Source organism: Micromonospora sp. C41 (genome assembly GCF_018070485.1).
Taxonomy (GTDB): domain Bacteria; phylum Actinomycetota; class Actinomycetes; order Mycobacteriales; family Micromonosporaceae; genus Micromonospora; species Micromonospora chalcea.
Map to the genome: position 1 here is coordinate 1 of NZ_JAGPXP010000014.1, position 57,671 is coordinate 57,671.

46 protein-coding genes, 5 pseudogenes and 1 riboswitch (1 of these 52 running past the window's edge) are annotated in these 57,671 nt (G+C 73.3%); of the genes and pseudogenes, 30 read left to right on the forward strand and 21 right to left on the reverse strand.

Annotated features, from left to right (window positions below; all coding sequences use genetic code 11):
• Window positions 1-180: 180 nt before the first annotated feature.
• From KBX43_RS16665 to KBX43_RS16680, 4 genes are all read right to left on the reverse strand, one after another.
• Complete coding sequence (locus tag KBX43_RS16665) at window positions 181-1,014, reverse strand: C39 family peptidase (protein WP_307851541.1); 834 nt, start codon at window positions 1,012-1,014, stop codon at window positions 181-183.
• Between the two features lie 205 nt (window positions 1,015-1,219).
• Window positions 1,220-1,360, reverse strand: a riboswitch (cyclic di-AMP (ydaO/yuaA leader).
• Between the two features lie 300 nt (window positions 1,361-1,660).
• Window positions 1,661-2,425 (reverse strand): hypothetical protein, encoded by a 765-nt coding sequence (locus KBX43_RS16670; protein ID WP_210885350.1) that lies wholly within the window; start codon window positions 2,423-2,425, stop codon window positions 1,661-1,663.
• A 139-nt stretch (window positions 2,426-2,564) separates the two neighbouring features.
• Window positions 2,565-2,897, reverse strand: coding sequence for a hypothetical protein (locus tag KBX43_RS16675; protein WP_210885355.1), 333 nt, complete (start codon window positions 2,895-2,897; stop codon window positions 2,565-2,567).
• Between the two features lie 80 nt (window positions 2,898-2,977).
• Window positions 2,978-4,186 carry an acyltransferase gene (locus tag KBX43_RS16680; protein ID WP_210885358.1) on the reverse strand — a complete coding sequence of 403 codons (1,209 nt, stop codon included), beginning with the start codon at window positions 4,184-4,186 and terminating at the stop codon, window positions 2,978-2,980.
• Window positions 4,187-4,334: 148 nt separating this feature from the next.
• On the opposite strand from KBX43_RS16680, the gene KBX43_RS16685 reads away from it, so the two are divergent.
• The 3 genes from KBX43_RS16685 to KBX43_RS16695 all read left to right on the forward strand — a co-directional run bounded on the left by KBX43_RS16685 (window position 4,335) and on the right by KBX43_RS16695 (window position 7,771).
• On the forward strand, window positions 4,335-5,660 hold the full coding sequence (locus KBX43_RS16685) for a polysaccharide pyruvyl transferase family protein (RefSeq protein WP_210885361.1): 1,326 nt from the start codon (window positions 4,335-4,337) through the stop codon (window positions 5,658-5,660).
• A gap of 66 nt (window positions 5,661-5,726) precedes the next feature.
• Complete coding sequence (locus KBX43_RS16690) at window positions 5,727-6,338, forward strand: alpha-ketoglutarate-dependent dioxygenase AlkB (protein WP_064447542.1); 612 nt, start codon at window positions 5,727-5,729, stop codon at window positions 6,336-6,338.
• A 95-nt stretch (window positions 6,339-6,433) separates the two neighbouring features.
• On the forward strand, window positions 6,434-7,771 hold the full coding sequence (locus tag KBX43_RS16695) for a uracil-xanthine permease family protein (protein WP_043325123.1): 1,338 nt from the start codon (window positions 6,434-6,436) through the stop codon (window positions 7,769-7,771).
• Window positions 7,772-8,267: 496 nt separating this feature from the next.
• On the opposite strand, the pseudogene KBX43_RS32085 reads toward KBX43_RS16695, so the two are convergent.
• The 4 genes and pseudogenes from KBX43_RS32085 to KBX43_RS16705 form a co-directional block, all read right to left on the reverse strand.
• Window positions 8,268-10,349 (reverse strand): annotated as a pseudogene (locus tag KBX43_RS32085) (DNA gyrase subunit A); the annotation flags it as partial.
• Between the two features lie 393 nt (window positions 10,350-10,742).
• A pseudogene (locus tag KBX43_RS32090) lies at window positions 10,743-11,390 on the reverse strand (LAGLIDADG family homing endonuclease); the annotation flags it as partial.
• Window positions 11,391-11,417: 27 nt separating this feature from the next.
• A pseudogene (locus KBX43_RS32095) lies at window positions 11,418-12,044 on the reverse strand (DNA gyrase subunit A); the annotation flags it as partial.
• A 32-nt stretch (window positions 12,045-12,076) separates the two neighbouring features.
• Window positions 12,077-14,191 carry a type IIA DNA topoisomerase subunit B gene (locus tag KBX43_RS16705; protein WP_210885366.1) on the reverse strand — a complete coding sequence of 705 codons (2,115 nt, stop codon included), beginning with the start codon at window positions 14,189-14,191 and terminating at the stop codon, window positions 12,077-12,079.
• A 289-nt stretch (window positions 14,192-14,480) separates the two neighbouring features.
• Between KBX43_RS16705 and KBX43_RS16710 the strand changes: the two genes are divergently transcribed.
• The gene (locus KBX43_RS16710) at window positions 14,481-15,737 is read left to right on the forward strand and encodes a hypothetical protein (protein ID WP_043325125.1); all 1,257 of its coding nucleotides are present in this window, start codon (window positions 14,481-14,483) and stop codon (window positions 15,735-15,737) included.
• A 41-nt stretch (window positions 15,738-15,778) separates the two neighbouring features.
• Here KBX43_RS16710 and KBX43_RS16715 read toward each other — a convergent pair whose 3' ends face one another.
• Both KBX43_RS16715 and KBX43_RS16720 read right to left on the reverse strand, forming a co-directional pair.
• Entirely contained in the window at window positions 15,779-16,411 is a 633-nt protein-coding gene (locus tag KBX43_RS16715) for a class I SAM-dependent methyltransferase (protein ID WP_043325126.1), read from the reverse strand.
• Window positions 16,411-16,848 carry an Rrf2 family transcriptional regulator gene (locus tag KBX43_RS16720; RefSeq protein ID WP_064447467.1) on the reverse strand — a complete coding sequence of 146 codons (438 nt, stop codon included), beginning with the start codon at window positions 16,846-16,848 and terminating at the stop codon, window positions 16,411-16,413. Before KBX43_RS16720 ends, KBX43_RS16715 begins: the two co-directional genes overlap by 1 nt.
• Window positions 16,849-17,003: 155 nt before the next feature.
• Between KBX43_RS16720 and KBX43_RS16725 the strand changes: the two genes are divergently transcribed.
• The 5 genes from KBX43_RS16725 to KBX43_RS16745 all read left to right on the forward strand — a co-directional run bounded on the left by KBX43_RS16725 (window position 17,004) and on the right by KBX43_RS16745 (window position 21,956).
• Window positions 17,004-18,215, forward strand: a complete 1,212-nt coding sequence (locus KBX43_RS16725; RefSeq protein WP_104115110.1) for a globin domain-containing protein — start codon at window positions 17,004-17,006, stop codon at window positions 18,213-18,215.
• Between the two features lie 400 nt (window positions 18,216-18,615).
• Window positions 18,616-19,833, forward strand: a complete 1,218-nt coding sequence (locus KBX43_RS16730) for a glycosyltransferase (protein WP_210885505.1) — start codon at window positions 18,616-18,618, stop codon at window positions 19,831-19,833.
• Between the two features lie 50 nt (window positions 19,834-19,883).
• Window positions 19,884-20,741, forward strand: a complete 858-nt coding sequence (locus tag KBX43_RS16735) for an alpha/beta fold hydrolase (protein WP_069089962.1) — start codon at window positions 19,884-19,886, stop codon at window positions 20,739-20,741.
• Window positions 20,742-20,839: 98 nt separating this feature from the next.
• A complete protein-coding gene (locus KBX43_RS16740) occupies window positions 20,840-21,469 on the forward strand; it encodes a hypothetical protein (RefSeq protein WP_043330386.1) in 630 nt (209 codons plus the stop codon).
• A gap of 103 nt (window positions 21,470-21,572) precedes the next feature.
• Window positions 21,573-21,956: a hypothetical protein gene (locus KBX43_RS16745; RefSeq protein ID WP_209961034.1), complete on the forward strand. Its 384-nt coding sequence runs from the start codon at window positions 21,573-21,575 to the stop codon at window positions 21,954-21,956.
• Window positions 21,957-21,960: 4 nt separating this feature from the next.
• On the opposite strand, the gene KBX43_RS16750 is transcribed toward KBX43_RS16745, so the two are convergent.
• Together KBX43_RS16750 and KBX43_RS16755 are read right to left on the reverse strand one after the other, a co-directional pair.
• On the reverse strand, window positions 21,961-22,170 hold the full coding sequence (locus KBX43_RS16750) for a GTPase activator (RefSeq protein WP_069089963.1): 210 nt from the start codon (window positions 22,168-22,170) through the stop codon (window positions 21,961-21,963).
• Between the two features lie 36 nt (window positions 22,171-22,206).
• On the reverse strand, window positions 22,207-23,097 hold the full coding sequence (locus KBX43_RS16755; RefSeq protein WP_113973228.1) for a DUF72 domain-containing protein: 891 nt from the start codon (window positions 23,095-23,097) through the stop codon (window positions 22,207-22,209).
• A gap of 145 nt (window positions 23,098-23,242) precedes the next feature.
• Here KBX43_RS16755 and KBX43_RS16760 point away from each other — a divergent pair, with 145 nt between their 5' ends.
• From KBX43_RS16760 to KBX43_RS31585, 3 genes and pseudogenes are all read left to right on the forward strand, one after another.
• On the forward strand, window positions 23,243-23,935 hold the full coding sequence (locus KBX43_RS16760) for a hypothetical protein (RefSeq protein WP_209961032.1): 693 nt from the start codon (window positions 23,243-23,245) through the stop codon (window positions 23,933-23,935).
• Between the two features lie 163 nt (window positions 23,936-24,098).
• Window positions 24,099-24,434: pseudogene (locus KBX43_RS31580) on the forward strand (Pr6Pr family membrane protein); the annotation flags it as partial.
• Between the two features lie 70 nt (window positions 24,435-24,504).
• A complete protein-coding gene (locus tag KBX43_RS31585; RefSeq protein ID WP_245255793.1) occupies window positions 24,505-24,678 on the forward strand; it encodes a hypothetical protein in 174 nt (57 codons plus the stop codon).
• A gap of 15 nt (window positions 24,679-24,693) precedes the next feature.
• Here KBX43_RS31585 and KBX43_RS16770 read toward each other — a convergent pair whose 3' ends face one another.
• The 3 genes from KBX43_RS16770 to KBX43_RS16780 form a co-directional block, all read right to left on the reverse strand.
• Window positions 24,694-26,772 (reverse strand): glycogen debranching N-terminal domain-containing protein, encoded by a 2,079-nt coding sequence (locus tag KBX43_RS16770; protein WP_209961031.1) that lies wholly within the window; start codon window positions 26,770-26,772, stop codon window positions 24,694-24,696.
• Complete coding sequence (locus KBX43_RS16775) at window positions 26,769-27,143, reverse strand: SCP2 sterol-binding domain-containing protein (RefSeq protein WP_064447459.1); 375 nt, start codon at window positions 27,141-27,143, stop codon at window positions 26,769-26,771. Before KBX43_RS16775 ends, KBX43_RS16770 begins: the two co-directional genes overlap by 4 nt.
• 161 nt (window positions 27,144-27,304) lie before the next feature.
• On the reverse strand, window positions 27,305-27,811 hold the full coding sequence (locus tag KBX43_RS16780) for a DinB family protein (protein WP_043330388.1): 507 nt from the start codon (window positions 27,809-27,811) through the stop codon (window positions 27,305-27,307).
• A 100-nt stretch (window positions 27,812-27,911) separates the two neighbouring features.
• On the opposite strand from KBX43_RS16780, the gene KBX43_RS16785 reads away from it, so the two are divergent.
• The 9 genes from KBX43_RS16785 to KBX43_RS16825 all read left to right on the forward strand — a co-directional run bounded on the left by KBX43_RS16785 (window position 27,912) and on the right by KBX43_RS16825 (window position 38,505).
• Entirely contained in the window at window positions 27,912-28,427 is a 516-nt protein-coding gene (locus KBX43_RS16785; protein ID WP_043325134.1) for a 2'-5' RNA ligase family protein, read from the forward strand.
• Window positions 28,428-29,236: 809 nt separating this feature from the next.
• Entirely contained in the window at window positions 29,237-30,346 is a 1,110-nt protein-coding gene (locus KBX43_RS16790; protein ID WP_043330389.1) for a hypothetical protein, read from the forward strand.
• 23 nt (window positions 30,347-30,369) lie between these two features.
• Window positions 30,370-31,197, forward strand: a complete 828-nt coding sequence (locus tag KBX43_RS16795; protein WP_043325135.1) for an MEDS domain-containing protein — start codon at window positions 30,370-30,372, stop codon at window positions 31,195-31,197.
• Window positions 31,194-32,156: an anti-sigma factor RsbA family regulatory protein gene (locus KBX43_RS16800; RefSeq protein ID WP_043325136.1), complete on the forward strand. Its 963-nt coding sequence runs from the start codon at window positions 31,194-31,196 to the stop codon at window positions 32,154-32,156. The genes KBX43_RS16795 and KBX43_RS16800 overlap by 4 nt, the downstream gene beginning before the upstream one ends.
• A gap of 135 nt (window positions 32,157-32,291) precedes the next feature.
• The gene (locus KBX43_RS16805; RefSeq protein ID WP_064447457.1) at window positions 32,292-33,770 is read left to right on the forward strand and encodes a hypothetical protein; all 1,479 of its coding nucleotides are present in this window, start codon (window positions 32,292-32,294) and stop codon (window positions 33,768-33,770) included.
• A gap of 124 nt (window positions 33,771-33,894) precedes the next feature.
• Window positions 33,895-34,269 carry a hypothetical protein gene (locus tag KBX43_RS16810; RefSeq protein WP_064447456.1) on the forward strand — a complete coding sequence of 125 codons (375 nt, stop codon included), beginning with the start codon at window positions 33,895-33,897 and terminating at the stop codon, window positions 34,267-34,269.
• Window positions 34,270-34,333: 64 nt separating this feature from the next.
• A complete protein-coding gene (pip, locus tag KBX43_RS16815; RefSeq protein ID WP_374226010.1) occupies window positions 34,334-35,278 on the forward strand; it encodes a prolyl aminopeptidase in 945 nt (314 codons plus the stop codon).
• Complete coding sequence (locus KBX43_RS16820) at window positions 35,275-36,096, forward strand: metallophosphoesterase (protein ID WP_069089967.1); 822 nt, start codon at window positions 35,275-35,277, stop codon at window positions 36,094-36,096. The genes pip and KBX43_RS16820 overlap by 4 nt, the downstream gene beginning before the upstream one ends.
• A gap of 147 nt (window positions 36,097-36,243) precedes the next feature.
• Complete coding sequence (locus tag KBX43_RS16825; protein ID WP_210885369.1) at window positions 36,244-38,505, forward strand: catalase; 2,262 nt, start codon at window positions 36,244-36,246, stop codon at window positions 38,503-38,505.
• Between the two features lie 78 nt (window positions 38,506-38,583).
• Here KBX43_RS16825 and KBX43_RS16830 read toward each other — a convergent pair whose 3' ends face one another.
• A complete protein-coding gene (locus tag KBX43_RS16830) occupies window positions 38,584-39,561 on the reverse strand; it encodes a DUF2804 domain-containing protein (RefSeq protein ID WP_210885372.1) in 978 nt (325 codons plus the stop codon).
• 70 nt (window positions 39,562-39,631) lie between these two features.
• Window positions 39,632-40,390 (reverse strand): peptidylprolyl isomerase, encoded by a 759-nt coding sequence (locus KBX43_RS16835; RefSeq protein ID WP_013474698.1) that lies wholly within the window; start codon window positions 40,388-40,390, stop codon window positions 39,632-39,634.
• A 227-nt stretch (window positions 40,391-40,617) separates the two neighbouring features.
• Here KBX43_RS16835 and KBX43_RS16840 point away from each other — a divergent pair, with 227 nt between their 5' ends.
• From KBX43_RS16840 to KBX43_RS16855, 4 genes are all read left to right on the forward strand, one after another.
• Window positions 40,618-41,751 (forward strand): RNA ligase RtcB family protein, encoded by a 1,134-nt coding sequence (locus KBX43_RS16840; RefSeq protein WP_210885375.1) that lies wholly within the window; start codon window positions 40,618-40,620, stop codon window positions 41,749-41,751.
• On the forward strand, window positions 41,748-42,353 hold the full coding sequence (gene prfH / locus KBX43_RS16845) for a peptide chain release factor H (protein ID WP_210885378.1): 606 nt from the start codon (window positions 41,748-41,750) through the stop codon (window positions 42,351-42,353). Before KBX43_RS16840 ends, prfH begins: the two co-directional genes overlap by 4 nt.
• Window positions 42,354-42,588: 235 nt before the next feature.
• Window positions 42,589-43,218 carry a hypothetical protein gene (locus KBX43_RS16850; RefSeq protein ID WP_210885553.1) on the forward strand — a complete coding sequence of 210 codons (630 nt, stop codon included), beginning with the start codon at window positions 42,589-42,591 and terminating at the stop codon, window positions 43,216-43,218.
• Window positions 43,219-43,247: 29 nt separating this feature from the next.
• Window positions 43,248-44,075 carry a DUF72 domain-containing protein gene (locus KBX43_RS16855; protein ID WP_210885519.1) on the forward strand — a complete coding sequence of 276 codons (828 nt, stop codon included), beginning with the start codon at window positions 43,248-43,250 and terminating at the stop codon, window positions 44,073-44,075.
• A gap of 62 nt (window positions 44,076-44,137) precedes the next feature.
• Here the strand turns inward: KBX43_RS16855 and KBX43_RS16860 are convergent, their stop codons facing one another.
• Entirely contained in the window at window positions 44,138-44,932 is a 795-nt protein-coding gene (locus tag KBX43_RS16860; RefSeq protein ID WP_210885381.1) for a DUF3152 domain-containing protein, read from the reverse strand.
• A gap of 136 nt (window positions 44,933-45,068) precedes the next feature.
• Between KBX43_RS16860 and KBX43_RS16865 the strand changes: the two genes are divergently transcribed.
• The 3 genes from KBX43_RS16865 to KBX43_RS16875 all read left to right on the forward strand — a co-directional run bounded on the left by KBX43_RS16865 (window position 45,069) and on the right by KBX43_RS16875 (window position 47,818).
• On the forward strand, window positions 45,069-45,572 hold the full coding sequence (locus tag KBX43_RS16865; protein ID WP_043325145.1) for a SigE family RNA polymerase sigma factor: 504 nt from the start codon (window positions 45,069-45,071) through the stop codon (window positions 45,570-45,572).
• Between the two features lie 5 nt (window positions 45,573-45,577).
• The gene (locus KBX43_RS16870) at window positions 45,578-46,297 is read left to right on the forward strand and encodes a hypothetical protein (protein WP_247677473.1); all 720 of its coding nucleotides are present in this window, start codon (window positions 45,578-45,580) and stop codon (window positions 46,295-46,297) included.
• A gap of 525 nt (window positions 46,298-46,822) precedes the next feature.
• On the forward strand, window positions 46,823-47,818 hold the full coding sequence (locus KBX43_RS16875; protein ID WP_307851543.1) for a zinc-dependent alcohol dehydrogenase family protein: 996 nt from the start codon (window positions 46,823-46,825) through the stop codon (window positions 47,816-47,818).
• Between the two features lie 64 nt (window positions 47,819-47,882).
• Here KBX43_RS16875 and KBX43_RS16880 read toward each other — a convergent pair whose 3' ends face one another.
• Both KBX43_RS16880 and KBX43_RS16885 read right to left on the reverse strand, forming a co-directional pair.
• Window positions 47,883-51,113, reverse strand: a complete 3,231-nt coding sequence (locus tag KBX43_RS16880) for an Ig-like domain-containing protein (RefSeq protein ID WP_210885390.1) — start codon at window positions 51,111-51,113, stop codon at window positions 47,883-47,885.
• A gap of 209 nt (window positions 51,114-51,322) precedes the next feature.
• On the reverse strand, window positions 51,323-51,877 hold the full coding sequence (locus KBX43_RS16885; RefSeq protein WP_064447446.1) for a winged helix-turn-helix domain-containing protein: 555 nt from the start codon (window positions 51,875-51,877) through the stop codon (window positions 51,323-51,325).
• Window positions 51,878-52,138: 261 nt separating this feature from the next.
• Here KBX43_RS16885 and KBX43_RS16890 point away from each other — a divergent pair, with 261 nt between their 5' ends.
• The gene (locus tag KBX43_RS16890) at window positions 52,139-56,539 is read left to right on the forward strand and encodes a S8 family serine peptidase (RefSeq protein WP_210885400.1); all 4,401 of its coding nucleotides are present in this window, start codon (window positions 52,139-52,141) and stop codon (window positions 56,537-56,539) included.
• 193 nt (window positions 56,540-56,732) lie between these two features.
• Here the strand turns inward: KBX43_RS16890 and KBX43_RS16895 are convergent, their stop codons facing one another.
• On the reverse strand, window positions 56,733-57,251 hold the full coding sequence (locus KBX43_RS16895; protein ID WP_210885402.1) for a winged helix-turn-helix domain-containing protein: 519 nt from the start codon (window positions 57,249-57,251) through the stop codon (window positions 56,733-56,735).
• A 264-nt stretch (window positions 57,252-57,515) separates the two neighbouring features.
• Between KBX43_RS16895 and KBX43_RS31590 the strand changes: the two are divergent.
• Window positions 57,516-57,671: pseudogene (locus KBX43_RS31590) on the forward strand (hypothetical protein) (its annotated part continues 33 nt past the right edge of the window); the annotation flags it as partial.

The window sequence follows — 57,671 nt, forward strand, 5'->3', positions numbered from 1 at the left end:
CCCCGCCCCCGCCCCTCGCCCCCGCCCGGCGATCTTGCACTTGCGGCCCCCAGGCTGCCCGGCTTGTCCGCTATGACAGGGCCGCAACTGCAAGATCAGCGAGGCGGGCGGGTCCGAGGGCGGGGACGTGCGAAGGCCGGCGCCCCGGGAGGGGTGCCGGCCTTCCGGGGTGCGGGGCGGTCAGGCGGAGTAGCCGCGGCTGGCGATCCAGTGCGCCAGGTCGATCGTGGTGAGCCAGTACGACGGCAGCGACGGGTCGGCCGAGTCGGCGATCCGCACGGTCCGGCCGTCGTCCTTGTAGCCGATCACCGCGACGTAGTGGCCGCCGGGGAACGAGTGCCAGCCGCCGTTGGTGTCGGTGGCGGTGCCGGCGACGTTCGCGACGACCCCCCGGCCGTTGCTGATCGCCTCGACCACGTCGGCCTGGAGCCGGTCCATCTGGGCCGGGCTGGCCGAGCCGGGAATCATCCGGGTCCGGTACGGGTTGCCCTTGACCTGCTGGTTGAGCACGCGCGTGGTGTCCTCGGCCGAGTTGGTGCCCATCTCGGTGGTGCCGAGCGGGCCGGCGAGGGCGTCCTGGCTGCGCTCGATGCCGGTGGCGCTGAGCGCGTTGCGCACGGCGGCCGGGCCGCAGTAGTAGTAGTTGATCTGCGCCTGGTAGTCGTAGTCCAGCGTCTTGCTCGACGGCGGCTTCGGCGCGGCCTTGGTGACGTCCGGGTCCGCCGCGGCCTTCTTCGCCGACGGGGAGGCGCTGGGCGACTTGCTGGGCTCGGCGCTCGGCGACGCCGGCGGGACGACGATGCGCGCCTCGCCGCGGCTGGCGGGCTCGCCGAGCCGTGCGCCGAGTTCGGCGACCGAGGCGGTGTTCTCCTGCTGGACCGGGGCGTCCTCACCGGCGGCGAGGGCGGTGCCGGCGCCGGCGGCCAGCACGAGCGCCGCGGCCGATCCGGCGATGATCTGGTACGGGCGTTCGGTGGCGATCCGCCGCAGCTGACGCTTCAGGTGGTGCTTCACGAAATCCTCCACGGGGGGCGTGATCGGCACACGCCGGCCCGGCACGTGGAGGGGTTCACACGTGCTGGCAGGCCGGATGGGCCGGGGAACGGGTACGCCCGCGATGCCGGGCGCCCAGGGGCGGTTTGCCGGTCGCGTCAGGCGAGCGCGGGTACCGCGGAGCCGTGGAGGCGGGGGGACGATCGAGGGGTGGGCACGAGGATGGGACTCCTTCCGTGGCCGCCGACCGGGTTAGCTGACGGATTCGGGCGGGAAGTACGCCCTACCGCGGCAGTGGCCGCGGATTCACCCCGATGGTGCTCATGGTTCCCCGGTTCGTGATGACACGATTAGGCGGGTCGGCGCGGCGTCGCCTTCTGCGATCGGTTACCGCACCGGACGCGCCGACACTACCGGCGGGTACTGCCCCTGCCAAGCGCTCCCACCTGCGTAAACATGATCCCCGGTAACGGATTTCGGAACAGCCGGTTACTCACTTCACTCAATGGGACAAGCGGTGGTGACGGCGCCCGGGAGGCGAAAAGGGGACAGACGGCGAGCGCCTGACCGGCAATGGCGCGGCTCATTGGCCTGTTCTGCGCTCCACGCCCGTTTCGGCGCCGGGGGTGAGCCGGCTCACCACATTCCGGGTAACAATTCGGTCGCCTCAGCCGACCCGGGCCGGACGCCAGCGGGCGTTGCGGACGGACGCGCCGACCGGCAGGGGGATCGTCGCCACGCCGCGGGACACCGGGGCGGGCCGCACCGCCAGGGTGGCCGCGTACGCCTCGGCGGCGAGCGTACGGGCGGCCTCGGCGGCCAGTTCGGCGTCCCGCCACGCCTGCCGCTCCCGCTCGGCGGCGCTCTCCCAGCCGGCCCGGCGCCGGTCCCGTACGGCCCGGGCCAGCACGATCTCCTGCTCGGCCGGGTGCCGGCGCGGGTCCCACCCGTTGCGGCGCGCCAGCACGTCGGCGAGTTGCCGGGCGGACAGGTCGCCGCGCCAGTGCGCCGTCATGGCGGCGTGGTGCAGCCAGCGCTCCCGGGCCGCGTACTCCGCCGGGGTGCGCGGGGTGCGCGGGGCGGCCAGCGCGGCGGCCCCGGCCAGGCGGCGGGCGGCGCTGTCCGCCTCGTCGTACGCGGTCCAGGCGCGTTCCGCCTCGTCCTGCGCGGCCAGCCACCGTTCCCGGCGGCGACGGGCCGTCTGGGCGGCCCCGGCGGCGGCCACCGCCACCTCCTCGGCGTACCGGACGAGGTCGTCGCGGCGCGCGGCGTCCTGGTCCACCGGATCGGCGGCAGCCTCGGCGACGCCGTCGCGCTCGGGCCGGGCCACCAGCGCGGCGAGCAGGCCGAACGCGAGCAGCATCAGAAAGGACCAGATGGCGGCGGCCTCGGGGACCGCGGTGAGGAAGTGGTAGAGAGCGGTCTGCGACATGGTCGGCACCTCACGGGAAGAACCTGGCGGGAGACTCCGCACGGCCGGTCGGGGAGCGGCGCGGGGGCGCCGGGCCGGCGAGGGGCGGGTGCGGGATGACGTTCGGTGGGTGCGGTGACGGGCGCGGCCCGTGGGCGGATCAGCGGGCGGGCGGGGCCCGCAGGCCGACCGGCGCGGTGATCCGGCCGGCCGGGACCGGCTGCGGGCCGTTCGGGAGCGTGTCGGTGGCCCGTGCGGCGGGCGCGGGTGCGCCGTCGGGACGGGCCTGCCGCTCGGCGGCGCGGTCGGATTCCGGTCGCGGGGCGGTCGGCGTGCTCACGTACGCCGGGCCGGCTGGCGCGGCCGGGGCGGCGGCGGCCGGCAGCGTGGCCGCGCCGAACGAACAGGCGACGACCACGGCGAGACTGGCGAGCATCCGGGCGGTCCAGCGCGCCACCCACCACACGGGGCAGGTGAGCGCGATCGGAAGCACGGGTACAAATTACCGCCGAAGCCCCAGTGACGCACCGCCGCACGGCGTGTCGCGGACCGACCGGCCGTCGTGTGCGCGTGTCAGTCCGGGCGACGCCGCCCGGCGTACTCGATGTCCTCGGCCGGACCGGAGACGGACCGCGCGCCGCCGTCGGCGGCCGCGCCCTCGGCGGGCCCGCGTGGAGCCGGCACGGCCGGTGCGCGCGACGCCGCGCGGGCCCGGCGGGTCGGGCCGAGCAGGCGCATCATCGGCACCTCCACCCAGCGGTGCAGCGCGGCGGCCAGCGCGAGCGTGAGCACCAGGAAGCCGAGCACCGCCAGCGGCCCCCGCCAGCCGGGCAGGCCGGTCCCCCAGTCCCCGGTCAGCCGCAGCACGGTGACCATGACCAGCACGTGCACCAGGTAGAAGGCGAACGAGACCTCACCGAGCCAGATCATCGGCCGGGACCGCCAGGGGGTGGGCCGGCCGTGCACGTCGGCGTCCGCCGCCGCGGCGATGACCAGCAGGTACGCCACGGCGAGCAGCGCCGCCCAGAACTCGGCCGGGATCCACAGCGCGGCGACCACCCAGGTGGTGATGAACAGGCCGGTGGCGACCGCGAGGTTCGGTCCGCGCCAGCGGTGGCGGCGCATCAGCTCGGCGGCGGCCACCCCCATCCAGAACTCCAGCGACCGGGTCACCGGGAAGATCTGGGTGAACCACCACCGCTGCTCCTCCGGCACGAGCTGCTGGCCCGGCCACAGCGCCAGGATGAGCAGCGGCGCCGCGACCAGCACGGTCCGGAGCACCCCGGTACGGGCCCGGCGCAGCCACGGCACCACCAGCGGCAGGCACAGGTAGAACGCCAGCTCGCAGGAGAGCGACCAGCTCACGTTGTTGACGCTGTAGAAGTAGCCGTTCAGCGGGATCCACGCCTGGACCAGGAAGAAGTTGCCGATCGCCGCCCACGGCAGGACCGGGTCGGCGAACCAGGCCGCGACCGCCAGCGCCGCCACGAACGTCACCACGTGGTTCGGGTAGATCTTGGCGAGCCGGCGGCGCAGGAACGTCCACGCCCGCTCCCCGTCCCGGTACGACCAGACCAGGACGAACCCGCTGAGGATGAAGAAGAACTCGACGCCGGACAGGCCGAGGCTGAACGCCTTGTCCACCACCGCCTTCAGGTGCGGCTCGGCGACGATCCCCATGGTCCCGGCGTGGAAACCGAAGACCAGCAGCGCGGCGATCCACCGCAATCCGGTCAGCGACGGCAGGCGCGGGGCACGGGTGACAGTCGGCGCGCTGGTCATTCCGGGCACCCTACCCCGGAGTACCGGGACGTTCCCGGCGAGCCGACGGCCGCCGGGTCACCCAGGGACGGCGGATAGGATTTCCGTTCCTGCACGCGCGGGCGACGCCCGCCGGCACGCCGTGCCGTACGGAAGGTGAGCGAACCGGATGCACCAGCGGATCCTGCTCCGCGCCCGCAAGGGCCCGTTCGACGTCCTCACGCCGGAGGAGACGTTCGCCGGCAACTGGATCGGGGACAACAGCGGAAACCTGGTCTTCAGCCACGCCGCGCACAAGCTGCTGGCCACCTCCACGGCGGAGATCACCGCGACCCGCACCCCGGCCGACCCGCGCCTCGCCGACGAGATCAACGAGCGGTACGACGTGTTCGTCGTACCGCTGGCGAACGCCTTCCGTCGCAGCTTCGTGCACCGCCTCGCCCCGCTGACCCGGCTGATCGAACGGCTGAAGATCCCGGTGGTGGTGCTCGGTGTCGGCGTGCAGACAAACGTCGACGGCGACCGTGAGTACCTGCGCCCGATCGACGAGCCGGTGCGCGCGTTCTGCAAGGCCGTGCTGGACCGGTCGCACAGCATCGGCGTACGCGGCGAGGTGACCGCGAGCTACCTGAACACGCTCGGCTTCTCCGACGTGGAGCAGATCGGCTGCCCGTCGATGTTCCTGCACGGCGACACGTTCCAGCTGGCGAAGAAGCAGCCGGAGCTGACCGCCGAGTCGAAGGTCGCGCTCACCATCTCGCCGTACGTCCGCTCGATGGCCTCGGTGGTCCGCCACCACCACGAGCGCTACCCGAACCTGTGCTACGTGCCCCAGGACCTGCGGACGCTCGGCACCCTGCTCTACGGCGACGCGCCCGAGCACCGCGGCCAGAGCAGCGACATCCCGCTGCACACCTCGCACGCACTGTTCGTCGAGGACAAGGTGCGCATGTTCGTCGACCCGTGGACCTGGATGGACCACCTCTCCGGGTACGACTTCGCGTTCGGCACCCGTATTCACGGCACCATCACCGCGCTCGTCGCCGGCACGCCCGGCTACCTGTTCGCGCACGATTCGCGCACGCTGGAACTGGCCCGCTACTTCGACATCCCGCACCGGATCATGCGCGACGTGCCGGCCGACGTGGACGCCGCCGACCTCTACGCCGAGGCCGACTACACCGCGCTCACCGAGGGCCACAAGGCCCGCTTCGAGACCATCACCGCGTTCCTGCGCAAGCACGACCTCGGCATCTCGTTCGACGACGACGACAGCGCCGCCCGCTTCGACCAGCGGGTCCGCGAGACGGTGTTCCCGCCGGCCGTCCGGCCCGCTGCCGCCACCCCGCCGGCCGAGCTGCTGACCCGCATCGAGCGGCTGCGCGACGAGAACGCCAAGCTCACCGGGACCATCGACGCGCTGCGCTCGCAGCAGCTCCGGGAGCGGATCAAGCAGGCCGTCCCGGGCAAGGTCCGCCGGATGCTGCGGCGCTGATCGTCGTACGCCTGTTCTAAACAGGGTACGATCGGCGGCGTGCCCGACGTCGCGTACCAGCCCTCGATGCTCGACCTGGCCGAGCAGGGCCCGACCCTGGGCCCGCTCGCCGGGGCGGTGCGCCGCCACGAGCTGAGCCGGGGCGCCTGGGTCGACCACCTGCCCGGCTGGGTCCGGGGCTCCGACGCGGTGCTCGACACGCTGCGCCACGACGTGCCCTGGCGGGCCGAACGCCGCACCATGTACGACACCGCTGTCGACGTGCCCCGGCTGCTCTGCTGGTACGCCGCCGGCCGGCCGCTGCCGCACCCGGTGCTCACCGCGGCCCGCGACGCGCTCACCCGGCACTACGCGCCCGAGCTGGGCGAGCCGTTCGTCACCGCCGGCATGTGCCTCTACCGCGACGGGCGCGACAGCGTGGCCTGGCACGGCGACACGCTGGGCCGCTCCGCGCACACCGACACCATGGTGGCGATCGTCTCGTTCGGCTCCCCGCGCGCACTGCTGCTCCGCCCTCGCGGCGGAGGCGGCGGCAGCCTGCGGTTCCCGCTCGGCCACGGCGACCTCGTGGTGATGGGCGGCTCCTGCCAGCGCACCTGGGAACACGCGGTACCGAAGACCACCCGCCCGGTCGGCCCCCGCGTCAGCGTCCAGTTCCGTCCCACCGGCGTCGCCTGAGCCCGGGCCGGGCCCACATCGCCGCTGGGCACGTGCTAGAAACAACTCCCAGGGTCGATCACGCCCCCGTCACCCGATGACGCGAAGGGCGACCGATGACCCAGTCCCCCACCTCCCGCTGGTCCCCGTGGACGCTGCACGGCGACGGCCGCCAGGTACGCCCCGGCGACGTGGTCGCGCCCGACGAACGGCTCTCCTGGCCGCGCACCGTCGGCGTGGGCGTGCAGCACGTGGTCGCCATGTTCGGCGCCACCTTCACCGTCCCGCTGATCACCGGCTTCCCGCCCGCCACCACGCTGCTCTTCTCCGGGCTCGGGACGCTGCTGTTCCTGCTGATCACCGGCAACCGGCTGCCCTCGTACCTCGGCTCGTCGTTCGCGTTCATCGCGCCGGTGCTCGCCGCGAAGACCGACGGCGGCATCGGCGCGGCCCTCGGCGGCATCGTCGTCGCGGGCGTCGCGCTCGCGCTCGTCGGCGTGGTGGTACAGGTGGCCGGCTCCCGCTGGATCGACGCGCTGATGCCACCCGTGGTCACCGGCGCGATCGTCATGCTGATCGGCCTCAACCTCGCGCCGGTGGCCTGGGACGGCGGCGGCGCCGGCACCGGCGTGAAGGCGCAGCCGCTGATCGCCGTGGTCACGCTCGTCGCGATCCTGCTCACCACTGTGCTGTTCCGCGGCTTCGTGGCGCGGCTGTCGATCCTCGTCGGCGTGGTGGTCGGCTGGGTGCTCGCCGCGCTGACCGGCAACCTCGACCAGCAGGCCGTACGCGGGCTGCGGCAGGCCGCCTGGGTCGGCTTCCCCGAGTTCCACACGCCGAGTTTCGACGCGCGCGCCGTCGTGCTGGTCATCCCGGTGATCCTGGTGCTGATCGCGGAGAACGCCGGGCACGTCAAGGCGGTCGCCGCGATGACCGGCCGCAACCTCGACCGCGACATGGGCCGGGCGCTGCTCGGTGACGGCGTCGCCACGGTGCTGGCCGGCTCCGGGGGCGGTTCCGGCACCACCACGTACGCGGAGAACATCGGCGTGATGGCGGCGACCCGCGTCTACTCCACCGCCGCGTACTGGATCGCCGGCGGCACGGCGATCCTGCTCGGCCTGTGCCCGAAGTTCGGCGCGCTGATCCTCACCGTCCCGGCCGGCGTGCTCGGCGGCGCCACCACCGCGCTGTACGGCCTGATCGCCATCCTGGGCGCCCGGATCTGGATCGAGAGCCGGGTCGACTTCCACGACCCGATCAACCTGTTCACCGCGGCGGTGGCGGTGATCATCGGCGCCGCCAACTACACGCTGACCGCCGGTGACCTGTCGTTCAACGGCATCGCGCTGGGCACGGCGGCCGCCCTGATCATCTACCACGGCATGCGCCTGATCGCGCGGCTGCGCGGCACCACGCCCGAGTCACGCCAGTCCCCCGACCCCGAACTCTGACCCCTCCCCTCCCCTCTCCTCCCCTTCCGCCCGGCCCGGCCCGGCCTCGTTGATCATGAAGTTAGCGGCGCAAATTGTCCGACTCACACCCGCCAACTTCATGATCAACGGACCATTTGGCGCGCGATTGGGGCCGGCCCACGCGAGCGGGACACCCAGAGGGCCCGAAGTGCAAGATCGCGCGGGTGCCCCAGCGGCCCGACGCCCTCGCAGCCAGGGCCAGCCAGCCCTCAACCACGTCGATCATGAAGTTAGCGGCGCCCGGTGTCCGTTTTGTCGCCGCTAACCTCCTGATCGACCGTGCAGGGCCGAGGTCTTCCGCCAAAACACCCGGAATGTGCCCCATTACCCTAGGGCAGCCCTGCCCCCGGAGTGCCCGGGCGCGTTGATCAAGGAGTTTAGGGCCTGCAGAGAGCGCGAAAAGGCCGCTAACTCCTTGATCAACGCGTCGGGGCGGGAGGGGGCGGTCTCCCGCCGCCCTCCCCCAGCCGGCTCGTCAGTCGCGGTCGATGTGGTGACCCACCACCGTCGGGCCCAGCATCACGGCGAAACCGGAGCCGTCCCGGCGCGGGTCGGCCAGCGGCAGGTCCACCGGATCGCCGGTCGCGGTCGCGCCCACCGGCCGCGGGCCGATCCAGGCCACCGACAGCTCCACCTCACCCTTGAGGAACCGCTGCGCGCGCACGCCGCCGGTCGCCCTGCCCTTCGCCGGGTACGCCTTGAACGGCGTCACCTTCACCGTGGCGCCGGTCGACGTGACCACCATCGGCTCACCGTGCGCCGTGTCGTCGGTGCGGATCGCGCCGAAGAACACCGCCCGCGCCCCGGCGGGCAGGTTGATGCCGGCCATGCCGCCACCCTTGAGCCCCTGCGGGCGTACCACCGAGGCGGCGAAGCGCAGCAGCGACGCCTCCGAGGAGACGAACGCCAGTGTCTCGGCGCCGTCGGTCAGCCAGGTCGCGCCGATCACCTCGTCGCCGTCCCGCAACGAGATCACCTCGAACTCGTCGGAGCGGACCGGCCAGTCCGGCGCGCACACCTTGACCACGCCGGCCCGGGTGCCGAGCGCCAGCCCGGGTGAGCCCTGCGCGGACGACCCCAGCGGGGCCAGCCCGACGACCGTCTCGCCCGGCTCCAGCGGCACCAGTTCCGCAGCCGACATGCCGCCGCGCAGCGACACCGTGCCGGACTGCTCCGGCAGCACCGGCAACGGCAACACGTCGATCTTGAAGGCGCGCCCGGCGCTGGTCACCAGCAGCACCCGGCCCCGCGCGGTGGAGTGCACGATCGCGCGTACCGCGTCGTGCTTGACCCGGCCGCTGCGCCGGCGCGCCTCGGCGGCCTCCTCCGACTCGGCCGCGGTCCGCGCCACCAGCCCGGTGGCGGAGAGGATCACCTGGCACGGGTCGTCGGCCACCTCCAGCGGGCCGGCCGGCACCGAGGCGGCGAGCACCTCCTTGAGGTCGCCGTCGACGAGCGTGGTGCGCCGCGGCGCGCCGAACTGCTTGACCACGGCGGCCAGCTCGTCGGAGACGACCTTCCGAAGCACCTTGTCATCGTCCAGGATCTTCGACAGCTCGGCGATCTCGCCGCGCAGCTTCTCCTGCTCGGCCTCCAGCTCCAGCCGGTCGTACTTGGTCAAACGGCGCAGCGGAGTGTCCAGGATGTAGCTCGCCTGGATCTCGGAGAGCTTGAACTTCTGCATCAGGCCGTCCTTGGCGGCCTGGGCGTCCTCGCTGGCGCGGATCAGCTTGACCACCCGGTCGATGTCGAGCAGGGCGATCAGCAGGCCGTCGACCAGGTGCAGGCGCTCTTCCCGCTTGCGCTTGCGGTACGCGCTGCGCCGGGTCACCACCTCGTAGCGGTGCGCCAGGAACACGTCGAGCAGTTCCTTGAGCCCGAGCGTGCGCGGCTGCCCGTCCACGAGCACCAGGTTGTTCACGCCGAAGGACTGCTCCAACGGGGTGAGCCGGTAGAGGTCGGCCAGCAGCGCCTGCGGGTTCACGCCGACCTTGCACTCCACCACCAGCCGGGTGCCGTTCTCCCGGTCGGTGAGGTCCTTGACATCGGCGATGCCGGTGAGCCGCTTGGTCTTGTTCACCTCGTTGGTGATGGCCGCGATGACCTTCTCGGCGCCGACGCCGTACGGCAGCTCGGTGACGGTGATGGCCTGCCGGCCGCGGCTGCCCTCCAGCGGGCCGATCTCCACCCGCCCGCGCATGCGCACCACGCCGCGCCCGGTCTCGTACGCGCGGCGCACCTCGTCCAGGCCGAGCAGCAGCCCGCCGGTGGGCAGGTCGGGGCCGGGCACGAACTCCATGAGCTTGTCGAGCGTGGCGTCCGGGTGGTTGATCAGCCAGCGGGCGGCCTGGACGACCTCGCCGAGGTTGTGCGGGATCATGTTGGTGGCCATGCCGACCGCGATGCCGGATGCGCCGTTGACGAGCAGGTTCGGGAACGCCGCCGGCAGCACCGTGGGCTGGGTCAGCGAGCCGTCGTAGTTCGGCTCGACGTCGACGGTGTCCTCACCCAGCTCGCCGGTGAGCAGCATCGCCTCCCGGGACATCCGGGCCTCGGTGTTGTGGTTGACGAAACCACCGGCCAGGAAGGAGTGGTCGGCGGATTCCACTCGAACGGAATAGACCTCCGCCGGCTCGTCGGGAGAGACCGCGACGACCTTCTCGTACCGATAGCCCGCATCCATCACGGGCAGGATCGTGGCAAGGATCTCGGTGTCCTTGATGCGGTCGATGATGCGGAGTCGTTCGGTTTCCCACCGCTCGACACGATCGAAGTTGTGGCTGGTGAGCCACTTGCGTCCGCTGCCCCGACGATCGAAGTCGATGCTGCTGCGCACGTAGTCGGCCACAAAGGGGACGTGGTCCTGACTAAGCCGATGCGGGCGCAGCGGCGCATGCCGCAGCATCTTGGCCAGCACCGCCTGCTTGGTACGGAGGAAGCCGACACGAGTTGCGAAAGCCCTGATGTTTCGCGTCCCGGAAACCACCAGGCGGTGCTCCACCGAGCCACTGGGCCGGGTGTAGTGGCGTCGACAGGCGATCACGCCGAACTCCGCGAGCAGTTCCTGGACCTCCCGAGTCAGACGCTCGCTGTAGCTGGTGTACTGGATGGTGAAGCTGCTGTTGGCGACGCGGACTCCGCCGTCGCCTTCGAAGAGGGCCATCAGGAAGGCCCGCTTGATGCCCCACCCCCCTGCCCAGACGAACTCCGGCACGAACTTGTCCCTCGCCTGGTGACCGATCAGCTCGGCGAGTGGGCTCGCCCGGAAGGCTTCCATCCCGCCGGCGACGTCCTGGACGTCAAGTTCGTGTATGCGGCGACGGTCTCGGCGCGTGTGCCGGTCGCTGACGTAGCGTCGTCCACCCACGACCTGGTCGTAGGCATGCAGGACCTCGCCGAAGAAATGCTCATCGGTATTGCTGAATCCTGCCCGCGACTCGCTCGCGAAGCCTTCAGAGACCCAGGCGCCGCCGAGCACGCCGAGCATGTACTCGCGGGCGGTGGGGACGACCTGGTTCCATGCGTTCCGCGCGATACAGACCACCGAGCCCGGCGTCACCTCGTCGAGCCGACGCCACTGGAAGACAGGGACACCCATCGGAGCTTCGAGGCAGAGAACCAGATGATTCTCACTACCACGGAGGGAGAATCCGGTCTCAGTCGTGATCCGGAGCGTCGGGTGGACGCCCGAGTTGAAGACCTTGTTGACGCGAACCGCTTTGCCGTCCTTGTCGAGGACTTCGAAATCGGCCTCCGCCTCGCTGTTCGGCGGCAGGTCGACCACATCACCGATCCGTGGGCTGCTGCCATCGGCCAGGCGGATCCGGGTGTCACCCACGACGCAGTAGCGCGCCGCTGCCGGGCCGTCGTCCGGCGAGCCGAAGTTGCCGTGCCCGTCGATGAGCGGGACGTTGAGCGAGAAGTCCTGTGCCAGCCGCACCATCGCGTCGTAGATCGCGGTGTCGCCGTGCGGATGGTACTTTCCCATCACATCCCCGACAATTCGGGCACTCTTGACGTGGCCGCGGTCCGGCCGGTGGCCCTGCTCGTACATCGACCACAGGATCCGCCGGTGCACCGGCTTGAGCCCGTCGCGCGCGTCGGGCAGCGCGCGGGAGTGGATGACCGAGAACGCGTACTCCAGGTAGGAGTCCGAGACCTCGGTGACCAGCGGGTTGTCGAAGACGCGAGCGCCGGCCTGGTCGAAGGCGGCCAGATCCGCCTTCGCGCGGTCGTCCTTGCGGCGTGCCATGGTGCGGTTTCCTTCCGAGACGAACCCGTTGGTCAGGCGTCGATGGCGTCGCGGTCGACCCGGTCGGCGGAGTCGATCAGCCAGTTGCGGCGGGGCTCGACCTTCTCCCCCATGAGCAGTTCGAGGATCCGCTCGGCGGCGTCGACGTCGTCGAGCGTGATGCGGCGGACCGCCCGGGTAGCCGGGTTCATGGTGGTCTCCCACAGCTCGTCGGCGTCCATCTCACCGAGGCCCTTGAAGCGCGGGATCGGCGTGACGATCTGCTTGCCGGCCTTCTCCAGCTTGCGGACCGTCGCCTCCATCTCCGCCTGGGTGTAGGTGTAGACGGTCTGCGGGTTGCGCCCCTTCGTGGTGATCTTGTGCAGGGGCGGCATCGCCGCGAAGAGCCGCCCGGCCTCGATCAGCGGCCGCATGTAGCGGGCGAACAGCGTGATCAGCAGGGTACGGATGTGCGCGCCGTCGACGTCCGCGTCGGCCATGATGAGGACCCGGCCGTAGCGCAGGGAGGACAGGTCGAACGTGCGGCCGGAGCCGGCGCCGAGCACCTGCACGATCGCGGCGCACTCGGCGTTGTCCAGCACCTGCTGGAGGTTGGCCTTCTGCACGTTGAGGATCTTGCCGCGGATCGGCAGCAGCGCCTGGTATTCGGAGGACCGCGCGAGGCGCCCTGTCCCGAGGGCGCTGTCCCCCTCCACGATGAACAGTTCGCTTCTCTCGATGCCCGCGGCCCGGCAGTCGACGAGCTTGGCCGGCATGGCCGCGCCCTCCAGCGCGGTCTTGCGGCGGGCGGCGTCCTTCTGCTGCTTCTGGGTGAGCCGTACCCGGGCCGCGTCGACGATCTTCTGGAGCACCGTCCGGGCCTCGGCCTTGGTGCGCCGGTCGTCCAGCCAGCTCTTGAGGTGCGCCTCGATCAGGCCCTGGAGCACCTTGGTGATGCCGGCGGTGGACAGTTCGTCCTTGGTCTGCGAGGTGAACTGCGGCTCCGGGATGCGCACGTGCACCACGGCGGTCATGCCCTCCAGGACGTCGTCCAGGGTGGGCGCGTCCTCCTTGGGCTTGAGCAGGCCGCGGGCGTTGCGGGCGGCGTCGGCGAGGGTACGCGCCAGCGCCCGCTCGAAGCCCTTGCGGTGGGTGCCGCCGTGGGCGTTGCGGATGGTGTTGGTGAAGCACTCGACGGTGCGCTCGTAGCCGGTGCCCCAGCGGAACGCCACCTCGACCTCGGCGCGGCGCTGCACGTTGGACTGCATGACGCCGTTGGCGTCGGCGGCGTTCTCCCGGTAGGTGCCCTCGCCGGTGACCAGCAGCGTGCCGGAGACCGGCCGCTCGCCGGCCGGGGCGAGGTATTCCACCATGTCGGTCAGGCCGTTGGGGAAGTGGAAGCGTTCCTCGACCGGCTCCTCGCCGGTCTTGTCGCGCAGCCGGTAGGCCACGCCGGGGACGAGGAAGGCGGTGTTGCGCAGCTTGAGCCGGACCGCCTCGGTGTCGAGCGCGGCGCCGGTCTCGAAGTAGCGGGGGTCGTGCCACCAGCGGATCGAGGTGCCGGTGCGCTGGCCGCGCTTCATCGCGCCGACGATCTGCAGGCCGGGACCGGGGGTGAACGGCGCGTCGGGGCCGGCTCCGTCGAAGACGCCCGGCACGCCGTGGCGGAACGACATCGCGTGGATCTTGCCGCCGCGCCGGACGGTGACGTCGAAGCGGCGGGACAGGGCGTTGACCGCGGAGGCGCCGACGCCGTGCAGGCCGCCGGAGGTCTTGTAGCCGGAGCCACCGAACTTGCCGCCCGCGTGCAGGCGGGTGAGCACCAGCTCGACGCCGGAGATGCCGGACTTGGCGTGCACGTCGGTGGGGATGCCGCGGCCGTCGTCGTCGACCTGGACCGAGCCGTCGGCGTGCAGGATCACGTCGACAGTGGTGGCGTGACCCGCGACACCCTCGTCGGTCGAGTTGTCGAGGATCTCGTTGACGAGGTGACCCACGCCACGGCTGTCGGTCGAGCCGATGTACATGCCGGGGCGTTTGCGGACGGCGTCGAGGCCCTCCAGGTGCGTCAGGTCGTCGGCCCCGTAGAGGGTCTCAGGCTGTGCGGTCAACTGGTCGTACTCCCAGGTCTCGGCGGTGTGGTGCCGTTCACCGTGTGACTCCCCCACGGTGATCGCCGGGCGCGGCGCGCCGGAGCGAGCCTAGCCGGATGCCCTGACAGGTCGGCGGTACCGGGGCGGTGCGTTGCGCGATCGGCCTCGCGGCCGGGTCCGCGCCGCCGCCGCGTACGGCGGTCCGGCGGGCGGACGGGGCGTCCAGGCGGCACAACGATCCGCACGCCCGATGTCTTCCCCGGCGGCCCGTCGCAGGTGTCAGGGCATTGACGCCCGTCACACGCGCGTGATCTGATCGCCATCCCAAAGAATCTTTCACGTTTCGATGTCTGGGAGGTCGGGCATGTCCGTGTTCCGTCGTTCCGCGCTCGCGGCGGCGCTGGCGCTCGCCGCGGTGGCGTTACCCGCCGCCGCGGCGCCCGCCCAGCCGGCTGCCGCCGCGCTGCCCACCGCCGCGGTGGCGCTGGGAGACAGCTTCATCAGCGGCGAGGGCGCCGGGGCGTACGCGCCGGTGGTGGACGTCAACGGGGTGGCCCAGGGCTTCCCCGGCTGGTCCGCGGCCAACGCCAACGCCTACTTCTGCCACCGATCGCCGAACGCCTCGCTGTTCCAGGCGAACCTGCCCGGCATCTCCGCGCGGTTCAACCTGGCCTGCTCGGGCGGCCAGCCGTACGACATCGCGAACGCCTCGTCGACGCGGGCCAAGGGGCGGCAGGTGGCCGCCCAGCTCGACCAGCTCCGGTCGGTGGCCCGGACCCACGACATCGACCTGGTGCTCGTCGGCCTCGGCTCGAACAACAGCTCGTTCACCTTCGGCAGCGTGGCGGAGAAGTGCGCCAACCGGTTCATCGCCGACGCCTGGACCGGCTGGTGGGAGTTCTGGGCGTACCTGGGCGGGCCGGTGGAGCAGAAGCCGTGCACCGACGCCGACCTGGGCACCGCCGCGCAGTTCGCCGCCGCCACCGCGGAGACCACCACGGCGCTGCGGCAACTGCTCACCACGCTGGACGAGATCGACGCCGACGGCCAGCACCGGGTGGTGTTCCAGGACTACACCAACCCGCTGCCGTTCGAGCTGGAGCAGAGCTACTGGACCGAGGACAGCCGGGACGACACCCGGGACAAGTTCCGCGCGCTGGGCGCCGAGCGGTACGCGGCCGGGTGCCCGATCCACCGGGCCAGCCTGGCGCCCGGGCACCGTTTCTCGCAGGGGCTCGGCACGCTGGTCAGCTCGGTACGTGGCACGCTCGCCAACGAGTTCCCGCAGGACGACCTGGTCTACCTGAACGTGCAGCGCGCGTTCGACGGGGCCCGGCTCTGCGAGTCGACCGGTAGCCCGGGCAACGCCCTGGCCACGCCGATCCGGCTGATGGACGGCCCGACCGGCACGTTCGTCACCAGTCTCTCCGGGTTCGACAAGCTCGACATCCAGCGGATCGCCAACGCCTGCGGCACGTACTTCCAGACCTGCCAGGAGTCGTGGCACCCGAACGCCGCCGGGCACAAGGTGCTCGGCCGGTGCCTGGCCGGGGCGGCGGCCACCGGCGCCCGTACCGTCTCCTGCGTCCGCGCCCCGGACGGCACGGTGAATGTGAGCTGAGCACGCCGGACCGGGCCGGGACGAACCGGCCCGGTCCGGCGTCAGGCCCGGATCGCGGCGCCGAGCACGTGCGGCGAGGCCGGGGCCGGCAGCCCGGTCGGCGGGAAGCGGAAGCGGTCCAGCGCGGTCACCTCGAAACCGGCGGCGCGGATCGCGGCCACCGTGTCCCGGGCGGTGTGGCAGCCGGCGCAGAACAGCGGCCAGAGCGTGGCGTCGGCCAGGCGCTGGGCCCGGCGCAGGCCGGGCGTGGCGGCCACCACGTGTTCGTAGAAGCGCAGCTCGCCGCCGGGCCGCAGCACCCGCCGCGCCTCGCGCAGCGCGACCGCCTGGTCCGGCACCGAGCAGAGCACCAGCGACACCACCACCGCGTCGGCGGCGCCGTCGGCGACCGGCAGTTCCTCGGCCAGCCCGGCGGCGACGGTGACCGGGACCGGGGCGCCCGGCGCGGCGGCGTGGGCCAGCGCGCGCAGGTGGGGTTCCGGCTCGACGGCGAGCACGCCGGTCACGCTCGCCGGGTAGTGCGCGAGGTTGCGCCCGTTGCCGGCGCCGACCTCGACCACCCGGCCGCGCAGCCCGGCGACCAGGCGGGCCCGGTGCCCGGCCACGCCGGCCTGGTCCATGGCGACGCTGGCGCGGGCGAAGAGCCGGGCGAAGATCGGATGGGAGACGGCCATCAGCGACCGGCCGGTGGCGCGCCGAGGCTGAGCAGGAGCGGGCCGGCGGATCCGTCGACCAGGTCGCCGAGGCGTACGCCGTCGAGCACGGCGAGGAAGGCGGCCTGGGCGCGGCGCAGCTCGCCGCGCAGCCGGCACTCCGCGATGAGCGGGCAGACCGGCTGCGCGCAGTTGACCACCTCGCCGTCGCCCTCGAAGGCGCGGACCACCTGGCCGACGGTGAGGTCACCGGCGTGTTCGGCGAAGGCGACGCCGCCGGAGCGGCCTCTGATGGTGACCAGGACGCCGATGCGTTGCAGCCGCTGCACCACCTTGGCGACGTGGCTGCGGGGCAGCGCGAGCCGGGTGGCGAGTTCGTCGACTGTGGCCCGGACCGGGGACGCGGCGGTGAGCATGGCGATCCGCAGCGCCATGTCTGTCGACCGGTTGAGCCTCACGCACCGACCCTAGCCATTCGGTGCCCTCGGCGACACAGGCAGATTCACGGTGACCCATGCCACCGCACTCCCGGGACCTTCGACCCTAAAAGAGGAATCCAGAAATCCTGTTTCGTGGGGATCGACCTGTTCGAGCCCCGGAAGGAGATTCGGTAGTGCTCACGGAATCCTCAGCAGCGATCGTGACCGCCACCCTGCCCGTCGTGCGGGCACACGGCGAGGCCATCACCGGCCGCTTCTACCAGCGGATGTTCGACGCCCACCCGGACCTGCTGGACCTGTTCAACCGGGGCAACCAGGCCACCGGCGCGCAGAAGGCCGCGCTCGCCTCGGCGGTGGTCGCGTACGCGGCGCACCTGACCGGCGACGGCGGCATGCCGTGGGGGCCGGTCCTGGACCGGATCGCGCACAAGCACGCCTCCCTTGGCATCACCGCCACCCAGTACCCGATCGTCGGCCGGCACCTGCTCGCCGCCGTCGCCGAGGTGCTCGGCGACGGCGTCACCCCGGAGGTGGCCGCCGCCTGGGACGAGGTCTACTGGCTGCTGGCCTGCGAACTGATCGCCCGCGAGGCGCGGCTCTACGCGGGCGCCGGTGTACCGGAGGGCGGTCCGGTGTGGCGGGACTGGCGGGTCACCGGCCGGACCCGGGAGAGCGCCGACGTCGTCTCGCTCACCCTCGCGCCGGCCGGCGGCGGCGCCGCGCCCGGCTTCACCCCCGGCCGGTACGTCTCGGTCGCCGTCGACCTGGACGGCGGCCGGGGACAGCAGATCCGCCAGTACAGCCTCTCCGGCCGTCCCGGCGCTGACCAGTGGCGGATCACCGTGAAGCGGGTACGCGGCGAGGGCGGCGCGCCCGACGGAATGGTCTCCGGTCACCTGCACGACCGGGTCGCGGTCGGCGACACGCTGCGACTGAGCCCGGCGTTCGGCGAGGTTGACGCGGCCGGCGGCGACGGGCCGCTGCTGCTGGTCAGCGCCGGGATCGGGCTCACCCCGGCGATGGCGGCGCTGGCCCACCTGGCCGACCGGGATCCGGGACGCCGGGTGACGCTGGCGCACGCCGACCGCGCCGCCGAGGCGCACGCGCTGCGCCACGAACTGCCCGCGCTGCAGCAGCGGCTGCCGAACCTGGCCCTCCACCTCTGGTATCTCGACGCCGCCGGGGCCGACCTGCCCGGACTGAAGGCCGAGGTGTCCGCCGGACTGATCGACCCGGACCGGCTCGCGCTGCCCGCCGGGGTGACCGCGCACCTGTGCGGCCCGGTGGCGTTCATGAACCTGGTCCGGGCCAACCTGCTGCGCCGGGGCGTGCCGGGCGAGCGGATCGCCTACGAGGTGTTCGGCCCGGGGATGCTGCCGGGCTGACGCCCGGCGGCGAAACAGGACCTCCGTGGACCCGTTCTTTGGTACGGGGCACGCGTCGATGCCCTGGCCAGGGCCGCGAGCCTCCACAGCGGAGCGGGCGGCGCGCGGAGAAGTCGACGATCTCCTGGTTAGGGGCGCAGGCCGAGGGTACGGGTCTCTCCATGCGCGTCCCCGGCATCAACGCGATCTTCCGGCCCCCACGGAAGCGGTGGACGCCGTCCCACCGGAAGCCGGGGCGCCGGCCACCCGCGTCGACACGCTCGTGGAGGCGGCGCGCCGGCTGACCGAGGGCGCCGACGCCGCGTACCGACTCGGCGCACGGGCACGCGAGGTGGCGAGGAAGCGGTCCGGTCCGGACCGCTTACTCGCCGACTGGGACCGGATCCTGGAGGACGAGAACATGCGCATCGCGATGATTTCCCAGCACGCCAGCCCGCTCGCCGCGCCCGGCGCGGAGGACGCGGGCGGCCAGAACACGCATGTGGCGGAACTCGCGTCCGCGCTCACCGTCGCCGGCCACGACGTCCGCGTCTACACCCGTCGTGACTCCCCCGCGCTGCCCGAGGCGGTCGACGCGCCCGACGGCTACCAGGTGTGCCACGTGCCGGCCGGTCCCGCGCGGCGGGTGCCGAAGGCCGACCTGCTGCCGTACACGGGCGAGTTCGGGGGCCGGCTGGCCGACACCTGGCGGCGCGGCGGCTGGACCCCGGACGTGGCGCACGCGCACTTCTGGACGAGCGGGCTGGCCACCGTGCACGCGAGCCGTCGCACCGGCGTGCCGACCGTGTTGACGTACCACTCGCTCGGCACGGTCAAGCGTCGCCACCAGGGCGTGCCGGACACCGGTCCACCGGGGCGCGCCGGTTACGAGCGGGCGCTCGGCAGGGCCGTGGACCGGGTCGTCGTGCAGTGCTCCGACGAGGTCGCCGAACTGGTCCGGATGGGCGTACCCCGGTCCCGGATGGCCCTCTTGCCGTCCGGCGTCAACGAGGCGGTGTTCCGCCCGGACGGCCCGGTCGCGCCCCGCGACCCGGCCCGCCCGCGCATCCTCACCGTCGGGCGGATGGTCGAACGCAAGGGCTTCCTGGACGTGGTCCGGGCGCTACCAGCGGTGCCGGACGCGGAGTGCGTGGTGGTCGGCGGCCCGCCGGCCCACCTGCTGCCCGCCGACACGTTCGCCCGCCGGCTGTCCGCGCTCGCCGACTCGTGCGGCGTGGCCGACCGGGTACGGCTGCTCGGCGGCGTGCCGCGCGAGGAGATGGCCGCCTGGTACCGGTCGGCGGACGTGCTCGTGGCCGCACCCTGGTACGAGCCGTTCGGGCTCACCCCGCTGGAGGGCATGGCCTGCGGTGTGCCGGTGATCGGCACGAACGTGGGCGGCATCGCCGACAGCGTGGTGGACGGGCTCACCGGCGACCTGGTGCCGCCGCGTGACCCCCGCGCGCTGGGCACCGCGCTGCGGCGGCTGCTCGGCGACAACGTGCGCCGGTTCGCGTACGCCACCGCCGCGCTCGACCGCGTCCGCAGCCGGTACTCCTGGAGGCGCTGCGCGGAGCAGCTCGTCGCCGTCTACGGCGCGCTGACCACCGCGGCCCGGCCCGCACCGGCGGTGGCGTGAGGCGACCCCTTGCTACCCACCGGTAGGGTTCGGGCCGTACCCTGATCCGGGTGAGCGGGGACTACATCCAGGAGTTCGTGGACGTCGACGGCGCGCGCCTCGGCGTGCAGGTCTACCCGGAGCCGGCCGGTCCGCCCGGCGCGCCGGTGGTGCTGATCTGGCCCGCGATGGGTGTGCGCGCCCGCTACTACCGGCCGTTCGCCGCCGCGCTGCGCGAGGCCGGGCTGGCGGTGATCGTGGCCGACCTGCGCGGCACCGGCGAGAGCACCCCCGCGCCGTCGCGCGCCTGCCGGTACGGCTACCAGGAGATGGCCGCCGACGTCGGCGCCGTGCTCGACGCGCTCAAGCCCCGGCTGGACGGCCGCACCCGGCTGCTGCTCGGGCACTCCCTGGGCGGTCAGGTGGCGGTGCTGCACCAGGCGCTGGACGACGACGACCGGGTGGACGGGCTGGCCCTGGTGGCGGTGGGGCTGCCGTGGTGGCGGACGTACCCGGGTCTGCGCGGGTGGGGCGTGCTGCCGTACACCCAGGGGATCGCCGCGACGGCGCGGCTGCTCGGCGTCTGGCCCGGCTGGGGTTTCGGCGGCCGGCAGGCCGCCGGCGTGATCCGGGACTGGGCGCACACCGCCCGCACCGGCCGGTTCCCGGCGCTGGACGGGGTGGACACGGAGGCCGCCGTGCGGCGGATCCGCACGCCGGTGCTCGCGGTCAGCGTCGACGACGACCAGTACACGCCGCACGAGACGCTCGACCACCTCTGCGGGAAGCTGGCCGGCGCACCGGTGACGCGGCACCGCTACACGGTCGCCGAGGCGGGCGCGCCGCTCGACCACTTCACCTGGGTACGCGCGTCGGCGCCGCTGGCCGCCCGGATCGCCGCGTTCGCGGGCACGCTCCCCCGCCGCTGAGCCGAGCCGGCACGCTCCCCGCCGGTGAGCCACGCCCGGGCGTGAGTCGCCCGATCGTGGGTATGCCGCACCGCCCGAACACGGCGGAGGGGGATCTGATGTCAGAACGGCACACCACGCTGCGCTCGATGCACGACCTGGGCCTGGCGGCCTGGTTCGGCGGTTCCCTGATGGGGGCGCTGGGCGTGAACGGCGCGGCGGCGCGGATCAACGACACGACCGAACGGCTGCCGGTGGCCTCGGCCGGGTGGGCGCGGTGGACGCCGGTCAACGCGGCGGCGATCGGGGCGCACCTGGCCGGCGCGGTCGGTGAGCTGGTCACCGAGAGCCCGCGGATGGCCCGCCAGGCGGGCGTGGGGAAGATGAGCGCGGTGAAGACCGCGCTGACGGTCGGCGCGCTGGCGGTGACCGGTTACAGCCGGTTGGTCGGCAGGCGGCTGGAGCGGGCCGGCGGACCGCCGGTCGAGGGGACCACCGAGCCGAACCACCACACCCCGGCGAACGTCGCCGCCAGCCAGCGGCAGATGAAGCTGCTCCAGTGGGCGGTGCCGGCGATGACCGGCGCGCTGGTAGTGGTGTCGGCGTACATGGGCGAGCAGCAGAAGCCGGGCCAGGTGTTCCGGGGCATGCTGGACCGCGCGGGCGGGCTGATGGCCGCGCCGAAGAACATCGGCAAGGTCGCCGCCGTGGGCGCGGCCGGCCGTCACCTGGTCGGGGCGACCCGCTGACCACCGCGCGGCCGACGACCCACATCGGGGTGGGTCGCCGGCCGCGCGGTGCACCGGGACCGGACCGGCCACGCCGGTGGCCAGCAGCCAAGGTGAGGTGACCATGACCAGCAGGGACCGCCCGGGTACGGGCGACGGGCGCGGGCCGGAGTCGGCCGCGCCGTGGGGCAGCACCGGCGGCTTCGACGCCGACCCGCCGTGGGGCGCGGGCGACGACGACCCGATGGACGAGGGCAGCGAGGAGACGGCGGTGCCCGAGGGACGGCTCGGTGAACGCCGGGCGGCCGGGGCCGGACCGGGCGGCCCGAAGACGGGCCGGCACGGGTTCGGGACCATGGAACCGACCCGGACGCCGGAGGCCGGGCCGGGCGCGCCGCCGGACCCGGCCCCGTCGGCGCGGACGTTCCCGGACGACCGCGCGGACGGCGACCTCGGCGACAACGCGCTGGAGGAGGCGACCGGGATGCGTCCGGAGACGCGTCAGTGAGAGCTCAGGAGCCGGTGCCGTCCTCGTCCGGGCTGCCGAGCGCGGACGGCTCGTTGTCCGGCACCGGTGACTCGGCCACCGGGTGCCCGGTGTCGTCGACCAGGCTCGGCGCCATGCTGCCGCCGTGCGCCTCCTCGGCCTCCCGGGTCGCCCGCGGGTCCCGCTCGTCCTCGTCGCGCCGCTTCTCCACCGATCCCCCTTCGCGGTCGTCCACGAACCCGGCGGTACCCGCGAGGAAGCCGGGAAAACCTCAGGCGCGCGCGGCGGCGGGCGCGACGCCGAGCAGGTCGGCCAGGCTCGCGGCGTCGCGCTGGGCCTGGTCGCCGCAGCAGTTGTTCATCAGCACGTGCAGTTCGGCGCACTGGTCGGCCAGCTCGCGCAGCAGCACCGACCAGTGCCGCAGCTCCCGCTCGCCGTAGGCGTAGCGGAACCGCTCCTGCTTGTCGCCGCTCTCCCAGGCCGTGCTGTGCCCGTGGAACCGGATCACGGCCAGATCGGTGGTGGCGACCAGGACCGGCGGCACCGAGGAGACGTGCCCCTGCGGCATGTCCACGCAGGCGTACCCGAGGTCGTGCTCGCGCAGGAACGTCACCGTCTCGGCCATCGCGTCCCCGTCGAACCAGGAGGAGTGCCGCAGCTCGACGGTGACCGGCCAGGGCCGGCAGCGGCGCGCGGCGTCCAGGATCCGCCGCCGGGCCGCGTCGCCGCGGGCCAGCCACGGCGGGAACTGCAACAGCACGGCGCCGAGCCGGTCGGCCGCCGCGAGCGGCGCCAGCGCCGCGTGGAACCGGACCCACAACTCGTCGTACGCCCCGGCGGGCAGGTCGCGCCAGCGGATCCGGTTCGGGCCGCCGGCCGGGCGCAGATCCTTCGGCAGCGCGTCGATCGGGGTGTGGTGGCCGGTGAACAGGCGGAACGCCTTGACGTCGAAGGTGAATCCGTCCGGCGTCGCGGCCGCCCAGCCCGCCGTGGTCTCCGGCGCCGGCACCGCGTAGTACGACGTGTCCACCTCGACCAGTCCGAAGCGCTCGGCGTAGAAACCCAGCCGGCCGGCGGGCGTGTTGACGCCGCGCGGATACCACCCGGAGCGGACCAGCATCTGGTCGGCCCAGGAGGACGTGCCCACCTTGATGACACCCATGTAATTCAGTTCACCGCGACCGCCGGACATCGGCAACCGGAGATGCCGTGCGGGCCGTGACCGGCACCGGGGTGACCGGCCTCACCGGCGTTCCGCCGCGCCGAAGTGTGACGCGGGGCCGGGTGGCGGCGCTGAGGGTCACGAGATGGACGCATCCGGCCTGGACCAGGAAACCGTCGAGCGGCTGCTCGCCGGCCGCCCCGGCGACACGTCGTCCGCTCCGCCGGGGCTGGTGGCTGTACTGGCCGCGGTCCGGACCGCGCCCGGCACGGGCGAACTCGACGGGGAGGCGGCAGCCGTCGCGGGGTTCCGGGAGGCCCGGCGGGCACGCCGTCGCCGCCGCGTCCGCTTCGGCGTCCGGGTGGCCGTGTCCGCGCTCGCCGCGTCCCTCACCGGCGGCGTCGCGCTCGCCGCGACCGGGAACCTGCCGCACGTCGCGCGCCCGGCGGCGACGCCGGTCGACGCCGCGCCGCCCGTGCCGTCGGCCCGCCCCGCCCTGCCGGCCCTCTCACCGGCTACCCGGGCGGCGCAGCAGTCCGCGCCGCCCGGACTCTGCGTCGCGTACCGGGCCCTCGCCGAAGCGGACCGGGGACGCGCTCTGGAGACACCCGCGTTCAGCGACCTCGTCGCCGCGGCCGGGGGCCACGAGCGCGTGCCGGACTACTGCGCCGCGCTGCTGGGCGACGACGACCCGCCGGGGAAGGCCGACGGCGGGCGGGGCGGCGGCAGATCCGCTCATCCGGTCCAGCCGTCGGTCGGGCCGCCGGGGGCGGACGTCCTCCCGCCGGGGCAGGCGAAGCGGCCCGATGGCACCCCGCCCGGGCGGCGTACCGGCTGACGACCGGCTGGTAACTTGTGCCTCCGTGACCCCCCGGCGTCGCCGACCGGCGATCCTTCTCCGCCTCGCAGTGGTGCTCGCCGTGCTGGCCGGCATCGTGCTCACCGCGCTCGGCCCGGCCACGCTGACCGGCCTGCTGCCGTACTTCACCATCCAGAGCAACATGGCTGTCGGCGTCCTCGCCGGCTACGCCGCCTGGTGCGCGCTGCGCGGCCGGCCGGAGCCGCCGAGCGTCCTCAAGGGAGCGGTGACCCTCTACATCACCATCACCGGCACGGTCTACCACCTGGTGCTGGCCAACCCGGCCAGCCCGTTCGCCATGGCGCAGCCGGACCGGCAACCGGGCGAGTGGTGGGGCAACCAGTTCCTGCACACGGTGGTGCCGCTGCTGGCGATCGCCGACTGGGCGCTGTTCGACAGACGTGGCCGGTTGCGCCCGCGCTACGCCGCCTGGTGGCTGGCGTTCCCGCTGGCGTATCTCGGGTTCGCGCTGGTACGCGGACTGGTGGTGGACCGCTACCCGTACCCGTTCCTGGACGCGGGCCAACTCGGGCTACGACGGCGTGACGGTGAGCGCGATCGGGTTCGCCCTCGCGTTCTGGCTGCTGGGACTGCTGTTCGTGGGCGTGGACCGGCTGCTCGCCCGGGCCGGGACGGCGCAGTCCCCGCCGTCCGCGCCCGCGTCGGCCGACCCGCCGACGCCGGTCCGGCCCGCCTCGCGGGAACCCACCGGCTCGGGCTGACGGACGCCGGGCGGGTCAAGCGGCCCGCCGGGCGTCCACGCCCGCCCGCAGCCGCCGGCTCGTGCCGCGCTCCCGGCCGTAGGCGTCGGCCCGTCCCCACCGGCCCGGCACGTCCAGCAGCTCGATCCGCCCGTAACCGGCCGGGACCGCCGGGTTCACCAGCAGGTTGGGGCCGCAGGGGCGCAGCCCCAGCATGGTCGAGAGCAGCATCAGCAGGCCCCCGGCGGCCCACGACTGCGGCCGCCCGGCATCCGGCATCTGCACCGGGTATTTGGTGACCCCGCGGGGGTAGCCGGCGAAGGCCTCCGGGATCGAGCCGCCGAGCGTCTCCGCCGCCGCGAACATGCCGGCGGCGATGTCGCCCGCCTCCGCCTCGTAGCCGTACCGCCGCAGGCCCGCCGCGACTATCGCGTTGTCCCACGGCCAGACCGCGCCGAGATGCGCGCCCACCGGGTTGTACGGCGTCTGCCCCTGGGCGTAGGTGCGGATGCCCCAGCCGGAGTACAGGTCCGGCCCGCGCAGGTGCCCGGCCAGCGAGTCGGCGCGTTCCGGCTCGACGATGCCGCTCCACAGCAGGTGGCCGAGGTGGGAGGTGAGCGCGTCGACGGGCTCGCCGTCCGGGGTGAGGGCCAGCGCGTAGTAGCCCCGGTTCGGCAGCCAGAAGTCCCTGTCGAACCGCTCCCGCAGCCGTGCCGCGTCGGCCTCCAGCCGGTCGGCGTAGCCCGGGTCGCCCCAGAACTCCCGCGCCAGCCGGGCGCCGCGGATCCGCGCGTCGTACGCGTACCCCTGAAGCTCACAGGTGGCGCGCGGGTACGGCGGCACGACGCCGTGCCGGTCGACCACCGAGTCCGGGGAGTTGCGCCAGGTCTGGTTGGCCACTCCGCTCGCCGTGTTGCGCGGGTGGTAACGCAGGTAGCCGTCGCCGCACAGGTCGCCGTAGCGGGTCAGCCAGTCCAGCGCCATCCGGGCCGGATGACGCAGCTCGTGGATCAGGTCGACGTCACCGGTCCAGCGCTCGTACTCGTCGAGCAGGATCACGAACAGCGGCGTGGTGTCGGCCGCGCCGTAGTAGAGCGCGGTGGGCTGCTCGTCGAACGCGGCCGCCTCGCCGTACCGCAGCTCGGCGAGGATCTTGCCGGGCTCCTCCTCGCGCAGGTCGTCGAGCCGGCCGCCCTGCAGCATCGCCAGCATGTGCAGCGTGGCCGGGGTCAGCTCGGGCGTGAACGGGAGCGTCTGGAGGCAGGTGATCAGCGCGTCCCGCCCGTACAGCGTCATCGCCCAGGGCAGCCCGCCGACCGGTACCCGGTCGACGTACGCCAGCGGCGTGTACCGCAGCGCGGCCAGGTCGTTCAGCGCCTGCCGGTAGGCGGCGGTCAGCGCCGGGCGGTCGGAGACCAGTTGCGGGGCCTGGTCGAGCCACCGCCGCAGGTCGTCGCGCATGTCCTGCCGGACCTGCTGCCGGTGGGAGTCGATGCTCGCCCGCAGGTCCCGCCCCCGGGCCCCCTTGATGATCATCTCGACGTGCAGGTCGACGTGCCACGCGCCCTGCGGCTCGACGCGGATCCGGAAGGTCATCCCGCTCCGGTCCACCTGCGCCGGGGCCGAGCTGGAGACGCACGTCCCCCGGGAGAACCGCCCGCGCTCGTACCGGATCCACAACCGCTGCCCGGCCGGATCGGGGACGATCGTCGGCCGGCGCGGGCCGGGACGCAGGATCTCCGACGTGTCGGCGAAGTCGCTGCCCATCTCCAGCCGCACCGTGTACTCGGCGGGCTCGGGTGAGTGGTTGAGCACCGTGATGCTCTCGTGGTACGCCTCGTCGATGAGGCGGTGCCGGATCACCGACACGTCGGCGTCCACATAGTGGCTGGCTGCGCCGGGCACCAGCACGAAACGGGTCTCGAAGTAGGTCAGGTCGTCGCGGGACAACGCGTTCAGCCGCTCGCCGTCGACGGTGAGCACCCAGTGGCTCAGGAACCGGGTGTCGAAGGAGAAGAGACCGATCGGCGCGCTGGGGTCGATCTCCATGTCGCCCTGCGCGTCACTGACCGCAAAGGCGTTTCCGGCGAGGACGTGGACCAGCTCCTGCTTCATCGGGCCACCGCCTGCCCGGCCGCCTCCCGGGGATGCCGGGCGTCCGGGTGCCCGGGGAAGATCCGGCGCAGCACCATCAGCAGCTTGAGGTCGCCCTCGACGGCGATGTCGTTGCGCAGCAGCGCGGCGGCCGGATGCAGGAGGCCCGCCGCCATCCGGTCGAACACCTCCCGGTCCGCGCGGACCACCAGGTCGGCGTCCGCGGAGAGCCGGTCCACCCGGACGTCCTGACGGTCGACGGTCAGGTACCAGTGCTCGGTGCGGCCGTCGTCGTGCAGGTCCAGGCGAATGGTGCCGCAGGTGGTCTCGGGCAGGTCGGGGTTCCGGCCGGCGGCGGCCCGGGTCAGGTGTTCCGCGGCCGAGACGCTCATCGGGCCTCCTCGTCGGTCGTCGCGGCCACCCGCCTGACGGCGCCGCCCGTGCCGCGAGGATCCCCCCGCCCCGGGTGAGGCGAACTCACCCGGTCCGGGTGAGCCGCGGCGGTGACCCGGCAGCGGCCGGACGGGCCCGCTGGGACGGGGCCGGGCGGCGCTCAGCCCAGGATGAGCCCGCGCACGTAGGCGGCTTGGCCGACGTGCTGGAAGTCGTCGTCGAGCACGCTCACCAGCCGCACCCCGAGCGTCACCGGCGGATCCCAGTTCTCGTCCACCACCCGGTCCAGGTCGGCCGGGCGCAGCCCGCGCAGGTAGTCCAGGCTCCGGTCCACCACCGCCCGGTGGTAGTCCAGCAGCACGCCGCCGTTCTCCGGGCGTACCGCGGCGATCTGCTCCGGGCCGTGCCCGAAGCCGGTGTCGGCGCGGTCGGGCCGCAGACCGCACCGCGCCGCCCAGTCGCCGCCGGCCCAGAGCTGTGGCTCGCCCATCACGTCGGCGACGTGGTCGTCCTGGATCCGGGTCAGGTGCCAGACCAGCCAGCCGACCGGGTTCGCCCCGTCGGCCGGCGCCCGCCGCAGCTGGGCCGCGTCGAGCCCGTCGAGCGCCCCGGCGACCAGATCGGGCAACCGCCCGTACGCCTCGATCAGCACATCCGTCGCGTCCACGCGCACCTCACTCCCCTGCCGTCTCGTGCGTCTTCCCGGGCAGTACCGCCCAGCGTGCCCGGCAAACCTCGTCGCGGGACCCGACATCTACTGTGATCGGGTGGTCGCGGCGCTGGAGCTGTATCTCGACACCGACGCCACCCGGCGGATCCGGGTGCTGTGGGACCTGCTCGAGTCCGACGGGGTGCCGAGCCTGCGGTCACTGCTGGCGCAGCGGCACCGCCCGCACGTCTCGCTCGCGGTGGCGCCCCGCCTGGACCCGCACCGCGTCGCCGAGGCACTCGCCGGAACCGTGGTGGCCGCGCCGCTACGGCTGGAGTTCCAGCACGCCGGGCAGTTCGTCGGCCGGGTGCTCTGGCTCGGTCTCGCGCCGACGCCCGAGCTGCTGGCGCACCACGCCGAGGTGCACGACCGGCTGGCCCGGGCCGGCGTCGAGGTGGTGGAGCACTACCGGCCGGGACGCTGGGTGCCGCACTGCACGCTGTCCATGCGGGTGCCGAACCCGCTGATGGGGGCGGCGGTGCGCCGGTGCCTGGAGGTGCTGCCGCTGACCGCGACGGTGGTCGGCGCGGCGGTGGCCGACCACGCCCGAGACATCTCCCACCCCCTCCCCTGACGCACTCTCCCACCAAGATCGACACCATCTCGGCGAGCTGGCCGCATCAGACCACCGTTGATGCAGCCACCTCCCCGAACTGGTGTCGATCATCGGGGTCGACCGCGCGCGGCGGCCAGCACAGCTACGCGGACAACAACCAGACCGCACCAACCAGACCGGAGCGCAGCCCACCTCCGACAACTCCACCGACCTGCCGGATCCACGGAACATGATCCACACCAGCTCGGCGAAGTGGCGGCATCCCGATCCAAGATCGACACCAGGTCGGGGAAGTGGGGGCATCAGACCACCGTTGATGCAGCCACCTCCCCGAACCGGTGTCGATCTTGGGCGGGTCACTGCGGGGTGAGGTCGAGGAGGAACGTCGGGTGGTCCGGCTGTGGGCACGGGTCGCCCCGACGACCGAGCCGCTCGCAGGCGCTGTGGCCGATGCTGCGGGACATGGGCGTCGGCGACTCACCGCCGCAGGTCCACCGACGCGCACCGCACCGTACGCCTGCACGCCGGTACGGCGTTCCGGACCGGCGACGTGACGGGGTGGGCCGTTCCTTTTTCACGGCGGTGCGCCGCCGGGCCGGCGGCCGGGCGGTTCTGCAGGCCGGTACGCGCGTTCCCCGCACAGTGCCCGACATCGGTTCAGGATGCGGGCGCGACAGCGTGGCGGGACCGGGTTTCGCGCCATCTGCGGCTGCCCTGACGATCGCGGCAAAACCGACGCAAGCTGGTAAAAGCGCAGGTCAGAGCCATTCTGGCCACCCGAGGACGTGCGGCTGGAGCGGCAGCGAAACACGTCGAAGGAGAGCCTCATGGCCGCACCCGTCGTCCGTTCCGTCACCCCCGACCAGACCGTCCTGCTGCCCGGGCAGTCGACCACCGTACGGGTCGACGCCTACCACCCCGACTCGCGGCTGCTGACGCTCGCCGGCCGGGTCAGCGACCCCACCGGCGTCACCTGGGACAGCCCGGTCCGGGTGGATCTGAGCGTGCCACTGACCGTCCAGCTCGCCAGCGCGTCGCCGGGGGTGACGGTCACACCCAGCAGCGCCGAACCGGGCCGCTTCACAGTCACCGTGCTGGCCGGCCGGGGCACGGTGACGCTGACCGCGACGGCGCGTGACGGCGCCGGCCGCACCGGCACGGGCACCACCACGCTGACCGTGCCGCTGCTGGTCGGGATGAGCGCCGAGAAGGGCGCGCGGACCCAGCGGGCGGTGGCCGACTACCCGGGCATCCGTTACATGCGCGACTTCGGCACTGACGGTCCGGACGCGGACACGCTGCCGGAGCTGCCCGCGCTCAACGCCGGCAAGTTCGCCGACGCGCCGTCGGCCGTCATGCACGTCAGCTGGAAGGACGACGTCGAGCAGTTGGCGAGCTGGCTCGACGGCGTGAGCCGCCCGATCTACCTGACCTGGTACCACGAGCCGATGGGCGACGTGGCGCCGGCGACGTACCGGGCGACGGCGAGCCGGGTGACCCAGATCGTGGCCGCGCACCGCAACCGGCGGTGGGTGCTCGGGCACGGCCCGATCGTGACCCGCTACTGGCTGGACGAGGGACGCGGCAACCCGACCGACTGGGGTTATCCGGGCATGACCCACTACGGCGTGGACTGCTACTCGCGGGACACGGCCGCGTACTGGCCCGCCTCGCGGATGTTCGGGGTGGCCTTCGGCAAGGTGCGCGCCGCGTACCCGGGCATCCGGCTGCTGGTCCCCGAGTACGGGCTGACCCGCGTCGCCACCGACACCACCGGCGCGGGCCGGGCGCGCACGATCCGGGACCACGTCACCTGGCTGCGCCAGCAGAACGACGTGGACGCGATCGCGTACTGGAACAACTGGGCCGAGTTCGAGCTGGGCGACCCGCCGCCGGAGGCCACGGCCTGGCGCGATCTCCAGGTGGGCCCGGCATAGACTGGGCCGATGAGGCGGAGTCGGTGACCAGCGGGAGCGTGTCGTACCCGGGCTACACCCATGGCTGCCTCGCCTACGACGACCCGGCCGCGCTGCGCGCGCTGACGGTCGAGCAGGTCAGCGCCGGTCTCGCCGCCGGTGAGCAGGTCTGGGTGGTCTGTCCGGAGGATCGTGCCACTGTCACCGGCTGGCTGGCCTCGGTTCCCGGTCTCGACGCCGCGCGCCGGCGGGACGCGCTACGGCTGGTTCCCGTCGGCGAGGCGTACCGGCACGACGAGATCGTCGACCCCAACCGGCAGGTCGGGGCGTACGTGCGGGCCACCACCGAGGCGCTGACCGCCGGGCACACCGGCCTGCGGGTGCTGGCCGAGGCGACGAGCTTGGTCCGCACCCCGGCCCAGCGGGACGCCTTCGCCCGTTACGAGCACCGCATCGACCACTGGATGCGGCACCGGCCGATGTCGGCGATCTGCGCCTACGACCGCCGGCAGCTCGGCGACGCGGCAATCGCCGAGCTGGCCTGCCTGCACCCGGTGACGAACGCGGACGTGCTGTTCCGGCTGCACGCCGGCGACGGCGACTCGGTGGTGGCGCTGGCCGGCGAGCTGGACCCGACCAACCACCGGGACTTCGCCGCCGCGCTGGAGCGGGCCGACCCGCGGCCGGTGGCGGGCCGGGTCGTGTTCGACGCCGCCGAGCTGCGTTTCGTGGATCACCGCAGCCTGCTGCACCTGCGTGACCACGCCCGCCGCCACGACGCCGTCGCGGTGCTGCGCACCCCGCACCGGACCCCGGCCCGGCTGGTCGAGCTGCTCGGCCTGACCGGGGTACGGGTGGAGGTGCTCGGATGAGGAGCGGCGCGGCCTCCGGTCACGTGGGCTACTTCCACGAGGCGTTCGTCTACGACTCCGACGAGGAGCTGCTGGCGGTGGCGCTGCCGTTCCTGCTGGACGGGGTCGCGGCCGGCGAGCCGACGGCGGTGAATCTGGACGAGCGCAACGCGGAGCTGGTGCGCCGGGCGCTGCCCACCGGCGCCGAGGTCACGTTCCTGCCGGTCGGGGACCTCTACGCCCGGCCCAGCGTCGCGCTGCGCTCCTACCGGGAACTGCTCGCGTCTTACGTGGCGGCGGGCGCGGCGCAGATCCGGATGGTCGGCCAGCTGCCGCCGGTGCTGCTCGGCTCGACCTGGGACTGGTGGGCCCGCTACGAGTCGGCCATCAACCACGTCTACGACGACTTCCCGCTCTGGGGCATCTGCGCCTACGACCGCCGCAGCACCCCGTCGCACGTGCTGGCGGACGTGGCGCGTACCCACCCCCGGGTGGCGCGGCCGGACGGCGGGCACGAGACGGCCGATCTCTACACCGACCCGATGAGCTACCTGACCGAGCCCCGCCCGGTGCCGCTGGACCCGGTGCAGCGGACGACGCCGCTGGTCGAGCTGATCGACCCGACGCCGGCCCGGGCCCGGGCGGAGGTGCGTGCCGCCGACGACGGCCTGCTCGCGCCGGACAGCGCCGACGGGCTGGTCATCGCGGTGAGCGAGGTGGTGAGCAACGCGCTGCGGCACGGCGAGCCGCCGGTGCGGATGCGGCTGTGGCGCGCGCCCGACCGGATCGTGGTCACCGTCCACGACCGGGGCCCCGGGCCGAAGGATCCGTACGCCGGACTGTTGCCGGCCGGTGATGGCTCCGACGGCGGGTTGGGTCTCTGGATCAGCCACCAGAGTTGCGACCACGTGACGCACCACCGCGACGCGGGCGGCTTCACCATCCGTCTGACGGCGGGGAACCCGCACTTCCCGGTCTGACCGCGACGCCGGTCGGCCGGGCAGGGGCGGGGCGGGGCGAGACGCGCGCGCGGACGCGGTACCGTAGCGCCTCATCGTGCCCTGCGGGGCGGTCATCCGCCGGCCTGGCGCTGGCGAACCGACGGAGGATGGCGCATGTCCAACGGCGACGATCCGTTCGCACCCCACGACGACGTGTCCGCGCGCCCGCGCTTCGATCCGGCGCTGCGCGGCTACGACAAACGTCAGGTGGACCGGTACGTCGAGCAGGTCGACGCCGAGGTCAGCGCGCTCACCGCCGCGCGGGACCGGGCGTACGCGCAGGTGCGTGACCTGACCGCGCAGGCGCAGCGGGCGCAGGCCGAGGCGGCCGAGTTGCGCGAGCGTCCGGCGGCGGCGGTGGACCGGGCGTCCTTCCGGGACCTCGGCCCGATGGTCGACCAGATCCTGGACCTGGCCGAGAAGCAGGCCGGGCAGATCACCGACGTGGCCACCCGGCGCGCGGAGGAGTTCCAGGCGCAGGCGGAGAAGCTGCTGGCCGCGGCGCAGGAGCAGGCCGCGCGGGAGCGGCGCGAGCTGGACGAGGAACTGTCCGCGCGCCGGGCCGAGCAGGAGCGGGTGGACGAGGAGCGGCTGGCCGCGGCGCAGGCGGAGCTGGCCGCCGTGCGGGAGCTGGCGGAGAAGCTGCGCGTCGAGGGGCAGGCCGCGCACGACCGGGCCCAGCAGGAGGCGAAGCGAATCACCGAGCAGAGCGCGCAGCAGGTCGAGCAGGCGCGTTCGGCGTCCGAGGCGCTGGTGAAGGCCGCGCGGACGCAGATCCAGCAGGAGGTCCAGGCCAACCGCAGCAAGGCCCAGCAGGAGCTGGCCCAGTGGCAGGCCACGATGGCCAAGGAGCTGGACGAGCGGCGGGCCGCCGCCGAGCAGGAGCTGGCCGACCGGGCCGCCGCCGCGGAGAAGGACATCGCCGCGCTGGTCGCCGAGGCGCAGCAGTACGCCACGGAGGTCCGGGAGCGGGCCGACGAGGAGACGACGGCGCACCAGGAGCAGCTCGCCGGCGTGCAGCGGGAGATCCAGCAGCGGCAGGAGACGCTGACCGGGCTCAAGGCGGAGCTGGAGACGGTCTCCCGGAAGCTGGAGGAGACCCGCCGGGAGATCGGCACGATCGAGCGCAGCGGCGCGGAGCTGGAGGAGCGGCTGGTCGGCGTACGCCGGGAGCTGGCCGCCGAGAGCAGGCGGCTCGACGAGGCGCGGCGCGCGGCGGACCTGGCCGAGCAGCACGCCAAGGAGACCCGGGCCCGGGTGCAGCGGGAGGCCAAGCGGGTCGCCGACCTCGCCGCGGCGGCGGTCATGGCGGCGGCTGCGGGCGGTGGGGAGACCGCCGAGTACCCGCAGGTGTCGGCGCGTCCGGCGGTCACCGTCGCGCCCGACGCGGCGCCGCGGACCGGGGACGGGCGGACCGGGGACGGGCGGACCGAGCCGGACGCGGCCGAGCCGGAGCAGCCCGTCGTGGAGCCGTTCGTCGAGCGGCTGGACGGGCCGAGCTTCGACGCGTTCGCGGTCCGCACGCCGGCTCCGCGCGGGGCGCCCGAGGTGGAGACCACGGGTACGGACAACGGCGTGCCGGCTACCGCCTGAGCGATCGGCGCCACCGGTCCGGGCCGGGCCGGTGGCGCCGCATCTTGCCCATCGACCTTGCTCTATGCAAATATTTGGATCGATCTGCTGGTGCATCTCGATCTTTATTCGGGGGTTGACGGGTATGCGGAAGATCTCCTCCATCGGCGCCGCCGTCGTCCTGACCGTCGCCACGGCGGGCGCCGTGGTGACCGGTACGGCCGGACCGGCGAGCGCCGGGTGCAGCCACTCGCACTCCAACGTCGACAGCAAGTTCGGCCAGCTGTTCAACGCCACGAACGTCAACATCCGCACCGGCCCGCACACCACCTGCGCCTCGCTCGGGTACGGGCAGCTCAACCACAACGTCGACTTCCACTGCTTCGCCAGCGGCGACCGGGTCACCGCTGGCGGCAAGACCACCTACACGTGGACGTACCTGCGGGACGTCACCACAGGTGTCTCCGGCTGGGTCGCCGACGCGCTGCTGGACAACCTCGGCGGCAACGTCGCCTGCTGAAGACGGGCGGATCGAGCCGTACGTCACCCACCGGATCCCGGTCGGTGACGGCCACGTCCTGTACGTGGAGGAGGTGGGCCGGCCGGACGGCGTACCCGTGGTGTTCCTGCACGGCGGGCCCGGCGGCGGCCTGGTGCCGGCCGCGCGCCGGTTCTTCGATCCGGAGCGCTACCGGGCCGTGCTGTTCGACCAGCGGGGGGCCGGCCGCAGCACCCCGCACGGCGAGGTGCGCGCCAACACCACCTGGCATCTGGTGGACGACCTGGAGACGATCCGGCGGCGGCTGGGCATCGGCTCGTGGCTGGTGTTCGGCGGGTCGTGGGGCACCACGCTCGGCCTGGCGTACGCGCAGGCGCACCCGCAGCGGGTCACCGGCCTGGTCCTGCGCGGCGTGCTGCTCCTGCGCCGCGCCGAGCGGGACTGGTTCTACCAGGGCGGACTGCGGCATCTCCAGCCCGAGGAGTGGGAACGGTTCGTCGCCCCGGTCCCGCCGGGCGAGCGCGACGACGTGCTGGCCGCGTACCACAGGCGGCTGCACGGCCCGGACGAGGCGCAGGCCCGGGTCTGGGCGCGAGCCTGGGGACGCTGGGAGGCGGTCAACTCGTCGCTGTGCCCCGACCCGGAGCTGCTCGCCCACTTCACCGCCGACGAGCACGCGCTGCCGGTGGCCCGGATCCTGTCGCACTACGCCGTGCACGGCGGCTTCCTCACCGAGGGCCAGCTGCTCGACGGCGTGGAGCGGATCCGCCACCTGCCCGCGGTGATCGTCAACGGCCGGTACGACCTGTGCTGCCCGCCGGTGTCCGCGTACGACCTGGCCCGCCGGTGGCCGGAGGCGACGTTGCGGATCGTGCCCGGTGCCGGGCACTCCGCGGCCGAGCCGGCGATCGCCCGCGAGGTGCTGCGCGCGCTCGACGAGGTGACCGCGAGGGTCGAGAGCCCGGCCGGCGAGCCTGGTCATGGCGAGCCTGGTCATCCGGAAGCGCCGCTGGCAGGATCGGCCGGGTGACGGGTGGGCTGTACGCGGTCAGCGACCTCCATGTGTCGTACGCGGAGAACCGCGCGGTGGTGGACGGCCTGCGACCGGAGACGGCGGACGACTGGCTGATCGTGGCCGGCGACGTGGGCGAGGTCTTCGCCGACATCGAGCGGACGCTGCGGCTGCTGCGCGACCGGTTCGCGACAGTGGTGTGGGCGCCGGGCAACCACGAGCTGTGGACCCACCCCAACGACCCGGTGACGTTGCGCGGGGTGGCCCGCTACGACGCCCTCGTCGCGATGTGCCGCGAGCTGGGCGTGCTGACCCCGGAGGACGAGTACGCGGTGTGGCGGGGCGACGGCGGCCCGGTCACCGTGGCGCCGCTGTTCGTGCTCTACGACTACTCGTTCCGCGCGCCCGGCACCACCACCAAGGAGGAGTCGCTGCGCGTGGCGTACGACGCCGGTGTGGTGTGCACCGACGAGATGCTGCTGCACCCCGACCCGTACCCGGATCGGGAGTCCTGGTGCGCGGCGCGGCTGGAGGCGACCCGGCGGCGGCTGGAGGCCACCGACCCGGCGCTGCCGACGGTGCTGGTCAGCCACTGGCCGCTGGTGCGCCAGCCCACCGAGGTGCTCTGGTTCCCGGAGTTCGCGCAGTGGTGCGGCACCGACCGGACGGCCGACTGGCACGTGCGGCACCGCGCCGCCGTCGCCGTCTACGGCCACCTGCACATCCCGCGCACCACCCACTACGACGGGGTGCGGTTCGAGGAGGTGTCGCTGGGCTACCCGCGCGAATGGCGGCGTCGCGGCGGCGAGCCGGCGCCGATGAAGCGGATCCTCTGACGTCCTGGACGGCCGCTGGCTGCTCACCGGCGTGACGGTGCCACGCCGGTCCTGACCAGTGATTCCGCGATTGTTCCGGTTTGCCCGCCCTCAGCTGGGGTACGGCCGAAGGGGCCTGGACATTTAGCTGTAGGAGGACAGGTCCTGATGGAATCCAGCAAGCCCGCCCAGATCGTCAAGGGTGTCGTCGAAGCCGCCGTCGAGAAGGTCGGCGACGCGCTGACTCCGGACGTGCCGGGCGCTCCCGGCAGCGCGCCACCACCGCTGGAGGAGCCGACCACGCCGCACGGGCCGCTGCCGCCCAAGGCCGAGCAGGGCGCGCCGGACACCCGGACCCCGACCGGCGCCGAGACCGGCGTACCGAAGATCGCCAAGGGGCAGCAGGGCGCGTACCTCACCACTGCCAACGGCGCCCGGCTGCGCGACACCGACCACTCGCTCAAGGCCGGTCCGCGCGGCCCGGTCCTGCTCCAGGATCACCACCTGCGGGAGAAGATCACCCACTTCGACCACGAGCGGATCCCGGAGCGGGTGGTGCACGCCCGGGGCGCTGGTGCGCACGGCACGTTCGTCGCCAACGGCGCCGCCGAGAAGGTCACCCGCGCCGGTTTCCTCAAGCAGGGGCGCGAGACGCCGGTCTTCGTCCGCTTCTCCACCGTGCTGGGCTCGCGCGGGTCGGCCGACACGGTCCGCGACACCCGCGGCTTCGCCACCAAGTTCTACACCGACGAGGGCACGTTCGACCTGGTCGGCAACAACATGCCGGTGTTCTTCATCCAGGACGCGATCAAGTTCCCGGACGTCATCCACGCCGGCAAGCCGCACCCGGACCGGGAGATCCCGCAGGCGCAGAGCGCGCACGACACGTTCTGGGACTTCGTCTCGCTGCACACCGAGGCGCAGCACCACACCATCTGGAACATGTCCGACCGGGGCATCCCGCGGTCCTACCGGACCATGGAGGGCTTCGGCGTGCACACGTTCCGACTGGTCGACGAGGCCGGCGCGACCGTGCTGGCCAAGTTCCACTGGAAGCCGAAGCTCGGCGTGCACTCCCTCACCTGGGAAGAGGCCCAGATGATCAGCGGCATGGACCCGGACTTCCACCGCCGCGACCTGTACGACGCCATCGAGGCCGGCGCGTTCCCCGAGTGGGAGCTGGGCATCCAGGTCTTCCCGGACACCCCGGAGGAGACGTTCGCCGGGATCGACCTGCTCGACCCGACGAAGATCGTGCCGGAGGAGCTGGCGCCGGTACAGGCGATCGGCACCCTCACCCTCAACAAGACGCCGCGCAACTTCTTCGCCGAGACCGAGCAGGTGGCGTTCCACGTCGGACACCTGCCGCCGGGCCTCGACGTCACGAACGACCCGCTGATGCAGGGCCGCCTCTTCTCGTACGTGGACACGCAGCTCACCCGCCTGGGCGGGCCGAACTTCACCCAGATCCCGATCAACCGGCCGCACGCCGACGTCAACGACATGCTGCGGGACGGCTTCCACCAGCACGCGGTGCACGCGGGCGTGGCGCCGTACCGGCCGAACTCGCTCGACGGCGGCAACCCGTTCCCGGCCGGCGACCGGGAGCACGCGTTCGTGGACACGCCGGTGACGGTGGCCGAGGCGCCGAAGGTGCGGGCCGCGCCGGCCTCCTTCGACGACCACTACAGCCAGGTACGCCTGTTCTGGCAGAGCATGTCGCCGGTGGAGAAGGAGCACATCATCCGGGCGTACACGTTCGAGCTGGGCAAGTGCTACCACCAGGCGATCAAGGAGCGGCAGCTCCAGTGCCTGGCCAACGTCGACCCGGTGCTGTGCGAGCAGGTCGCGACCGGTCTGGGCCTGCCGGTGCCGCAGCCCACCGTGCCGCTCGCCGAGGTGCAGCCCAGCCCGGCGCTGTCCCAGGTGGGCCGGGAGTGGCCGGCCGACGGCCGGATGGTCGGCATCGTGGTTGACGCCCGGGCCGACCTGGGCGACGTGCACGAGGTACGCCGGGAGGTGTTCGCCGCCGGCATGGTGCCGCTGCTGATCGCCGCGCACGGCGGCACCGTCGACGGGCTGCCGGTGCAGCGCACGTTCGCCACCGGCCGCTCGGTCGAGTTCGACGCGGTGCTGCTGGCCGGCGCTCCGGCCCCGGCGCCGGACGCGCTGCCGGCCCGCGACGCCAAGGCCGGCGCGGCGGGCTCGGCCACCGTCGACCCGCGGGTGCTGCTGCTGGTCGAGGAGGCGTGGCGGCACGCCAAGGTGATCGGCGCCTGGGGCGCGGGCGCCGAGGTGCTGAACCAGGCCGGTGTCACCGGCACGCCGGGCGTGGTCACCGGTGGCTCCGGCGCCGAGGTGCTCGCCGAGGTGCAGCGGCTGATGGCGGCGCACCGGGTCTGGGAGAGGTTCCCGGCCTCGGTCGCCTGATCCCGAGTCGCGCGTGGGGCGGTCCCGGACGGGGCCGCCCCACGCTGTGCGTACGGCCCGGTCCGGCGGGGACCGGCCTCACCAGCGGTTGCGGGCCTCCTCGGCCCAGCCGACCAGGCCGTCCAGGTCCACGCGCCCGCCGTCGTCGGTAGCGGCCCAGCCGGTGAAGTGCCCGAAGCACTGGTGGGTCTCCCCGGCCAGCACGAGCAGGTTGGTGCGCGCCACCCGCTCGTGGAACGGGTGGAACGTGACGTCCACCCGGTCGCCGGTGATCCGCCACGGCCGCAGCCAGTCGGCGCGGTCGTACTCCCAGGTCAGGTCCGCGCCGATCTTGTGCAGCCGCCCGTCGACGAAGACCGCGTTCTCGGTCGAGCCGGTGCCGTCGGTCCACTTGCCGCCTAGCTGGATCGACCGGCCCGGACCGCTGCCGGCCGCCCAGTTCCACCGCACCGCGTACCGCCACTTGCCCCGGCCGTGGTCGAGCGCCGCGTACGACCCCTCCCCCACCGGGTACGCCGTGCCGTCCACGGTGATCGTGCCGTGCACCGGACGGCCGATGTCCTTGACCGTGTACTGGAACCGGCGGGTGCTCCACGGCACCACCACGCCGAGCGACTCGTGGCCGGGCGGCAACGGCACGGTCAGGTCCACCTCGACGCCGGGCGCGCTGGCGCGCAGCGTACTGCCGTCGGGGCCCTGGTCCACGGCGATGGTGAGGTTCCCGCCGCGGGCCCGGACCGGGCCGGCGCCGCTGACCGGCGGCAGCACGGTGCCCCGGGCGAACGGCACCACCGCCTCCGCCGTGGTCTCCCGGCCGGTGCTCCGGTCGAGCAGGTAGAGGCTCTGCACCCCGGCGTAGTCGAGCGACGACGCGACCAGGCCGAGGATGTGCGTCGGCGTGACCACGCCCCAGTGCTCCCACCGCTTGGCCCGGCCCCAGCCGCGCAGGTTCGCCCGGTGCAGCGGCCGGCGGCTCCAGCCGACCGCGTCCGGGTTCAGCCGCCCGGCCGGCCGGCACAGGTCGACCGGCTCGGTGATCTCCCGCTCATGCGTCATCGCCGCAGGCTACCGGCGGCGACGCGGGCCCGGCGGGCGGCCTCGTCAGCCGTCCCGCCGGGCAGTCACGTCAGCGGCCCTGCTTGGCGCGGCAGATCTCCACCGGCACCGCCGGGGCGCCGTCGACCGGCGCCGGGTCCTCCGGGGTGGGCGCGATGCCGCCGGCCGAGATGCGGTCCAGCGTGGCCAGCCCGGCCGCGTCGACCTGACCGAACACCGTGTAGTTCGGGCGCAGCGCCGAGTCGGCCTGGACCAGGAAGAACTGGCTGCCGTTGGTGTCCGGGCCGGCGTTGGCCATGGCCAGCGTGCCGCGCGCGTACAGGCGGCGTACGCCGGTCGGGTCGGTCGGCGCGGGCGGCAGGTCGGTGGGCAGCTCGTCGCGGTAGCGGTAGCCCGGGCCGCCCTCGCCGGTGCCGGACGGGTCGCCGCACTGCAGCACGGTCAGCGTCGGGTACGCGGTGAGCCGGTGGCAGGGCGTCCGGTCGTAGAAGCGCTTACGGACCAGGTGCAGGAAGCTCTGCACCGTGCACGGCGCCTGCTCGCGGTCCAGCGTCAACCCGATCGGCCCCTGGTTGGTGCGCAGCGTGACCCGCACGGTGCCCCGGTCCGGCGTGCGGCGCGGGTCCGGCGGCAGCGGCACCGGACGGGCGGCCGGCTCGTCCGGCGTGGGCGTGTACGCGCACGGCCCCTTCGTCGGCGCCGGGTCGGCGGCGGGCGCCGCGGTCGCGGCGACACCTGCGGCGGCGACGATCGTCGCGGCGGCCACGCTCACCCCGGCGAGGCGGGCCAGCAGGGGTAATGCGGCGTGCGTTCGGGTTTCGCTCGACACGGTGGTCCTCCCTGGACTCGTGGTACCAGAACGACCGGAGTCTATGGATCGGGTGGGGTGATGTCGACGCGCACGCCTCACGGGTCGCCGGGAAAGTCGGTTGCCCGCCCGCGCCACCTCCGCGAGGCTGAGCGGCATGACGTTCTGACGGATCACACCCCGCCCGCAGGCCCCTCCTCGCCGCCTGCCGTTCCCCGGCCTCTCTCTTTCCGCAGAAACGAGCGTCTGTGTCCGCGTACCCCTCCGGGCGGGCCGTCGTGCCCGCCACCGTCTCCGTCTTCTCCTCCCCCGGCAGCTGGATCGAGTCCGCCGCGCTCGACCAGTGCCGTCAGGTCGCCGCCCTGGACGGCATGGCGCACGTCGCCGCCATGCCCGACCTGCACCCCGGCAAGGGCGCGCCGATCGGCGCGGCGATGTCCTCCACGGTGCTGTATCCGTTCCTGGTCGGCTCCGACATCGGGTGCGGCATCGCGGTGTTCCCGATAGCGCTGCGCCGGGTCGTACCGGAACGGCTCGCGGCCCGGTTCCCCGACCTGGACCGGGCGCTCGACCCGGACGACGACGACCCGGCGTGGTCGGTGCTGGACGGCGACATCCCGGCCGGGCACCTCGACGGGCTCGGCACCGTCGGGCGCGGCAACCACTTCGTCGAACTGGCCCGCGTCGGGCCGATCCTCGCGGCGGAGCACGCCACGCGGCTCGGGCTGGACGCCGGTGACCTGGTGCTCGTGGTGCACTCCGGATCACGTGGGCTGGGCGAACGGATCCTGCGCGAGCACACCGAGACGCACGGCGCCGGTCCCGCGCCCGCCCCGGACGCCTACCTGGCCCGGCACGACGCGGCGGTGCGCTGGGGGTCGCTCAACCGGCGGCTGCTGGCCGCGCGGGTCGCGTACGCGCTCGGCGCCGAACCCACCGAGCCGGTCGTCGACCAGTGCCACAACCTGGTCGAGATCCGCGACGGGCGCTACCTGCACCGCAAGGGCGCGGCGCCGGGCGACGGGCGGGACGTGCTGATCGCCGGCACCCGTGGCACGCCCTCCTATCTGGTGGCCGCGCACGCCGGGCCGGACGCCGGCTACTCGGTGGCGCACGGCGCCGGGCGCAAGATGTCGCGCGCCGACGCGCTGCGCCGGGGCCGGGCCAAGCACACCGTCGAGGAACTGCGGCGTACGCCGGTCGGCTCGATAGTGGTGTGCGGCGACCGGCAGTTGCTGTTCGAGGAGGCGCCCACCGCGTACAAGCGCATCGAGCAGGTCGTCGGCGACCTGGTGACGCACGACCTCGCCACCCCGGTCACCACCACGGTTCCGCTCGTCACCTACAAGACGCCGGACGTGGGCCGCAAGGGCCGCCGGTGACCGAGCTGCTGCTGTCCGCCGGACGCGGACCCGCCGAGTGCGCGTGGGCGCTCGCCCGGCTGCTGTCCCGCCTGGAGGCCGAGGCGGCCCGGCGGGGCCTGCGTACCGCGCGGGTCGAGACGGTGACCGGCGACCGGGCCGGCACCTACCGGTCGGTGCTGGTCCGGATCACCGGCGCCGGGGCCGAGGCGTTCGCGGCCGGGTGGACCGGCACGCTCTGCTGGCAGGCGCCCAGCCCGTACCGGACCGGCCACGGGCGCAAGAACTGGTACGTCACCGCGCGCCCGTGCCGGACCGACGTTGTGGTCACGCCGTTCCACGAGGCGGACGTCCAGTTCGTGCCGTGCCGCACCGGCGGGCCGGGCGGCCAGCACCGCAATAAGGCCAGCACCGCCGTCCGGGCCACGCACCGCCCGTCCGGCCGGACCGTGGTGGTGGACACCGAACGGCACCTGCACCTCAACCGCCGGATCGCGGTCGAGCTGCTGCGGCAGCGGATCGCCGCCGACGACGACGCGGCCCGGCGCGCGGGCGTCGACGCCCGCTGGCGGATCCACGACGACCTCGTGCGCGGCGACCCGGTACGGGTGGAGCGGCCCTGACGCGGCCCGATCCGACGTCGCTGACCGGCCCGGCTACCGTGGTCGCGGCGACCGGGCGGCCCCGGCCCGCCGCGGCGCGAGCGCGAGGAGGACGGATGCGACGGAGAAGGACCGGTCTGACGGCGGCGCTGGCGACAGGGGCCCTCTCACTCGCCTCTTGCGGTGCCAAGCGCAGCGTGTACTCCTCCGACCCCGGGCAGGTCACCGACGGCGCCTGCGACACGGACCGCGTCCGGTGAGCCCGCTCGTGCAGCGCTTCCGCGCCGTGGTCGCCATGTGGATCTTCGTCGGCGCGGGCGGGTTCCTGCTGGCCGGGTTCCTCGGCCTGGCACTGCTGACCCAGACGGGTCCGTTCGCGGCCGCGTCGACCTTCTCCGCCGCCGCCGAGTTCGCCCCCGGCGCCGAGATCAAGGTGCGGGACACCGGCGTACGCCCCGGCAACATCCTGATCCTCGCCACCCCGGCCACAGTCGACCCCGCCACCGTGCGGTGCACCGCGAAGAGCCGGGTCTACTCCACCGGCGAGCAGCGGACCAGCGAGCTGACCGGGGCCCGGCCCGAGGGGACCGCGGCGGTGATGCGCGACCGCGGCGACCCGCGGCAGTTCACTCCGGTGCTGGCCACCGACGGCATCGGCTGGATGGGCACCGACTTCGTGAGCTGCACCGGCGCCGGTGCGGAGGCGTTCGCGCTGACCACCGCCGAGGGCATCCAGAGCGACAGGTTCCGGCTCGGCGCCGGACTGCTGCTCATGCTGCTCGCCCCGGTGTTCGCCGGGCTCGGCTGCCTCGCGCTGTACTTCACCCGGAAGTGGAACCGGGAGGCGGCGCTGCGCGGCGGCTCGACGAGCTGGCCCTACCGGTGACCGGGCTGCGCCTGCACGTGGGCTGTGCGATGTGGGCGCACAAGTCCTGGTCCGGCCGCTTCCTGCCGCACCCGCTGCCCGCACACGAGCGGCTGCGCGCGTACGCCGGGTGGTGCGACGCCGTCGAGGGCAACACCACGTTCTACGCGACCCCGGCCCGGGAGACGGTGGCGTCCTGGGCCGAGCAGACCGGCCCGGGTTTCCGTTTCCTGCCGAAGCTGCCGAAGGCGGTGACGCACGAGCACCGGCTCACCGGCGGCGAGGCGGCGCTGCGCGCGTTCCTGCACGCGATGGAGCCGCTCGGGCCCCGGGCGGACGCGCTCTGGGTCCAGCTGCCCGGCTCGTTCGGCCCCGGCGACGTGCCCGACCTGGACCGGTTCCTGCGCACGCTGCCCGACACCCACAGGTACGCCGTCGAGGTCCGCCACCCCGCCTTCTTCACCGAGCCCGGCGCGGTACGCGCGCTGGAGGCCACGCTGCACCGGCACGGCGCGGAGTGGGTGCCGTTCGACACCACCGCGTTCTTCCGTACGCCGCCCACCAGCGAGGCGGAGCGGGAGGCGTGGACGCGCAAACCGCGCCTGCCGCTGCGTACCCGGGCGCTGACCGACCGGCCGCTCGTGCGCTACCTGGGCCGCGACGACCCGGCCCGCACGGTCGAGGGCTGGCAGCCGTGGCTGGACGTGGTCACCGGCTGGCTGCGGGAGGGCCGCTCGCCGACGGTGTTCGTGCACACGCCGGACAACGCCGACGCGCCCGAGCTGGCCCGCCGCTTCCACGACCAGGTCCGCGAGCGGGTGCCCGGGCTCGCGCCGCTGCCGGAACCGGAGCCGGTCGGCCCGGCCACGCTGTTCTGAGCGCCGGCGTGGGTCCGCCTGCGCGGCCGGGCTGCGCGTGCCCGGCCGCGCTGACCCGGACCTCAGCCCGGCCGGCCGCCCTCGGGCGGGGGCAGGCGATCGTCGTACGCGCCGGAGCGGCCCGCGTACCGCTCGCCACGCAGGAACGGCAGCGGGTTCGGGGTGCAGCCGTGCAGGCCGAGCGTCTGCTGCTGCATCACCGGCGCCGGGCGGCCCCGCCCCGGGCAGCGCTCGTGCCCGTGACCCAGGCGGTGGCCGACCTCGTGGTTGACCACGTACCGGCGGTACGCGGCGAGGTCGCTGCCGTACGCGGGCGCGCCGAGTACCCAGCGGGCCACGTTCACCACCACCCGGTTCCCGTTGCGGCAGGACGTGTACCGGTCCAGCCCGTCCCCGCACAGGTCGTCGCGCGTACCGGGGGTGGCGAGGTAGACGGTGAAGTCGGCGGGCCCGTCGGCACCGACGCGACGCAGGGCGATCCGCCCGTCCGTCGTCCAGCCACCCGGTCCGGCGAGGATGCCGGTGACCTGCGCCCCGAACTCGGCCGCTGGCAGACCCGTGATGTCGCGCTCCACCGCCACCCGGTAGCGCAGCAGCCGGCCCGTACCCCCTGTGGTGGCCAGCTCGGCGGCGGCGAACCGCCACCGGTTGCCGCCCTCGGCGGGATAGCCGATCCGCGCCGGCCGGGGCCGGACGGGCGCCGCCGCCGACGCTGCAGGCGCGGCAGCGGACGGCCCGACCGGCTCGGACGGCGTGGCTGCGGGCTGGTCGGCCACTGCCGGTGTGCAGCCGGCCAGCGCCACCGCCAGCGCGATCACCGCCGCGCCACCGCGTGTCCGGTCCACGGTCCTGGTCATCTCGTCTCCCCTCGGCGCCCGGTCGGGGGCACGGGGATGAGGACGGGTGGCCCGTCGCGAAAGTTGGTGCGGCGGGGACTCAACCTTTTCCGCTGCCCGCACGTCCCTACCGGGGTGAGAGGTGCAGAGGACCGGCATGGCCCGGGGTGACGCGGAGTTCGTCGAGTTCGCGCGGGCGTGCTCCGGGCGGCTGACGCACGCCGCCTTCCTCATGACCGGCAACCACCACCACGCCGAGGATGCCGCGCAGACCGCGCTCGTGCGCACGTACGCGTCGTGGTCCCGGATCCGCAACGGCGACCCGTACGGCTACGCCCGGTCGGTGCTGGTGAACCACCTCGTCGACACCTGGCGGCGGCCGATCCGCGAGTACCCGAGCGACGACCTCCCGGAGCGAAGCGGCGGCGACCTGGCCGAGGAGGTGGCGACGCGGCGGTGGCTGGTCACCGCGCTCGGCACGCTCACCGCGCGGGAACGCGCCGTCGTCGTCCTGCGTCACTACTTCGACCTGCCGGAGGCCCAGGTGGCCCGCGAACTCGACGTGTCCGTCGGCACCGTCAAGAGCACCTCGTCCCGGGCGCTGGAGAAGCTGCGTACCGCCGGCCTGTCCGCGCCCCGACCGCAGGAGACGTGCCGGTGACCGAGATGGACGAGCTGCGCCGGGCCATGCGGGCGACCGAGCGGGCCGGTGGTCTGGACCTCGACGACATCATGCGCCGGGGGCGGCGGCTGCGCCGGCGACGGCGGGCCGGCGCAGCCGTGGCGGCGATGACGGCGGTGCTCGCCGTGGCGTTCGGCGTCGAGGCCGTGGCGACGCGGCCCGGCCCGCCGAACCTCCCGGGCGGGGAGCCGGCCGCCACCGCGTCCGCCGGCCCTCCAGCGCCCACGCCGACGGCCGCGCCGGCCCCGACCCAGTCGCCGCTACAACCGCTCGGGACCGTCGTGGACAGCGGCATCCGGTACGGCGCCGAGGCGCGCGTGTTCTTCATGGTCCCGATCGACGTGCCGGAACTGCCGCGTGTGACGATCGGCCTGGTCGCCGGACGCCGCGCGCCGGACGGCCACCTGACCTCCGACTTCCTGCTCAACGACGTGTCCGGCAGCGACCGCCGGGCCGGGTTCCACGAGATCGGGTACGACCAGCAGCGGGCGCCCACCGACACGTCGATACCGACGTTCGGCTACTTCGTCGGGCCGGCGGCCCGCATCGTCGGGACAGTCGACGGCCGGCAGGTCGAGGCGAAGCTGGCCAGGTGGAGCGAGGACCCCCAGGTGGTGATCTTCTGGTTCGACCCGAAGACCCTGACTCCGGGAACCCGCCTGGACGGCATCACCGCCCGAGACCCCCAGGGCCACCGCCTGTAACCCACCCGCCCGCTCCCTCCCCCGCGTCTTGCGCGTTGATCAAGGAGTTTGCGGACTGGCACCGCCCCGACAAGGACACAAACTCCTTGATCACCGGGAAGGGAGGGGCCGGGCGTGAGAGCCCATCCCGCCCCGAGCTCCCTGGTTCGCCGACTCGAGCCGCCCCGCGCGCCCTCCCTCGCCTCGGCGCCCCGAGCCACCCGTAGATCTTGGTACGAAACGGCCCCCATGGGGGCGCTCTCGTACCAAGATCTACGACTGCTCCCGGGATACGGACCACGGATCTCGGGCCATGGGAGACCCGACGCGCCTGGGACGGGCAGGCGAGGCTGGCACCGGCCCTCGTCGGCGATCTTGCACTTTCCGCCCGGTCAGATGGGGCATTCAGGACATCCACCGGCCCGCAAGTGCAAGATCGCGGGAGCGGGGAGGGGGCGGGAGGGGGCGCGGGGTGGGGGTGTGAGGATCGGGGGCATGCGTGCTGTGGTGTTCGAGCGGTTCGGGGTGCGGCCAGAGGTTTGCCGGGTGGATGATCCGGCGCCCGCGCCTGACGGGGTGGTCGTCCGGGTCGGCGCTACCGGGTTGTGCCGCAGCGACTGGCACGGCTGGCAGGGCCACGACCCGGACATCCGTCTGCCGCACGTGCCGGGGCACGAGTTCGCCGGCGTCGTCGTGGCGGCCGGCGCGGACGTACGCGGCTGGCGGCCCGGCGACCGGGTCACCGCGCCGTTCGTCTGCGCGTGCGGGCGGTGCCCGTCGTGTCTCGCGGGCGACCAGCAGGTCTGCGAGCGGCAGACGCAGCCGGGCTTCACCGGCTGGGGCTCGTTCGCCGAGCTGGTCGCGGTACGGCACGCCGACGTGAACCTGGTCCGGTTGCCGGACGAGCTGGACGAGGCGGCCGCCGCCGCGCTCGGCTGCCGGTTCGCCACCGCGTTCCGGGCCGTGATCGCGCAGGGCCGGGTGGCCGCCGGTGAGTGGGTGGCGGTGCACGGCTGCGGCGGCGTCGGCCTGTCCGCCGTGATGATCGCGGCGGCGAGCGGGGCGCGGGTGGTGGCGGTGGACGTGTCGCCCGGCGCGCTGGAACTGGCCCGCCGCAGCGGCGCCGCTGTCTGCGTGGACGCGAGCACGCTGGGCGGTCCCGCCGAGGTGGCCGCCGCGATCCGGGACGCCACCGGCGGGGGCGCGCACCTGTCGCTGGACGCGCTGGGCGCTCACGCCACCTGCGTGGCGTCGATCGAGGGACTGCGCCGGCGCGGCCGGCACGTGCAGGTCGGGCTGCTGCCCGCCGCGCAGGGCCGCCCGGCGCTGCCGATGGACCTGGTGATCGCGTACGAGCTGGAGCTGCTCGGCAGCCACGGCATGCCGGCCCACGCGTACCCGGAGATGCTGCGGCTGGTCACCGCCGGGGTGCTGCGCCCGGCCGACCTGGTCACCCGCACCATCGACCTGGACGCCGCGCCGGACGCGCTGGCCACCATGGACCGGCCGGCCGTCGCCGGGATGTGCCTGATCCAGCCCTGAGAACGGGCACGGGCCGGCCCGGCGCCGGGAGACCCGGCGCGGACCGGCCCGCGAGGCCGTCCGGTCAGTCGGTGACGGTCACCGTGACGGTACGAGGCGGCTGCTGGTACTGCCCCCGGTTGTCCATGCCGCGGATCGTCACCGTGTACGTGCCGGCCGGGATCACCGGCGACGTGTACGCGAAGTTCGACCCCGGCGAGCCCGGGCTGGTGAGGAACGTGGCGATCCACGGCCAACTGCTCGGCGCGCCCGCCCGGCCGAACGTGCCGGCCGAGTTCATGCCCTGCCCGGCGCTGTTGCCGATCTGCACCTCGACCTTCTGCATCCCGCCGTCGTCCACGGCCCGGCCGGTGATCACGATCCGGCCGCCGGTGTACGCCTGTCCCTCGACCGGCGTGATGCTCGGCTCCAGCGTCGGGTCGGTGTCACCCGGGTAGACCAGGTAGCGGGCGGTCGCGCCGCTTGTCGAGTTGTCCTGCTGGCCGGCGGTGTCCACGGCCCACGCCTCGACGCTGTACGTGCCCCGGGTGGGCAGGTCGATCGAGAGCGTGAACGCGGTGCTGGTCGCGCCGGGCGAGGCGAGCGTCGCGTCGACAGTGGCGAACGCGGCGGCCATGGTGCCGTTTGGCTGCACGTACCGGCCGGTGTCCAGGTCGCGCAGCGCGATCCGGACCGCCCGTACCCCCTTGTCGTCGGTGGCGGTGCCGGCCAGGTCCAGGTGCAGCTGGTCGATGTCCTGGTTGGTGCCGGTGAAGCTGAGCAACCCGTTGGGGAAGGCGTCGCCGGGCACCTGAGCGGTGACGGTGAGCCGGCCCATGTTGTTGCTGGAGGTGGTCAGGCCGAGCTTGTCGGTGGCGCGTACCCGGAAGTCGTAGACGCCCGGGGTCAGCGGCACGGTGGTGAACGACCAGTCGAACGTCGCGGCGTCGAGGTTGGCCGGGGAGATCCGATGGTAGCCGGCGACCGAGTCGGCGCCCCACGTGCCGTCGCTGGCCAGCGCCTCGCGGGTGGTGTTGTTGCGCAGGTAGATCTCCACCGACTTGAGCGCGTCGTCGTCGTTCGCCGTACCGGCGAACGTGATCGTGCCGCCGGGCGCGACGGTGAGCGGCGCCGGGTTGCCCGGCGGGGTCATCGCCACCGGCGAGGTGATCGCCACGGTCGGCGGTACGCCGTTGGCGGAGACGGTCCAGTCGCGGGTGTCGCCGCGCAGGTCGCTCTGCCCGGTGGTGTCGACGGCGGTGGCGGTCATCTTCCACTGCCCCTCGGTGGGCAGCGTGACCTCGTACTGCCAGGTGGTGGACGTCGCGCCGATCACGTCCGGCTCGCCGCGGAACGTGTTGTAGACGGCGGCGACGGTGCCATCGTCCTGCAGGTACCTGTTGTCCGGCGTGCGGAACGAGTAGATCAGCGAGTTGACACCCTTGTCGTCGGTGGCGGTGCCGGAGGCCACGAACGTCTGCGTGGCGAGCAGGCCGGCCGACGGTGAGCTGATCCGGGTCGACGGCGGCAGGTCGTCGAAGCGGAACGTCTCGATCTTCTTGACCGCCTTTGTGGTGTCGCCGGCACCGTTGCGGTCGAACGTCTTGGCCTGCAACTGGTAGACGCCGGCCGGCAGCGTCACCGGCAGGCTCCACGTGGTGGAGGTGGCGTTCGGCGCGGCGAGCGTCGTGTTGATCGCCTTGAACGCGCCCCAGGTGGTCATGTCGGCCTGGAGGTACTTGCCACTGTTGCGGTCCTGGATCTCCAGCTGGACGCGGGCCACTCCGGCCGGGGCGAGCGCCTGGCCGCTGATGGTGAACTCCTCGCCGGCCGGCTTCACCGCGCCCTCGATCGGCGTGGTGACTGTGGTGTCCAGCGGCGCGGGCGCGGGCTCCTTGGAGAGGTCGAAGAAGGCCACCCGGCCGGTGGTCTTGCCGCCCTTGACGTTGCCGTCACCGCCGACGAGCAGGCCGCGCGAGGTGGCGATCATCGCCTTCTCGCCCTCGTACGAGTTGGAGCCGGGGTTCCACTCCAGCGCGGTGCCGGTGAGCGGGTCCAGCGCGCCGAGGTGGTCGCGGCGGACCACCTGGTCGCCGAGGCCGTAGCCGCTGAGCCCCTGGCCGGTGCCGTAGCCGACGTTGTCCAGGCCGGGCCACGGCACGTTCGACGTGGGCGACTCCTGCCAGCTGAAGTGCCCGCCGACGTAGACGGCGGTGTCGGTGATCGCGACCGAGTAGATGCTGTCGAAGTGCCGGGAGATCCAGAGCGGCTCGACGTGGTCGTTCCCGGTCAGCGGGTACGCGATGGCGGTGTCGTTGATCGGCGGCCGGTCGCCGCCGGAGCCGCTGGTGACCACGAAGTACGAGTCGTCCGGCGCGATGTCACCGGCGAAGACGCGCTGGATGCCGCCGACGAAGGAGAGGTTGTCCTCCCACAGCCGGGTACGCCAGGGCAGCAGCGCCTTGCTGGCCGTACCGATCAGGGCCACGCCGTAGCGGTCCTGGCCGGCGATCTGGCGGCCGGTGTGCACGACGAGAAGCTTGCTGCGGTCGTGGGTGAGCTTGAGCTGCTGCACGGTGAGCATGCCGCCGACGCCGATGCCGCCGGTGAGCGGCAGGTTGAAGCCGGTGTCGACGGCGCCCGTGGTGGGGTTGAGGGCGGCCAGGCCGCTGCGGCTGACCCCGTTGACGGTCGCGAACTGACCGCCGACGTAGACCGCGTTGCCGCTCACCGCGAGCGCGGTGGCCCGCGCGTTGGCGGTGGCGGTGAACGCGGCGATCGGCGCGCCGGTGGTCGGGTTCAGCCGGGCGATCTTGCGCTTCGTGACGCCGTTGATCGTGTTGAACGTGCCGGCGATGTAGAGCGACGAGCCGTCCGGTGACGCCTCCACCGCGGTGACCGCCCCGTCGATGACCGGCTTGAACGCGGTGTCCACCTTGCCGGTGTCCAGGTTGTACGACGCCAGGGACTTCTGCGCGATCGCGGACCCGCCGACGTTCGCGATCGAGGTGAACGTGCCGGCGATGAAGACCCGGTTGCCGATCACCTCGATGTCGGTGATCTCGCCGTTGGTGATCCGCGGCGTATCGGTGCGGGGCGTGGTCGGCATCAGCCGGGTGTCCCCGGGGGTGACCAGCGCCCGGGTGGCGGTGGTACGCGCGGCGCCGAGCGCGGCGCTGCTCCCGGTCGCCTGGGCGCCGGTCCGGCCGGCCGCGCCGGCGTCCCGCACGACGACGGTGCCGGCGAGCGCCGGTACGCCCACCACCACGACCGCGCCGGCGGCGATGACCGCCACCGCGCGACTCCAAACTCGCATCGAGATGACTCTCCCTGTCCGCCGGGACGGCCCCCCTCGGGTGATTCCCGGGTCCCTCCGTCCGCGTGCCGGACGCCACCGTAGGAGGCAAAGACATTTCGCGATACGTGCCGCACCGGTAATCGACCGGTCGCCATCAATTCCGGCCACACCGGCAGGCCCGCTCCTCCGATCGGGTCACCCGTGCCGCCGTCCGGCCGCCGCGGCGTTCAGTCGCCCCGCACCCGGGGGTGGCGGTGGTCGGTGAGCCGCAGGCCGACACCGCGTACCGCCGCGATGGTGACGCCGGTGCCCAGCTCGTCGAGCTTGCGTCGCAACCGCTTCACCAGGGACTGCACGTCGGCCCGGCCGTGCGTCGGCGCGTCGCGCCAGACCGCCCGGTGCAGCTCGGCGTAGCTCCACACCCGTACCGGCTCGGCGGTCAGGCAGGTCAGCAGGTCGCGCTCCAGCCGGGTCAGGGCGGTCTCGCGGTCGCCCCACCGGGCGGTGGAGCGCGCTGCGTCGATCACCAGCGCGCCGTCCGGCGCGGGCTTCGGCTCGGGTACGGGCGGACCCGGCGCGCCGGCCGGGTCCGGCGCGTCCGCTGTGATCAACTCGCGCAGCTCGTCCAGATCGGCGACCATCAACAGTGGCGCGACGCCGTCGAGCAGCTCGGTCAGCCGCAGCCGTTCGGCCGGGGACGACGTCACGCCGATGACGAGCGAGAAGGGCCGCTCCGGCGGCTCGGTGCCGGAGTTCGCCGCGTTCGTGCCGTCAGTCGTCACCGCGCCCCACCGTGACAAAAACTGTCAACAAGCCATCCGGTCCGGGGGCCTGTTGGTGACATGTTGCTCACGTACGGTCATTGATCGTTCCCTCATGTCGATCATAGTGTCCATTCAGGTGACCGGCGTAGACCCGCACGGACACCTAGGGGGCCTGGGGGGTTCTGGTAATACCGGTGCGACCAGTCGGGAGAGCGCGTCTCCTGGCCCTTCTGCCATGGCTCGATCATCAGCGGGTCATCGGAACAGGAGGCAGCACCGATGCTGAGACGTCCACACAGATGGGGCCCGGCCCGGCGGCTGGTGAGCGCGGGCGCCGCCCTGGTGCTCGCCGCGACCGCGCTGGCCGCCACCGGCACTGGAGCACAGGCCGGCACGGCTACCGGCGCGTCGGCCGGCGACAAGATCCGCCCCGAACTCACCCGGCAGCTGGAGGGCAAGAGCGAGGGCGACTTCTGGATCCACTTCTCGGGCAAGGCGGACCTGGGCAAGGCCGCCGCGATCAAGGACTGGAACGAGCGCGGCGCCGCCGTCGCGGCGGCGCTGAAGAAGACCGCCGCGGAGAGCCAGGCCAAGATCCGCGCCGAGCTGGACCGCTCGGGCACGAAGTACCAGAGCTTCTGGGCCACCAACGCCATCAAGGTCACCGACGGCTCGCTGACCATGGCGCAGAACTTCGCCGCCCACTCCGAGGTGGACGGCCTGTACGCGCCGATCGAGTACAAGCTCCCCGAGACCATCCCGGGCACCGACGAGAAGTCGGCGAACGCGCTGGAGTGGGGCATCGCCAACATCAACGCCGACGACGTCTGGGCCCAGTACGGCGTCAAGGGCGCCGGCATCACGGTGGCCAGCATCGACAGCGGTGTCCAGTTCGACCACCCGGCGCTGGTGAACTCGTACCGCGGCAACAACGGTGACGGCACCTTCGACCACGACTACAACTGGTTCGACGCGGCCGACGAGTGCGCCACCGCGCCGTGCGACTCCGACGGCCACGGCACGCACACCATGGGCACCATGGCCGGCGCCGACGGGGCCAACCAGATCGGTGTCGCCCCCGAGGTCAAGTGGATCGCCGCGAACGGGTGCTGCCCGTCCGACGCCGCGCTGGTCTCCTCCGGCCAGTGGATGCTGGAGCCCACCGATCTCAACGGGCAGAACCCGGACGCCAGCAAGCGGCCGAACATCATCAACAACTCGTGGGGCACCAGGACGCCGTCGAACGAGCCGTTCATGGAGGACGTCACGAACGCCTGGACCGCGTCCGGCATCTTCGGCGTCTGGTCCAACGGCAACAACGGCCCGTCCTGCCAGACCAGCGGCTCGCCGGGCAGCCTGGCCAGCAACTACTCGGCCGGCGCGTACGACGTCAACAACAACATCGCCAGCTTCTCGTCCCGGGGCACCGGGCAGAACGGCGAGATCAAGCCGAACATCTCGGCGCCCGGCGTCAACGTGCGCTCCAGCGTGCCGACCAACTCGTACGCCAGCATCAGCGGCACCTCGATGGCGGCGCCGCACCTGGCCGGCGCGATCGCGCTGCTCTGGTCGGCGGCGCCCACCCTGGTCGGCGACGTCCCGGCGACCCGCGCGCTGCTCGACGACGCGGCGATCGACAAGGGTGACACCCAGTGCGGCGGCACCACCGACGACAACAACGTCTACGGCGAGGGCCGGCTGGACGCGCTCGCACTGCTCGCCGCCGCCCCGATCGGGGACAACGGCACGCTGGCCGGCAAGGTCACCGACGCCGCCACCGGCGCGGGCATCGCCGGCGCCACCGTCACGCTGTCCGGCGCGGCGGACCGCACGCTGACCACCGGCGCCGACGGCACGTACTCCTCGCTGCTGCCGGCCGGCGACTACCAGGTCGTCGTCTCCACCTTCGGGTACGCCACGCGCACGCTGTCCGCGACCGTCACCGCGAACACGACCACCACGCTGGACGTCGCGCTCACCGCGGTGCCGAGCGTGACGGTCAGCGGGCAGGTCACCGACGGGTCCGGGCACGGCTGGCCGCTGTACGCGAAGGTGAGCGTCGAGGGCACGCCGATCTCCGACTACACCACGCCCACCACCGGCCGCTACAGCCTGTCGCTGCCGTCCGGGGCGACCTACCGGCTCACTGTCGAGCCGCAGTACGCCGGCTACCTGACCACCACCAAGGAGGTCACCGTCGGCTCGGGCAACGCTGTCGCCAACATCGCGGTGCAGGCGAACCCCGAGGCGTGCACCACCGCCCCCGGCTACACCGTCAGCTCCGACGGCGAGTACGAGACGTTCGACGGCACCGGCGTGCCGGACGGCTGGACCGTGGTGGACAACGCCGGCACCGGCCAGGTCTGGGAGTTCACCGACGCCGGTGAACGCGGCAACCTGACCGGCGGCAGCGGCAACTTCGCCATCATCGACAGCGACAACTACGGCAGCGGCGGGCAGCAGGACACCTCGCTGGTCAGCCCGGTCGTCGACCTCACCGGCGTGACCACGCCGGTGATCCGGTTCAACCAGGACTACAACTGGCTCAACAGCGACCGCGCGGACGTCGACCTGAGCCTCGACGGCGGCACCACGTGGAGCAACGTGCTCCGGCAGGCCGCCGACGTGCGCGGCCCGCGGGTGACCGAGGTGCCGATCCCGCAGGCGGCCGGCCAGTCGCAGGTGCGGGTGCGCTTCCACTACTACGAGGCCAGCTGGGAATGGTGGTGGCAGGTCGACAACGTCCTCATCGGCAGCACGCTCGTCTGCAAGCCGGTGAACGGCGGCCTGGTGCTCGGCCACGTCCGCGACAAGAACGACAACAGCTACGTCAACGGCGCCACGGTGACCAGCAAGGACCGCCCGGCGGAGAAGACCACCACGGTGGCCACGCCTGACGACACCGAACTGCCCGACGGCTTCTACTGGATGTTCTCGTCGCTCACCGGCAAGCACCCGTTCACCGCCGGCGCGGGCAACTACGTGAGCCAGACCAAGCAGGTCACGGTCGAGGAGGACTGGGCCACCGCGGCCAACTTCCAGCTCGCCGCCGGCCGGCTGTCGGTGAAGCCGGCCTCGATCACCGGCACGGTCCGGATGCCCAGCGGGAAGGTCAGCAAGACGTTCACCGTGACCAACACCGGCGGGGCGCCGGTCAACGCCGAGTTCAGCGAACGCGACGGCGGGTTCGTGCTGCAACGGGCCGACGGTTCCCAGTTGTCCCAGCAGGCGCTGCTCGGCTCGACCGGCGCGCCGGTCCAGCGGCTGACCGCCGCGACGTCGTTCGCGGCCCGCTCGTCCGGCAAGTCGTCCACCGGCATCGGCGCGGCGGCGGCCCCGCAGGCGGACCCGTGGACCACCATCCCGGGCTACCCGTCGAACGTGATGGACAACCGGGTCGTCAGCGTCGACGGCAAGATCTACTCCATCGCCGGTGGCGACGGCACCACGTCGAGCGCCAAGAACTACCGGTACGACCCGATCGCCCAGGCGTGGACCGGCATCGCCGACCTGCCCGGCGCGCGTAACGCCATGACGGTCGGCGTGCTCGACGGGAAGATCGTCGCCACCGGTGGCTGGGGTGCCGCCGGACCGGACGCCGCCACCTTCTCGTACGACCCGGCGGCGAACACCTGGACCCGCAAGGCCGACAACCCGGCGCCGCGCTCGGCGGCCGGCCAGGCGGTCGCGGGCGGCAAGTTGTACGCGATCGGCGGCTGCACCACCGCGAGCTGCACGCCGATGTCCAACTCGGTGGTCCGCTACGACCCGGGCGCGGACACCTGGGAGACGCTGCCCGCGTACCCGAAGTCGGTGGCGTTCCTGTCCTGCGGCGGGATCGACGGCATCGTCTACTGCACCGGCGGCAACGACGGCACCACGTCGCAGAAGGCCGGGTACGCCTTCGACCCGTCCGCGAACGCCTGGACCGCCATCCCGGACGCGCCGGCCGACAGCTGGGCCTCCTCGTACGCGGTGGCGAACGGCAAGCTGCTGGTCGTCGGCGGGTCGCAGGGCGGCGCCATCACCAACGCCGGCTTCGCCTTCGACCCGGCGACCAACTCGTGGGCGAACCTGCCCAACGCCAACACCCCCCGTTACCGGGGCGGCGCGGCCTGCGGGTTCTACAAGATCGGCGGCTCGTCGGGCAGCTTCACGGCCACCAAGGACAGCGAGGTCCTGCCCGGCTTCTCCGAGTGCTCGGAGGCCGCCGCCGACGTGAGCTGGCTGACCGTCGACAAGTCGAAGGTCACGCTGGCGCCCGGTGAGAAGGTCACCGTCACCCTCACGATGACGGCGAACGTCGACCAGCCGGGCACGTACTCGGCGTCGGTGGCGATCAAGGAGGACACCCCGTACACGGTGGAGCCGGTGGCGGTCACCATGATCGCGCAGCCGCCGACCACCTGGGGCAAGCTGTCCGGCACGGTCTCGGGCAAGAGCTGCCAGGGCGCGACGGCGCCGCTGGCGGGCGTGACCGTGCAGGTCGACTCCTGGGCGAACTCCTACACCTTCACGACCGACGCCGAGGGCCGGTACGCCTACTGGATGGACCGGCGCAACAACCCGCTCACGTTGATCGTCGCGAAGGACGGCTGGAAGCCCCAGACGCGCCAAACGAAGATCAACAGCAGCACGCCCACGGTGGAGGACTTCACCCTCTCCCCCACCCGCTGCTGACCCGAAACACACATGAGTCGGCCCGCCGGGGGCCCCCCCCGGGGCGGGGCCGCCCCACGCCACCCCCTCTCCCCCGCGATCTTGCACTTACCGCCCCGGCAAGGCGCACAAAAGCCCCACCCGAGAGGCCGCAAGTGCAAGATCAGCGGCGCGGGGCGCGGGCGGGGCGCGGGCAGGGCGAGGGAGGGCGGGGTCAGGGTGGGGTCAGGCGGAAGCCGACGCCTCGGACGGCGTGGATGGTGGCGGGGACGTTGAGGCGGGCGAGCTTGCGCCGGATGCGGCGTACCACCGAGTGCATGTCCGAGCCCCGCCCCAGGTGGTCGTTGCCCCAGACCGCGCGGTGCAGCCGGGCGTACGTCCACACCTGACCGGGCGTGCCGGCCAGGCAGACCAGCAGGTCGTGCTCCAGCGGCGTCAAGCCGACCTCGCGCTCCCGCCAGCGCAGCACCCGCCGATCGGAGTCGACACCCAGCTCCAGCCCGGACGACGGGACGGAGGACGCGCCGGACGACGGAGCGGGCGGCTCACCGGCGGGTTGCGGCCGGGACGGCGGCAGGCCGGACGGACGACGGACCAGGTCGAGGAAGCGGCGGGCCTGGTGGACGCTGGAGACGATCAGGAACGCCTCGGTGCCGCCGAGCAGCTGGGCGAGCTGCCGTCGCTCGGCCGACGAGGACGCGACGCCGATGACCAAGGACGGCATCCCTGTCATCCGTTCCCACCTTTCCGGCAGGTTGAACCGCAACGCCGGGCGGTCGCCAGGCACGACGATGCGGGGCACCTGGCTTGCGGAGTTCGACCCGAGGGGTGCGGGGAGCTGCGGTTTCGTGAGGCTTCGGGGTGAACTACCGGGATCATATAGCCGAGCACCGATGATTGGTATAGCAGTTAACGTCGATGTAACTGCACGCGGTTCGGCACGCGCGTACCGATGAGAGCCGGGACGTACGCCGGTCCAATGCATGTGATCACGCACATGCTCTCCCTGGCCGGCGGGACGCCGACCCGCGCGGACATCGCCGCCCGCTGCGCCGAACTGGCCGAGGCGCTGCGCGGCCGAGACCGGGGCGTGGTGGTGTGCGACGTGTCCGCTGTCGCCGCGCCCGACCTGGTCACGGTCGAGGTGCTGGCG

Bases quoted from the DNA above. Each gene is read 5' to 3' on its own strand.
- KBX43_RS16740 (WP_043330386.1), top strand. From the start codon at position 20,840: ATGTCAGAACGGCACACCACGCTGCGCTCGATGCACGACCTGGGCCTG.
- KBX43_RS16680 (WP_210885358.1), bottom strand. From the start codon at position 4,186: ATGACCAGCGCGCCGACTGTCACCCGTGCCCCGCGCCTGCCGTCGCTG.
- KBX43_RS16825 (WP_210885369.1), top strand. From the start codon at position 36,244: ATGGAATCCAGCAAGCCCGCCCAGATCGTCAAGGGTGTCGTCGAAGCC.
- KBX43_RS16730 (WP_210885505.1), top strand. From the start codon at position 18,616: ATGCGCATCGCGATGATTTCCCAGCACGCCAGCCCGCTCGCCGCGCCC.
- KBX43_RS16685 (WP_210885361.1), top strand. From the start codon at position 4,335: ATGCACCAGCGGATCCTGCTCCGCGCCCGCAAGGGCCCGTTCGACGTC.
- KBX43_RS16870 (WP_247677473.1), top strand. From the start codon at position 45,578: ATGGACGAGCTGCGCCGGGCCATGCGGGCGACCGAGCGGGCCGGTGGT.
- KBX43_RS16895 (WP_210885402.1), bottom strand. From the start codon at position 57,251: ATGACAGGGATGCCGTCCTTGGTCATCGGCGTCGCGTCCTCGTCGGCC.
- KBX43_RS16695 (WP_043325123.1), top strand. From the start codon at position 6,434: ATGACCCAGTCCCCCACCTCCCGCTGGTCCCCGTGGACGCTGCACGGC.
- KBX43_RS16670 (WP_210885350.1), bottom strand. From the start codon at position 2,425: ATGTCGCAGACCGCTCTCTACCACTTCCTCACCGCGGTCCCCGAGGCC.
- KBX43_RS16860 (WP_210885381.1), bottom strand. From the start codon at position 44,932: ATGACCAGGACCGTGGACCGGACACGCGGTGGCGCGGCGGTGATCGCG.
- KBX43_RS16890 (WP_210885400.1), top strand. From the start codon at position 52,139: ATGCTGAGACGTCCACACAGATGGGGCCCGGCCCGGCGGCTGGTGAGC.
- KBX43_RS16745 (WP_209961034.1), top strand. From the start codon at position 21,573: ATGACCAGCAGGGACCGCCCGGGTACGGGCGACGGGCGCGGGCCGGAG.
- KBX43_RS16865 (WP_043325145.1), top strand. From the start codon at position 45,069: ATGGCCCGGGGTGACGCGGAGTTCGTCGAGTTCGCGCGGGCGTGCTCC.
- KBX43_RS16855 (WP_210885519.1), top strand. From the start codon at position 43,248: ATGTGGGCGCACAAGTCCTGGTCCGGCCGCTTCCTGCCGCACCCGCTG.
- KBX43_RS16770 (WP_209961031.1), bottom strand. From the start codon at position 26,772: ATGAAGCAGGAGCTGGTCCACGTCCTCGCCGGAAACGCCTTTGCGGTC.
- KBX43_RS16880 (WP_210885390.1), bottom strand. From the start codon at position 51,113: ATGCGAGTTTGGAGTCGCGCGGTGGCGGTCATCGCCGCCGGCGCGGTC.
- KBX43_RS16800 (WP_043325136.1), top strand. From the start codon at position 31,194: ATGAGGAGCGGCGCGGCCTCCGGTCACGTGGGCTACTTCCACGAGGCG.
- KBX43_RS16755 (WP_113973228.1), bottom strand. From the start codon at position 23,097: ATGGGTGTCATCAAGGTGGGCACGTCCTCCTGGGCCGACCAGATGCTG.
- KBX43_RS16830 (WP_210885372.1), bottom strand. From the start codon at position 39,561: ATGACGCATGAGCGGGAGATCACCGAGCCGGTCGACCTGTGCCGGCCG.
- KBX43_RS16760 (WP_209961032.1), top strand. From the start codon at position 23,243: ATGGACGCATCCGGCCTGGACCAGGAAACCGTCGAGCGGCTGCTCGCC.
- KBX43_RS16810 (WP_064447456.1), top strand. From the start codon at position 33,895: ATGCGGAAGATCTCCTCCATCGGCGCCGCCGTCGTCCTGACCGTCGCC.
- KBX43_RS16690 (WP_064447542.1), top strand. From the start codon at position 5,727: ATGCTCGACCTGGCCGAGCAGGGCCCGACCCTGGGCCCGCTCGCCGGG.
- KBX43_RS16710 (WP_043325125.1), top strand. From the start codon at position 14,481: ATGTCCGTGTTCCGTCGTTCCGCGCTCGCGGCGGCGCTGGCGCTCGCC.
- KBX43_RS16790 (WP_043330389.1), top strand. From the start codon at position 29,237: ATGGCCGCACCCGTCGTCCGTTCCGTCACCCCCGACCAGACCGTCCTG.
- KBX43_RS16775 (WP_064447459.1), bottom strand. From the start codon at position 27,143: ATGAGCGTCTCGGCCGCGGAACACCTGACCCGGGCCGCCGCCGGCCGG.
- KBX43_RS16805 (WP_064447457.1), top strand. From the start codon at position 32,292: ATGTCCAACGGCGACGATCCGTTCGCACCCCACGACGACGTGTCCGCG.
- KBX43_RS16715 (WP_043325126.1), bottom strand. From the start codon at position 16,411: ATGGCCGTCTCCCATCCGATCTTCGCCCGGCTCTTCGCCCGCGCCAGC.